Origin of the sequence: Micromonospora sp. WMMD723 (assembly GCF_049863385.1) — a bacterium.
GTDB classification, from domain to species: Bacteria; Actinomycetota; Actinomycetes; order Mycobacteriales; family Micromonosporaceae; genus Micromonospora; species Micromonospora wenchangensis.
In genome coordinates this window covers 5,850,775-5,907,619 of the sequence record NZ_JBMKNR010000001.1, presented here as the reverse complement: position 1 = coordinate 5,907,619, position 56,845 = coordinate 5,850,775, and the positions used below count along the sequence as shown (strand labels likewise).

At 72.1% G+C, this 56,845-nt stretch carries 49 protein-coding genes, 3 rRNA genes and 1 pseudogene (2 of these 53 running past the window's edge); 18 read left to right on the top strand and 35 right to left on the bottom strand.

Features of this window, described 5'->3' with window-relative positions; genetic code table 11:
* Positions 1-379 carry the 5' portion of an alpha/beta fold hydrolase gene (locus ACN261_RS25665; RefSeq protein WP_421482227.1) on the bottom strand. The gene continues 572 nt to the left of window position 1, outside the view, so only the first 379 of its 951 coding nucleotides appear in the window; the start codon lies at positions 377-379; the stop codon falls past the left edge of the window.
* Between the two features lie 209 nt (positions 380-588).
* The gene (locus ACN261_RS25660; protein WP_421482226.1) at positions 589-1,560 is read right to left on the bottom strand and encodes a helix-turn-helix domain-containing protein; all 972 of its coding nucleotides are present in this window, start codon (positions 1,558-1,560) and stop codon (positions 589-591) included.
* Positions 1,561-1,710: 150 nt separating this feature from the next.
* Here ACN261_RS25660 and ACN261_RS25655 point away from each other — a divergent pair, with 150 nt between their 5' ends.
* Complete coding sequence (locus tag ACN261_RS25655) at positions 1,711-2,481, top strand: nucleotidyltransferase domain-containing protein (RefSeq protein ID WP_425852580.1); 771 nt, start codon at positions 1,711-1,713, stop codon at positions 2,479-2,481.
* Positions 2,482-2,632: 151 nt separating this feature from the next.
* Here the strand turns inward: ACN261_RS25655 and ACN261_RS25650 are convergent, their stop codons facing one another.
* Both ACN261_RS25650 and ACN261_RS25645 read right to left on the bottom strand, forming a co-directional pair.
* A complete protein-coding gene (locus ACN261_RS25650) occupies positions 2,633-3,379 on the bottom strand; it encodes an SAM-dependent methyltransferase (RefSeq protein ID WP_425852578.1) in 747 nt (248 codons plus the stop codon).
* A gap of 164 nt (positions 3,380-3,543) precedes the next feature.
* A complete protein-coding gene (locus ACN261_RS25645) occupies positions 3,544-4,890 on the bottom strand; it encodes a DivIVA domain-containing protein (protein ID WP_421482222.1) in 1,347 nt (448 codons plus the stop codon).
* Positions 4,891-6,109: 1,219 nt separating this feature from the next.
* On the opposite strand from ACN261_RS25645, the gene ACN261_RS25640 reads away from it, so the two are divergent.
* From ACN261_RS25640 to ACN261_RS25620, 5 genes are all read left to right on the top strand, one after another.
* Positions 6,110-7,624, top strand: a 16S ribosomal RNA gene (locus ACN261_RS25640).
* A gap of 390 nt (positions 7,625-8,014) precedes the next feature.
* Positions 8,015-11,127, top strand: a 23S ribosomal RNA gene (locus tag ACN261_RS25635).
* Positions 11,128-11,233: 106 nt separating this feature from the next.
* Positions 11,234-11,350 (top strand): 5S ribosomal RNA (gene rrf, locus ACN261_RS25630).
* Together the 16S, 23S and 5S rRNA genes form the textbook arrangement of a ribosomal RNA operon.
* A gap of 285 nt (positions 11,351-11,635) precedes the next feature.
* Positions 11,636-12,223, top strand: coding sequence for a LuxR C-terminal-related transcriptional regulator (locus tag ACN261_RS25625; protein ID WP_421482220.1), 588 nt, complete (start codon positions 11,636-11,638; stop codon positions 12,221-12,223).
* 110 nt (positions 12,224-12,333) lie between these two features.
* Positions 12,334-13,026, top strand: coding sequence for a LuxR C-terminal-related transcriptional regulator (locus tag ACN261_RS25620; protein ID WP_425852575.1), 693 nt, complete (start codon positions 12,334-12,336; stop codon positions 13,024-13,026).
* 155 nt (positions 13,027-13,181) lie between these two features.
* Here ACN261_RS25620 and ACN261_RS25615 read toward each other — a convergent pair whose 3' ends face one another.
* From ACN261_RS25615 to ACN261_RS25540, 16 genes are all read right to left on the bottom strand, one after another.
* On the bottom strand, positions 13,182-14,948 hold the full coding sequence (locus ACN261_RS25615; RefSeq protein WP_425852573.1) for an ATP-binding cassette domain-containing protein: 1,767 nt from the start codon (positions 14,946-14,948) through the stop codon (positions 13,182-13,184).
* Entirely contained in the window at positions 14,945-16,612 is a 1,668-nt protein-coding gene (locus tag ACN261_RS25610) for an ABC transporter ATP-binding protein (RefSeq protein ID WP_425852571.1), read from the bottom strand. Before ACN261_RS25610 ends, ACN261_RS25615 begins: the two co-directional genes overlap by 4 nt.
* 70 nt (positions 16,613-16,682) lie before the next feature.
* Positions 16,683-16,802, bottom strand: a complete 120-nt coding sequence (locus ACN261_RS25605; RefSeq protein ID WP_067312693.1) for a SapB/AmfS family lanthipeptide — start codon at positions 16,800-16,802, stop codon at positions 16,683-16,685.
* 83 nt (positions 16,803-16,885) lie between these two features.
* Positions 16,886-17,005 (bottom strand): SapB/AmfS family lanthipeptide, encoded by a 120-nt coding sequence (locus ACN261_RS25600; RefSeq protein WP_067312693.1) that lies wholly within the window; start codon positions 17,003-17,005, stop codon positions 16,886-16,888.
* A gap of 83 nt (positions 17,006-17,088) precedes the next feature.
* Positions 17,089-17,208, bottom strand: coding sequence for a SapB/AmfS family lanthipeptide (locus ACN261_RS25595; protein ID WP_088647629.1), 120 nt, complete (start codon positions 17,206-17,208; stop codon positions 17,089-17,091).
* A gap of 69 nt (positions 17,209-17,277) precedes the next feature.
* A complete protein-coding gene (gene lanKC / locus ACN261_RS25590) occupies positions 17,278-19,884 on the bottom strand; it encodes a class III lanthionine synthetase LanKC (RefSeq protein ID WP_425852568.1) in 2,607 nt (868 codons plus the stop codon).
* A 289-nt stretch (positions 19,885-20,173) separates the two neighbouring features.
* Positions 20,174-20,872 carry an aspartate/glutamate racemase family protein gene (locus ACN261_RS25585; protein WP_425852566.1) on the bottom strand — a complete coding sequence of 233 codons (699 nt, stop codon included), beginning with the start codon at positions 20,870-20,872 and terminating at the stop codon, positions 20,174-20,176.
* A complete protein-coding gene (locus ACN261_RS25580) occupies positions 20,869-22,167 on the bottom strand; it encodes an NAD(P)/FAD-dependent oxidoreductase (protein ID WP_425852564.1) in 1,299 nt (432 codons plus the stop codon). The genes ACN261_RS25585 and ACN261_RS25580 overlap by 4 nt, the downstream gene beginning before the upstream one ends.
* Positions 22,168-22,179: 12 nt before the next feature.
* Positions 22,180-23,055 (bottom strand): family 3 encapsulin nanocompartment shell protein, encoded by an 876-nt coding sequence (locus tag ACN261_RS25575; protein ID WP_363653357.1) that lies wholly within the window; start codon positions 23,053-23,055, stop codon positions 22,180-22,182.
* Positions 23,056-23,102: 47 nt separating this feature from the next.
* Positions 23,103-23,942 carry an SAM-dependent methyltransferase gene (locus ACN261_RS25570; RefSeq protein ID WP_421482213.1) on the bottom strand — a complete coding sequence of 280 codons (840 nt, stop codon included), beginning with the start codon at positions 23,940-23,942 and terminating at the stop codon, positions 23,103-23,105.
* A gap of 45 nt (positions 23,943-23,987) precedes the next feature.
* Entirely contained in the window at positions 23,988-24,815 is an 828-nt protein-coding gene (locus tag ACN261_RS25565) for an SDR family NAD(P)-dependent oxidoreductase (RefSeq protein WP_421482212.1), read from the bottom strand.
* A 5-nt stretch (positions 24,816-24,820) separates the two neighbouring features.
* Entirely contained in the window at positions 24,821-25,777 is a 957-nt protein-coding gene (locus ACN261_RS25560) for a sulfotransferase (RefSeq protein WP_425852561.1), read from the bottom strand.
* Complete coding sequence (locus tag ACN261_RS25555; protein WP_425852559.1) at positions 25,774-26,946, bottom strand: MFS transporter; 1,173 nt, start codon at positions 26,944-26,946, stop codon at positions 25,774-25,776. The genes ACN261_RS25560 and ACN261_RS25555 overlap by 4 nt, the downstream gene beginning before the upstream one ends.
* Positions 26,943-28,304 carry a DegT/DnrJ/EryC1/StrS family aminotransferase gene (locus tag ACN261_RS25550; protein WP_425852557.1) on the bottom strand — a complete coding sequence of 454 codons (1,362 nt, stop codon included), beginning with the start codon at positions 28,302-28,304 and terminating at the stop codon, positions 26,943-26,945. The genes ACN261_RS25555 and ACN261_RS25550 overlap by 4 nt, the downstream gene beginning before the upstream one ends.
* 453 nt (positions 28,305-28,757) lie before the next feature.
* Positions 28,758-30,131 (bottom strand): M23 family metallopeptidase, encoded by a 1,374-nt coding sequence (locus ACN261_RS25545; protein ID WP_425852555.1) that lies wholly within the window; start codon positions 30,129-30,131, stop codon positions 28,758-28,760.
* A gap of 120 nt (positions 30,132-30,251) precedes the next feature.
* Positions 30,252-30,845, bottom strand: coding sequence for a LysE/ArgO family amino acid transporter (locus tag ACN261_RS25540; protein WP_425852553.1), 594 nt, complete (start codon positions 30,843-30,845; stop codon positions 30,252-30,254).
* Between the two features lie 69 nt (positions 30,846-30,914).
* On the opposite strand from ACN261_RS25540, the gene ACN261_RS25535 reads away from it, so the two are divergent.
* Entirely contained in the window at positions 30,915-31,796 is an 882-nt protein-coding gene (locus tag ACN261_RS25535) for a LysR family transcriptional regulator ArgP (RefSeq protein ID WP_425852551.1), read from the top strand.
* Positions 31,797-31,829: 33 nt separating this feature from the next.
* On the opposite strand, the gene ACN261_RS25530 is transcribed toward ACN261_RS25535, so the two are convergent.
* On the bottom strand, positions 31,830-32,783 hold the full coding sequence (locus tag ACN261_RS25530) for a GlxA family transcriptional regulator (protein WP_425852549.1): 954 nt from the start codon (positions 32,781-32,783) through the stop codon (positions 31,830-31,832).
* Positions 32,784-32,883: 100 nt separating this feature from the next.
* Here ACN261_RS25530 and ACN261_RS25525 point away from each other — a divergent pair, with 100 nt between their 5' ends.
* From ACN261_RS25525 to ACN261_RS25515, 3 genes are read left to right on the top strand one after another with little or no spacing between them, the layout of a single operon-like run.
* Positions 32,884-33,540 (top strand): DJ-1/PfpI family protein, encoded by a 657-nt coding sequence (locus tag ACN261_RS25525; RefSeq protein WP_425852547.1) that lies wholly within the window; start codon positions 32,884-32,886, stop codon positions 33,538-33,540.
* Positions 33,541-33,549: 9 nt separating this feature from the next.
* Complete coding sequence (locus tag ACN261_RS25520; RefSeq protein ID WP_425852545.1) at positions 33,550-33,882, top strand: hypothetical protein; 333 nt, start codon at positions 33,550-33,552, stop codon at positions 33,880-33,882.
* A 38-nt stretch (positions 33,883-33,920) separates the two neighbouring features.
* On the top strand, positions 33,921-34,868 hold the full coding sequence (locus tag ACN261_RS25515; protein WP_425852543.1) for a hypothetical protein: 948 nt from the start codon (positions 33,921-33,923) through the stop codon (positions 34,866-34,868).
* Between the two features lie 188 nt (positions 34,869-35,056).
* Here ACN261_RS25515 and ACN261_RS25510 read toward each other — a convergent pair whose 3' ends face one another.
* The 4 genes from ACN261_RS25510 to ACN261_RS25495 are packed head-to-tail and all read right to left on the bottom strand — an operon-like array spanning position 35,057 to position 37,551.
* Positions 35,057-35,530, bottom strand: a complete 474-nt coding sequence (locus ACN261_RS25510) for a hypothetical protein (protein WP_425852541.1) — start codon at positions 35,528-35,530, stop codon at positions 35,057-35,059.
* Positions 35,531-35,544: 14 nt separating this feature from the next.
* On the bottom strand, positions 35,545-36,846 hold the full coding sequence (locus tag ACN261_RS25505) for a WXG100 family type VII secretion target (protein WP_425852539.1): 1,302 nt from the start codon (positions 36,844-36,846) through the stop codon (positions 35,545-35,547).
* Positions 36,843-37,163, bottom strand: a complete 321-nt coding sequence (locus tag ACN261_RS25500) for a type VII secretion target (RefSeq protein WP_425852537.1) — start codon at positions 37,161-37,163, stop codon at positions 36,843-36,845. Before ACN261_RS25500 ends, ACN261_RS25505 begins: the two co-directional genes overlap by 4 nt.
* The gene (locus tag ACN261_RS25495; RefSeq protein WP_425852535.1) at positions 37,150-37,551 is read right to left on the bottom strand and encodes a YbaB/EbfC family DNA-binding protein; all 402 of its coding nucleotides are present in this window, start codon (positions 37,549-37,551) and stop codon (positions 37,150-37,152) included. The genes ACN261_RS25500 and ACN261_RS25495 overlap by 14 nt, the downstream gene beginning before the upstream one ends.
* Before the next feature lie 285 nt (positions 37,552-37,836).
* Here ACN261_RS25495 and ACN261_RS25490 point away from each other — a divergent pair, with 285 nt between their 5' ends.
* Both ACN261_RS25490 and ACN261_RS25485 read left to right on the top strand, forming a co-directional pair.
* Entirely contained in the window at positions 37,837-38,478 is a 642-nt protein-coding gene (locus ACN261_RS25490) for a hypothetical protein (protein ID WP_425852533.1), read from the top strand.
* 155 nt (positions 38,479-38,633) lie between these two features.
* Complete coding sequence (locus ACN261_RS25485) at positions 38,634-40,100, top strand: SDR family NAD(P)-dependent oxidoreductase (RefSeq protein WP_421482182.1); 1,467 nt, start codon at positions 38,634-38,636, stop codon at positions 40,098-40,100.
* A gap of 41 nt (positions 40,101-40,141) precedes the next feature.
* On the opposite strand, the gene ACN261_RS25480 is transcribed toward ACN261_RS25485, so the two are convergent.
* The 4 genes from ACN261_RS25480 to pip form a co-directional block, all read right to left on the bottom strand.
* Positions 40,142-40,510 carry a hypothetical protein gene (locus tag ACN261_RS25480; RefSeq protein WP_425852531.1) on the bottom strand — a complete coding sequence of 123 codons (369 nt, stop codon included), beginning with the start codon at positions 40,508-40,510 and terminating at the stop codon, positions 40,142-40,144.
* A gap of 112 nt (positions 40,511-40,622) precedes the next feature.
* Positions 40,623-42,197 carry a glutamate synthase-related protein gene (locus ACN261_RS25475; protein ID WP_425852530.1) on the bottom strand — a complete coding sequence of 525 codons (1,575 nt, stop codon included), beginning with the start codon at positions 42,195-42,197 and terminating at the stop codon, positions 40,623-40,625.
* A gap of 59 nt (positions 42,198-42,256) precedes the next feature.
* On the bottom strand, positions 42,257-43,390 hold the full coding sequence (locus ACN261_RS25470) for a peptidoglycan recognition protein family protein (RefSeq protein WP_363653305.1): 1,134 nt from the start codon (positions 43,388-43,390) through the stop codon (positions 42,257-42,259).
* A 199-nt stretch (positions 43,391-43,589) separates the two neighbouring features.
* The gene (pip, locus tag ACN261_RS25465) at positions 43,590-44,543 is read right to left on the bottom strand and encodes a prolyl aminopeptidase (RefSeq protein WP_425852528.1); all 954 of its coding nucleotides are present in this window, start codon (positions 44,541-44,543) and stop codon (positions 43,590-43,592) included.
* Between the two features lie 51 nt (positions 44,544-44,594).
* Here pip and ACN261_RS25460 point away from each other — a divergent pair, with 51 nt between their 5' ends.
* The 4 genes and pseudogenes from ACN261_RS25460 to ACN261_RS25445 all read left to right on the top strand — a co-directional run.
* A complete protein-coding gene (locus ACN261_RS25460) occupies positions 44,595-45,125 on the top strand; it encodes a MarR family winged helix-turn-helix transcriptional regulator (RefSeq protein WP_425852526.1) in 531 nt (176 codons plus the stop codon).
* Between the two features lie 139 nt (positions 45,126-45,264).
* A complete protein-coding gene (locus ACN261_RS25455) occupies positions 45,265-46,884 on the top strand; it encodes a serine/threonine-protein kinase (RefSeq protein ID WP_425852524.1) in 1,620 nt (539 codons plus the stop codon).
* Between the two features lie 93 nt (positions 46,885-46,977).
* Complete coding sequence (locus ACN261_RS25450) at positions 46,978-47,964, top strand: mechanosensitive ion channel family protein (RefSeq protein WP_425852522.1); 987 nt, start codon at positions 46,978-46,980, stop codon at positions 47,962-47,964.
* Between the two features lie 205 nt (positions 47,965-48,169).
* Positions 48,170-49,357 (top strand): annotated as a pseudogene (locus tag ACN261_RS25445) (MFS transporter); the annotation flags it as partial.
* A gap of 104 nt (positions 49,358-49,461) precedes the next feature.
* Here the strand turns inward: ACN261_RS25445 and ACN261_RS25440 are convergent.
* Positions 49,462-49,857 (bottom strand): YchJ family protein, encoded by a 396-nt coding sequence (locus tag ACN261_RS25440; RefSeq protein WP_357927751.1) that lies wholly within the window; start codon positions 49,855-49,857, stop codon positions 49,462-49,464.
* A 63-nt stretch (positions 49,858-49,920) separates the two neighbouring features.
* Positions 49,921-50,571 (bottom strand): C39 family peptidase, encoded by a 651-nt coding sequence (locus ACN261_RS25435; protein WP_421482171.1) that lies wholly within the window; start codon positions 50,569-50,571, stop codon positions 49,921-49,923.
* A gap of 525 nt (positions 50,572-51,096) precedes the next feature.
* Between ACN261_RS25435 and ACN261_RS25430 the strand changes: the two genes are divergently transcribed.
* Positions 51,097-52,101 carry a phosphotransferase family protein gene (locus ACN261_RS25430; RefSeq protein ID WP_425852520.1) on the top strand — a complete coding sequence of 335 codons (1,005 nt, stop codon included), beginning with the start codon at positions 51,097-51,099 and terminating at the stop codon, positions 52,099-52,101.
* A 15-nt stretch (positions 52,102-52,116) separates the two neighbouring features.
* On the opposite strand, the gene ACN261_RS25425 is transcribed toward ACN261_RS25430, so the two are convergent.
* The 4 genes from ACN261_RS25425 to ACN261_RS25410 all read right to left on the bottom strand — a co-directional run bounded on the left by ACN261_RS25425 (position 52,117) and on the right by ACN261_RS25410 (position 55,690).
* Positions 52,117-53,226, bottom strand: a complete 1,110-nt coding sequence (locus tag ACN261_RS25425; RefSeq protein ID WP_307826445.1) for a magnesium and cobalt transport protein CorA — start codon at positions 53,224-53,226, stop codon at positions 52,117-52,119.
* A gap of 71 nt (positions 53,227-53,297) precedes the next feature.
* On the bottom strand, positions 53,298-53,930 hold the full coding sequence (locus tag ACN261_RS25420; RefSeq protein ID WP_357927742.1) for a class F sortase: 633 nt from the start codon (positions 53,928-53,930) through the stop codon (positions 53,298-53,300).
* Between the two features lie 110 nt (positions 53,931-54,040).
* Positions 54,041-54,532, bottom strand: a complete 492-nt coding sequence (locus ACN261_RS25415) for a hypothetical protein (protein ID WP_357927740.1) — start codon at positions 54,530-54,532, stop codon at positions 54,041-54,043.
* Between the two features lie 297 nt (positions 54,533-54,829).
* Positions 54,830-55,690, bottom strand: coding sequence for a class I SAM-dependent methyltransferase (locus ACN261_RS25410; RefSeq protein WP_357927738.1), 861 nt, complete (start codon positions 55,688-55,690; stop codon positions 54,830-54,832).
* Between the two features lie 109 nt (positions 55,691-55,799).
* On the opposite strand from ACN261_RS25410, the gene ACN261_RS25405 reads away from it, so the two are divergent.
* On the top strand, positions 55,800-56,845 hold the 5' portion of the coding sequence (locus ACN261_RS25405) for an MFS transporter (protein ID WP_425852516.1). Its footprint extends 220 nt past the window's final position; only the first 1,046 of its 1,266 coding nucleotides appear in the window; its start codon is at positions 55,800-55,802; the stop codon falls past the right edge of the window.

Sequence of the window (56,845 nt, the reverse complement as noted above, 5' to 3'; positions counted from 1 at the left end):
CGACCCGGCTCACCCGGCCGTGCAGGCGTTCGTCGGCGGCGCAGGCCAGCGCGTGCGGTCCGCCACCGGAGCGGCCGGCGACCGCGAACCGGTCCAGGCCGAGCTGGTCGGCGATGGCCTCCACGTCCCGCGCGGCGTCGGCCACGTCCCGACCCTCGAACCGCTCGGAGTCGCCGTAACCGGGGCGGTCGTAGGCGATCAACCGGATGCCCATCCGGTAGAGCACGATGCCCCGGGGTTTCGGCCCCCGACGACTGCCGGGCGTGCCGTGCATCAGGAAGACGGGGAACCCGTCGGGAGCACCGGTCTCCTCGTACGCCACCCGCTTGTTGTCCGCGCGGTGGGCGTATCGCGGCCCAGGCTCACCTTCTCGGGTCACTACAGCCTGCCTTCCGGTGCCACTACCAGCAAATACTCGCAACCCGCATCGAGCGAAAACGATGTTTCCGTCGCCCCCGTTCAGCCTTTGAGCCTAACGGTCGGGCCCGCCACACCGCTATGGCGAGCCCGAACAACGGGCCGGATCTGTCGGAAACGACACCTGTCGGCCCGTCCGTTCGGAACGTCCGGACGAATGGGCGGCGGCGTTCAGCAGGCCAGGGGTCGGATATCCGACGGCGCGTCGACCAGCGCGGCGCGCGGATCGGCATAGCGCCACTCCACCCGGTACTGCGCCCGCAACCGGGGCCGCGACACCACCCACTCGTACGCTATCCGCCCCTGCCGTTCCCGACCGTCCGGGCGCACCTCGGCGCTGCTCTCCGCGGTGAACGAGGTCTCGTTGCCCCAGACGGTGGGACCCGTCTCGGCCGGGAAGTCGAGCCGGATCACCAGGTTGCGGGTGGGCAGCCGGATGTCGCGTTGCAGCCAGTCGCCGAACTTCCACGCCGGCACCCGGTAGGAGTAGTCCACCACGGTGCGCTGGCCGGGATAGAGCGGCATCGGGGTGCCCCCGCCGTCGAGCAACAGCACGATCTTGAGGAAGGCGTCCCGGCTGCGCCCGACCCGCCACCGCATCGGCTCCGGTTGGTCGACGCCGATGGTCGCCCGGAAGTCGACCTCGTCGATGGTGAGCGGATGGCGACCGTGGAAGGCCGTCGACCGGGCCGGATCCTCGGGGAACCGGTCGATGTCGATCTGCACCGTGTGCCTGGTGATCGGCTCGGTGCCCACGCTGTGCAGCACCCGCCGGAACCGGCACTCGTACACCCCGTCGACGAGGGAGAGGCTGGCCTGCTCGTCCTCGATCACCAGATGCGACCCGGCCGGGGGCGGAACCGCGGTCGGGCCGAGCGGGGAGCGGCGGCCCCCGGCGCCACGGCTGTCGGCGAAGGCGACGTACTGCTGCCAGATCCGGTTGCCGCTGTCCAACACCAGCTCGACCCGCCGGGCGAACTCCTCGGTGGGCTGGTGCCGGCCGTTCTCGATGTGGCTGACGTACGACGGGTCGAAACCGGTGCGTTCGGCCAGTTCCTTCTTGGACATGCCCCGCTGGTGACGCCAGTGGGTCAGTTCCCGCACGAAATCCGCCGCCGCATCGTCCTGTGTGGAGCTGCCCATGCCCCCGTCCTCGCTGTCGGGCCTCAAGTCTGTCCCACCCGTGGCGTCCGCGCCAGGGGTCCCCCCACCCGACTCCGCCCGGCGGCCCGCGCCCCGACCCGCCGGAGCCGCACCACGACGGCCGTCGGCGCAGGCGGCAGGATGACCGGTATGGACACCACCGTGCACCGCTACCTCGCGGACCTGGTCGGCACCGCCCGGGACGTGCTCGGGTCGGATCTGGTGGGCGCCTACGCCGCCGGATCGGTGGCGCTGGACGCGTACCAGCCGGGCCGCAGCGACGTGGACGTGGCGCTGGTCTGCCGGGACGCGCTACCCCGACCGACCCGGCAGGAACTGGTCACCCGGCTGCGGCACGAGGCACTGCCCTGCCCGGCACGCGGCCTCGAACTGGTCGTCTACACCCGTGCGGTGGCTGCCTCCGGCACCGGCGAACCGGGCTTCGAGGTGGAACTCAACACCGGGGCGGCGATGCCGTTGCGGGCCACCCTCGACCCGTCCGAACGGCCCGCCGCCGACGGCCGGTTCTGGTACGGCCTGGACCGCAGCATCCTGCACCAGCGGGGCCACCCGCTGACCGGCCCGCCGGCCGGTCAGGTCTTCGCCGACCTGTCCCCGGACGACCTGCGCACGCTGATGGTGGCGGCGCTACGCTGGTGGCTGGCCCGGCCCGTCCCACCCGGGGACGCCCCCGCCCCCGGCACGGAGGACGCGGTGCTGAACGCCTGCCGCGCGCTGGTCCGCCTCCGTGACGGCGACTGGCTGTCCAAGGTCGCCGCCGGCCGCCGGGCGATCGCCCTCGGCCACGACCCCGAACTGGTGCGTCGCTGCGTCGACGCCCGTGCCGGCGGCCCGCCGCCGACCGCCGCCGCGGCCCGCGCCTTCCAACAGCGGGTGCTCGACGAGATCACCGCCGGCTGACCGCGCGACGCCGCCGGGCCGGCCGTCGGTGCCGCTCCGCCCTCCCACCGTGACCAGCCGCCGGGTTCGCACAGCCCGCGTTACCAGCCGGCCGGATCGTGTCGCCGTAGGCAGGCCGGGGACGGCCCCTGACGGACCGCCCCCGGCCGGGTCAGCGCCGCAACAGGGCGAAGACACCCCAGCCCAGGTACTCCCGCCGGTACCGGACGTGCCGCAGCGGGTCCTCGGTCAGCTCCCGCCGGAACGCCCCGGCGAGCGCGTCGTCGGGATGCGCGTCCAGCCACCGGCGCAGGGTCAGCCAGTGCGCTGCGGCGTACCGGTCCCAACTGTCCTGGTCGGCGAGGACCATCTCGACCACGTCCCAGCCGTGCCCCTGCATGCGGCCGATCAGCCCGGGAAGATCGTCGAAGTCGTCCCGCACGGTGGCGTGGCACGCGGCGACGGTCTCCTGGTCCGGCGGCTCCCGCCGCCAGTACGGCTCCCCGACCAGCAGCATCCCGCCCGGACGCAGCGCCCGTGCCAGCAGGTCGATGGTGCCGGTGACACCCCCGCCGATCCAGGTCGCACCGATACAGGCGGCCACGTCGACCGGTACCGGATGGAGGTACCCGGCGGCGTCGTCGTGGACGAAACGGACCCGGTCGGCCACGCCGAGTGCTTCCGCCCGACGCCGGGCGGCGGCGGTGAACGCGGTGCTGATGTCGACACCGGTGCCCCGGACCCCGTGCGCGCGGGCCCAGGTACAGAGCAGCTCACCCTTGCCGCTGCACAGGTCGAGCAGGGTGTCGTCGGGACGCAGCCGGATCACCCGGCCCAGGGTGGCCAGCTTGTCGGCGTCGAACGGGTTGAGGATGCGAAGGTCGCCTTCGCGGATGACGAAACTACGGTCGAGATCCATGTCGATGACTCCGGAGGTGCGTGGACGGACGCGGAAAGCGGACGGTCGGCACACGGAGCACGGGCACGGGACACACCTCGTTCGCTGGTCGTGGAGACGGGGCCGTCAGGCTACGTCCCCACCGGCCCGGGGCACAGCGAATTCGCCCCGGGCCGGACCGCACGTCAGACGTTGGTCGGCACCCTGCCGGCGGGCGGTTCGGTGGCCGCCTCGACCGGTGGATCGGTGGCGGGGCGGGCCGCCACCGTCGGGTACTCGGCGGTCTCCCCGCCGCCGGCGGCAGCCGCCATCACGGCGGCGGCGGCCAGGTCGGCGACCCGCTTCGCCTCCCGCTGCACGCGGGCCCGGACGTCCTTGGCGTGCCGCTCCACACTCTCGGCGGCCTGCCGGGCCTCCTCCAACCGTCGGTTCTCGGCGGTCAGGTCGCGACGCACCTCCTCCAACCGCTGCCGGGAACGCGCCAACTCCCGCTCGGTGGTGTCACCCTCCTGCTGGATCTCGGCCAACTGCGCCCGGGCCGTCTCCAGCTCACCCTGCACCTCGGCGAGGGCCTTCTGCCGGTCGCCGATCTCCCGCTGCACCGTGGCGAGCTGCTCCTGGTGGCTGCTGGTCTGCTCGTCGGCCCGCTGGCGGACCTCGGTGGCGTACTGCTGCGCCTCGGCGATCAACGCGGCGATCTGCTGCTCGGCGGCGCTGTGCTGGTTGGTCAGTTCCCGTTCCGCCGCCGCCCGCTGCTCGGCCAGTTCCTGCTCGGCCGCGGCCCGCCGCTCGCCGACCTCCCGCTCCACCGTGGCCTGCCACTGGGCCAACTCCTGCTGGCTCTGCGTCCGGGCCGCCTGGATCTCCTGCTGGATCTGGGTACGGGCCGCCTTGGTCAACGCCTCCGCGGCGGCCCTGGTCTGGGTGATCTGCTTCGCGGTCTGCTCGCTGATCCGCTTGGCCTCCTGCTGGGCCCGCTCGTGGGCGGACTCCCCCTCGGCCCGCAGCTTCTCGGCCCGTTCCCGGATCTCGGCCAGCTCGGCGTCGGCCGCCGTCCGCCGTTCCTCGTACGCCTTCTCCTGCTCGTCGCGGCGGGCGACCAGTTCCTCGTCCAGGTCCCGCAGCGCCTGGGCGGTCCGCTCCCGGGCCTCGAGCAGCGTCTTCTCCGCCTCACCCTGGAGCTGGTTCGCCCGCTGGGTGGCCGTGTCGGTGATCACCGCAGCCTGCTTCTCGGCCAGGGCGAGGATCTGGTCCACCATCGGCCCGAGATCACGGAAGGACGCCCGGTCCACCTGGACGGGACGCTGGCGCAACTCGGTCAGCTCCGCCTGCAACCGCTGGATGTGCGCGGTCAGGCCCTGGATCTGGCCGGCCGCCTGGACCCGCTCGGCGGTCAACGTCGACAGTGCGCCGTCCATCTGCTCGACGTACCGGTCCACCTGCCGCTTGTCGTAGCCCCGCAGCGCGAGTTCGAAGCTCGGCCGTGCCGACCCGTCGTCACGCGACGCGTACGATTCCTCCCCGGTGGACATATGGCGCCAGCCTCCGTACTCCTCGGTGATCCAGGTCCGCGGGCGACCCCACGCCCGCGATGGGGCGAAACACTACCGGCGGGCGGCGTCCCGGGCGACCGGGCCCCGGTGGGGTTCACGCACCGGTCCGGGCCGGCCAGCGGGTCCGGCGTACGTGATCGGGATCGGTGCCCGTCAGTCTCGTCGACGCCGCAGCAGCCGCGTGGCGGCGGCCATCGGTAGCCGTCTGCCGACCGGACGGTGCGCCCGAACCGTCGTCGGGCGGGTGACGAGGACAGTCACCTCGGGCCGGCGGTGTTCTCGGCGGACGGCACCAGGGGGTGCCACAGGTTCCAGCGGGAACCCGTATCCGAGGCTGATGATCACCGGGAACAGGACCCACCCGCCGGGGACGACGGCAGGCGCGGTCGGTCTCCAACACGAGAAGCCCTTCCGCGCAGGACGGGGCCGCTGTGCGGCGGTGCAGCCGGTGGCGGCACGGATTCGGGACGTGGTCGTCGACGGTCGTCGCAGGTTCTGGCCGTTCGGCCGATCCGGGTCTCATCTCAGTGGTCTTTGCGCAGCTCAGCCGCGAACGTCGGGCGACCTGAACAGGCCGGTCGGGCGTGCCGGCACGTCATGTGACCGGAGACGCCCCCTGCGGATTTGACGATCATCTCGGCGGACGCGTAACTTTCTCTCCGTCAGCGCGGAACGGACGAAACAGGTCGAAAGACCTGGAGGCCGGAGCGCGGTCACTGATCCCGGGTGGTGCTTCCGGATCGGCCCAGGGGGTCGATGCGGCGGGGCGAAACCGACCGGGTAGAGTGAGCGGCCGGCAGGGAATCGGGCGAGTACGCGGGAAACTGCGGCGGCCGTCCTGCGGGAATCCGCGACGTCGCCGGTGTGAGCCGGGTGTTTTCGTGGTGTGTGGAAAATGTGGTGGAAGTGGTGTGGATCGCTACAGAGCGGTTTGACATGGCGGATACCACCGGGTAACGTAGTAAAAGTGCCCGGCGCGGGAGCGCGGGGTGTGGTGTAGGGAAATGCCCCAGGTCGGGGGTTCTGCGGTTGCGGGGCTTCCGGGTGGTGTGTGGTTGTTCTTTGAGAACTCAACAGGGTGCTTGTAAAGCCAGTGCCAATTGTTTTATACCCCGGACTGGCCGAATCTTCGGGTTTGGTTGGTTGGGATTCCTTTGGCAACATTTGTTTGTTGTCGGGATTGCTGTTTAACAGGTTTTTGTTGGAGAGTTTGATCCTGGCTCAGGACGAACGCTGGCGGCGTGCTTAACACATGCAAGTCGAGCGGAAAGGCCCTTCGGGGTACTCGAGCGGCGAACGGGTGAGTAACACGTGAGTAACCTGCCCTAGGCTTTGGGATAACCCTCGGAAACGGGGGCTAATACCGGATATGACCTTTCCCCGCATGGGGTTTGGTGGAAAGTTTTTCGGCCTGGGATGGGCTCGCGGCCTATCAGCTTGTTGGTGGGGTGATGGCCTACCAAGGCGACGACGGGTAGCCGGCCTGAGAGGGCGACCGGCCACACTGGGACTGAGACACGGCCCAGACTCCTACGGGAGGCAGCAGTGGGGAATATTGCACAATGGGCGGAAGCCTGATGCAGCGACGCCGCGTGAGGGATGACGGCCTTCGGGTTGTAAACCTCTTTCAGCAGGGACGAAGCGTAAGTGACGGTACCTGCAGAAGAAGCACCGGCCAACTACGTGCCAGCAGCCGCGGTAAGACGTAGGGTGCGAGCGTTGTCCGGATTTATTGGGCGTAAAGAGCTCGTAGGCGGCTTGTCGCGTCGACCGTGAAAACTTGGGGCTCAACCCCAAGCCTGCGGTCGATACGGGCAGGCTAGAGTTCGGTAGGGGAGACTGGAATTCCTGGTGTAGCGGTGAAATGCGCAGATATCAGGAGGAACACCGGTGGCGAAGGCGGGTCTCTGGGCCGATACTGACGCTGAGGAGCGAAAGCGTGGGGAGCGAACAGGATTAGATACCCTGGTAGTCCACGCTGTAAACGTTGGGCGCTAGGTGTGGGGGGCCTCTCCGGTTCCCTGTGCCGCAGCTAACGCATTAAGCGCCCCGCCTGGGGAGTACGGCCGCAAGGCTAAAACTCAAAGGAATTGACGGGGGCCCGCACAAGCGGCGGAGCATGCGGATTAATTCGATGCAACGCGAAGAACCTTACCTGGGTTTGACATGGCCGCAAAACTTCCAGAGATGGGAGGTCCTTCGGGGGCGGTCACAGGTGGTGCATGGCTGTCGTCAGCTCGTGTCGTGAGATGTTGGGTTAAGTCCCGCAACGAGCGCAACCCTCGTTCGATGTTGCCAGCGCGTTATGGCGGGGACTCATCGAAGACTGCCGGGGTCAACTCGGAGGAAGGTGGGGATGACGTCAAGTCATCATGCCCCTTATGTCCAGGGCTTCACGCATGCTACAATGGCCGGTACAATGGGTTGCGATACCGTGAGGTGGAGCGAATCCCAAAAAGCCGGTCTCAGTTCGGATCGGGGTCTGCAACTCGACCCCGTGAAGTCGGAGTCGCTAGTAATCGCAGATCAGCAACGCTGCGGTGAATACGTTCCCGGGCCTTGTACACACCGCCCGTCACGTCACGAAAGTCGGCAACACCCGAAGCCGGTGGCCCAACCCTTGTGGAGGGAGCCGTCGAAGGTGGGGCTGGCGATTGGGACGAAGTCGTAACAAGGTAGCCGTACCGGAAGGTGCGGCTGGATCACCTCCTTTCTAAGGAGCACCATCCACCGAAAGGTGGCATGGAGCCCGCACTGCCCGAATGTGGTGGTGGGGTGCTCAGATGGCGGAGACACTGGCGAGCTTTCCTCTGGCAACGGCCGGGATACCTAGTACAGCCACTTCGGTGGTGGGAACGGTTCCTCCTGGTGCGGCTGGTTGGGGGCGTATAGCACCCTGTTGGGTCCTGAAGGAACAACCTCAGGTTGTTGTTTCAGTGCCTTGTGGTGGGCGGGAGCCTGCTGGAGGTTGCCAGGCATGGCCTGGTCTCGCATACCGGATTCTGTCTCTGCTTGTGGGCGGGGTGGGGTTGCTGGTGTGGGGCTTTGGGGTTGTGGGTTGGTTGTTTGTTGAGAATTGCACAGTGGACGCGAGCATCTTTGTGGTCAAGTTGTCAAGGGCGAACGGTGGATGCCTTGGCACCAGGAGCCGATGAAGGACGTGGGAGGCCGCGATAGGCCTGGGGGAGCTGTCAACCAAGCTGTGATCCCAGGGTGTCCGAATGGGGAAACCTGGCACCAGTCATGTGGTGTCACCCGCACCTGAACACATAGGGTGTGTGGGGGGAACGCGGGGAAGTGAAACATCTCAGTACCCGTAGGAAGAGAAAACAATTTAGTGATTCCGTGAGTAGTGGCGAGCGAAAGCGGATTGAGGCTAAACCGGTTGCGTGTGATACCTGTCAGGGGTTGCGTGGTCGGGGTTGTGGGACCCTGCTGAACAAGCTGACACTTGTTCGAGGAGTTATAAAGTCAGTGGCTAGCCGAATGGTGTGGAAAAGCCAACCGTAGTCGGTGAGAGTCCGGTAGGTGAAAGTTGCTGATCTTCTGTGGGTGTTCCCGAGTAGCGGCGGACTCCTGAAATCTGCCGTGAATCTGCCAGGACCACCTGGTAAGCCTAAATACTTCCTGGTGACCGATAGCGGACGAGTACCGTGAGGGAATGGTGAAAAGTACCCCGGGAGGGGAGTGAAATAGTACCTGAAACCGTTCGCCTACAATCCGTCGGAGCCTTGCGGGGTGACGGCGTGCCTTTTGAAGAATGAGCCTGCGAGTTAGTGGCATGTGGCGAGGTTAACCCGTGTGGGGGAGCCGTAGCGAAAGCGAGTCTGAAGAGGGCGTTTGAGTCGCATGTTCTAGACCCGAAGCGGAGTGATCTAGCCATGGGCAGGCTGAAGCGCGGGTAAGACCGCGTGGAGGGCCGAACCCACCAACGTTGAAAAGTTGGGGGATGACCTGTGGTTAGGGGTGAAAGGCCAATCAAACTCCGTGATAGCTGGTTCTCCCCGAAATGCATTTAGGTGCAGCGTCGTGTGTTTCTTGCCGGAGGTAGAGCACTGGATGGTCTAGGGGGCCTACAAGCTTACCGAAATCAGCCAAACTCCGAATGCCGGTAAGTGAGAGCGCGGCAGTGAGACTGCGGGGGATAAGCTTCGTAGTCGAGAGGGAAACAGCCCAGATCACCAGCTAAGGCCCCTAAGCGTGTGCTAAGTGGAAAAGGATGTGGGGTCGCATAGACAACCAGGAGGTTGGCTTAGAAGCAGCCACCCTTTAAAGAGTGCGTAATAGCTCACTGGTCAAGTGGTTCCGCGCCGACAATGTAGCGGGGCTCAAGCACACCGCCGAAGCTGTGGCATTCACATTTTAACCACGCGTACCCTTGATGGTGCGTGCAGGTGTGTGGATGGGTAGGGGAGCGTCGTGCCGGGGGTGAAGCAGCGGGGTGACCCAGTTGTGGACGCGGCACGAGTGAGAATGCAGGCATGAGTAGCGAAAGAAGGGTGAGAAACCCTTCCGCCGGATGACCAAGGGTTCCAGGGCCAGGCTAATCCGCCCTGGGTGAGTCGGGACCTAAGGCGAGGCCGAGAGGCGTAGTCGATGGACAACGGGTTGATATTCCCGTACCCGCGAAGGAGCGTCCCTGATGAACCTCGTTGTGCTAACCACCCGAACCAGCCAAGACCTTCGGGTTGAGGTTGGGGAGCGTGGGAACCTGGCGGGTAGTAGTCAAGCGATGGGGTGACGCAGGAAGGTAGCTGAGCCCGGCCGGTGGTTGTGCCGGGGTAAGCGTGTAGGCCGTGGTGTAGGTAAATCCGCACCGCATGGAGGCTGAGACGTGATGCCGAGCCGATTCAGGTGAAGTCAGTGATCCTATGCTGCCGAGAAAAGCCTCTAGCGAGTTTCGAGCGGCCCGTACCCCAAACCGACACAGGTGGTCAGGTAGAGAATACCGAGGCGATCGGGCGAACTGTGGTTAAGGAACTCGGCAAATTGCCCCCGTAACTTAGGGAGAAGGGGGGCCGGAGACGTGAAGCCCCGTGCGGGTGGAGCGTTGTATGGCCGCAGAGAGCAGGGGGAAGCGACTGTTTACTAAAAACACAGGTCCATGCGAAGAAGTAATTCGATGTATATGGACTGACGCCTGCCCGGTGCTGGAACGTTAAGGGGACCTGTTAGCTCTTTCGGGGGCGAAGCGGAGAACTTAAGCGCCAGTAAACGGCGGTGGTAACTATAACCATCCTAAGGTAGCGAAATTCCTTGTCGGGTAAGTTCCGACCTGCACGAATGGCGTAACGACTTCCCCACTGTCTCAACCACAGGCCCGGCGAAATTGCAGTACGAGTAAAGATGCTCGTTACGCGCGGCAGGACGGAAAGACCCCGGGACCTTTACTATAGCTTGACATTGGTATCTGAATGGACTTGTGTAGGATAGGTGGGAGCCGGTGAAACCTGTACGCCAGTATGGGTGGAGGCAATCTTGAAATACCACTCTGGTTGATTTGGGTATCTAACTTCGGACCGTTATCCGGTTCAGGGACAGTGTCTGGTGGGTAGTTTAACTGGGGCGGTTGCCTCCTAAAGGGTAACGGAGGCGCCCAAAGGTTCCCTCAGCCTGGTTGGCAATCAGGTGTTGAGTGCAAGTGCACAAGGGAGCTTGACTGTGAGACTGACAGGTCGAGCAGGGACGAAAGTCGGGACTAGTGATCCGGCACTTGCGTGTGGAAGCGGTGTCGCTCAACGGATAAAAGGTACCCCGGGGATAACAGGCTGATCTTCCCCAAGAGTCCATATCGACGGGATGGTTTGGCACCTCGATGTCGGCTCGTCGCATCCTGGGGCTGTAGCAGGTCCCAAGGGTTGGGCTGTTCGCCCATTAAAGCGGTACGCGAGCTGGGTTTAGAACGTCGTGAGACAGTTCGGTCCCTATCCGCCGTGCGCGTAGGATACTTGAGAAGGGCTGTCCCTAGTACGAGAGGACCGGGACGGACGAACCTCTGGTGTGCCAGTTGTCCCGCCAGGGGCACGGCTGGTTAGCTACGTTCGGAAGGGATAACCGCTGAAAGCATCTAAGCGGGAAGCCTGCTTCAAGATGAGGTATCCCACCCCACTTTGTGGGGGTAAGGCCCCCAGCTAGACGACTGGGTTGATAGGCCGGAAATGTAAGCTCGGTAACGGGTTGAGTTGACCGGTACTAATAGGCCGAGGACTTGATAACAAGGCTGCTACGCGTCCACTGTGCAACTCTGAACAAACACCAAACAACCCCCCACGGTGGTAGTGGTTTTTGTGGGTGTGTGTGTTGTTTGATATGTTCATAGTGTTACGGCGGTCATGGCGGAGGGGAAACGCCCGGTCACATTCCGAACCCGGAAGCTAAGCCCTCCAGCGCCGATGGTACTGCACTCGGGAGGGTGTGGGAGAGTAGGACACCGCCGGACAACCTTTCAGTTGAGGCCAACCCCACGGGGTTGGCCTCAACTGTTGTATCCGTCAGATCGGTGCTTTCCGGACGTCCGGCAGTCCGCCGGCTCGCTCTTTCCATCACATGATGCATTTCGACCGTTCTTCCGCTGGCCGGAAACGGGTCGTCATTCCGACAGTCGCGTCTGCCGCCGCCTCACTTTGGGAAAATGTGACGGATGGACGAACTGGCGAGCGGAAAACAGTCATCGTCGGGTCCGGACCGGGCGGCAGAAAACGATGAACCGACGATTCGTGTCGTCGTGGTGGGGCCGCCGGGACTGTTGCGTACCGCCCTCGCGGCGATCCTGGCCGCGGCTCCCGGATTCGAGCTGGCCGGCGAGAGCGATCCCGACCACCATCTGACGGATGGGGTCGTCACCCGGCGTCCCCACGTCGTCCTGGTCGACCTCGACGCGATCGAGGACCCCGCCGTGCTCGCCGGGCGATGGCATGCCCGGCTGCCGGAATGTGCGGTGGTGGTGTTGACCTCCCGGCGGACCGCCCGGGTGCTGCGCCGGGCCCTCGGGGCCCGGGCCCGGGGGATCATCGCCAAGGACGTTGCGCCCCAGGAACTCCTGGACCAGCTTCGTCTGGTCGCGGAGGGGCAGCGGATGATCGACCCGGTGACCGCCTTGGCCGCGCTGGACGCTGCGGTCAATCCCCTCAACGAGCGGGAGCGCGAGGTGACCGCCGCGGCCGCGCGGGGAATGTCCACCAAGGAGATCGCCGGTCACCTGCACCTGGCGCCGGGCACCGTCCGCAACCATCTGTCTGCGGTGCTCCGCAAGACCGGTGCCCGCAACCGGTGGGAAGCGGTGCAGCGGGCCCAGGATGCCGGGTGGATCTGACCACCCGTGGGAAGGGGTGTCGAACCAGTTACGGATTCAATAAGATTCCGAACCGTGCGTCATCGACCGCACACATTTCGTCAACACGGGCATCATCTCGGGAGTCGCTTATGGTTCGCACATTGCTCGCCCTCCAGGGCGGGCTGCTCCGGGGCGCCCTCGCCCAGCTGCTCGCCGCCGAACACGACATCGAGATCGTGGGCGAGGTGGACAGTCCCCACCACCTGCGAGCGGCGGTCCGGGCCGAGCGCCCCGACGTGGCCGTGGTCGAGTTCGACATGTTGACCGTGACGGAACTGGTCCGGCTGGCCACCCTGGGCGTCGCGGAGCCCGTCGTCGAAACCACTCCGGGTGCCGGAGGCGGGTCCCCCGCCCTGGCGCTCCGTTCCTCGACGGAGCCGACGAGCGCACCCGTGGGTTCTCTGCTGGTTCTCGTCGAACAGCGACGGGCCGGCCGGCTCGGGCCGGTGCTCGCCGAGCACGGCCACCGCATCGGCTTCCTCAGCCGCGACGTGCCACCCGGCCGGATCGTCGACGGGGTACGGCAGCTCGCCGAGGGACGGGTCGTCCTCGACCCCGATCTGGTGGTCGCCGCCCTCGAGGTCGCCGACAACCCGTTGACCAACCGGGAGCGGGAGGTGCTCGACGTGGTCGCCGAGGGGCACCCGGTCCAGGAGATCGCGCAACGGCTGGTGCTGTCGGCCGGCACGGTGCGCAACCACCTGTCGCGGATCATGGCGAAGACCGGAGCGCGGACCCGCTGGGAAGCGGTGCGGATCGCCCGGGAATCCGGCTGGCTGTGACCGGCACCCACCCGGTCCCGGCACCCGGCGTGCCCGCCGGCACCGACGCGGGGCCTGCCCCCGGGCCCCGCCGCCGGTCGTGTCCCGACCTGAGTCCGGGCACCGCCTCGGGGCGTACCTCCGACGTGGATTGTCGCGGCTGAGGTTCGCGGCGACTAGGTACAGGCCGCCGCCGATGTCCCGTCCGACGCCGTCCAGAAGGTGGCGGTGTCCGACGGTTCCGTCTCACCGTAGCCGACCAGGGCGCGGTAGGCCGGCGAGCGGTCCAGCAGCCCCTGGTGGGTGTCCAGCAGCGCGGTCCGCCCGTCGAGCAGCAGGACCCGCCGTGCCCGCAGCGCCGAACTGACCCGGTGGGCGATCACCACCAGCGTGCCGGGCCGGGCGGCGAAAGCCGTCTCCAGCCGGGCCTCGGTGGCCGGGTCCAGGTGACAGGTCGCCTCGTCGAGGATGGTCAACGGGGCGGGGGAGAGCCAGGCCCGTAGCAACGCCACCTGCTGCCGCTCGCCGGCCGACAGGTCCGCCGGGCGCAGCGTCGCGTCGTACCCGCCGAGCCGGGTCAGCAACCCGGTCAGTCCCAGCCGGGCCGCCGCCCGGTCCACCACGTCGTCCGGCACACCGGGGGCCAGGTAGCCGAGGTTGTCGCGGAGCGTGCCGGTGAAGACGTACGCCTCCTGGGGGATGAGCACGCGCCGCTCGGCCAGTTCGCCGGGCGTCGCCCCGCCCACCGGTGACCCCCCGACGTGGACGGTGCCCGACTGGGGGTGCAGCACCCCGGCGATCAGCCCCGCCAGGGTCGACTTGCCGATCCCGCTGGCCCCGACGATCACCAGGTGGTCCCCGACGGGCACCTCGAGGTCGAGCCCGTCGAGCACCGGGTCGGCGTGCGGGCCGTACCGGAAGGTCACCCCGCGCAGCGACAACGCGGCCCCGGTCCGCTGCGGTGCGGTGCGGGGCCGCGACCCGGCCGGGTCACCGTCGGCCGCAGCGGCGGTACGCAGCAGCCGGTCCAGGGTGACGGCGAACCGGAGGCCACCGGCCGCGACCCCCTGCACCAGGCTGTGCAGCGCCGGCTGTACCCCCCGTGTGACGTAGACGAGCGCGCCCAGCAGCGCGCCCGGCCCCAGCCCCTGACGGACCAGCCACGGTGCGGCCAGCAGCAGCGCCGGCACCGGCAGCCAGCCGCCCAGCGCGAGGCTCAGGCTGCGGGTCGCCGCCATGGTGGCCAGCCGGCGCTCCACTCGGGCCTGCGCGTCGACGGACCCGCCGACCCACCCGGTGACCTGGTCGCGGGCGCCGCTGGCGGTGACGTCGCGGTGGCCGCTCACCGCGGTCACCACGGCCCGGCCGAGCTGCTCGTCGGCCAGCACGTACTCCCGCTGCCGGGCCACCATCACCGGCAGCGCCACGGCGAACAGCCCGAGACCGGCCAGCACCGGCACCGCGACCAGCAGCGCCACCGGGGCGGCCAGCGAGAACAGGCCGAGGACGGCGGCGCCGAGGGCGAACAGGAAGCCCCGCACCACCATCAGCAGGCCGGCGTAGGTGTCCCGGACCAGTTCCACCTGGTGGGTGAGCCGGGCCACCGCCGCGTCGTCGGCCCGGCCGCCGGCCGCGCCGGCCACCGCGCCGCGCACCACCCGGCGCAGCAGGTCGTCGCGGAACGGCTCCACCACCGCGCCGAGCAGCGCGTACGACCGGTTGGTGCCGGCCGCACCGACCAGCACCGCCAGCCCCAGCAGGGCCAGCCAGGCCAGCCCGACGCCCGGCCGGCCGGCCAGGAAGCCGCTGTCCACGGCCCGCGCGGTGAACAGCCCGGACAGGGCGGCCGGCAGCACCTCGGCGGCAGACCAGCCGGCCAACCGCCACAGCTGCGCCCGCCGGGCCCGCAGCGCGGCCCGGGTCACGCCGACGACAGTGGTCACGACCGGAACACCTCCCGGTAGTCGGGGTCGGCCCACAGCGTCAGGTGCGGGCCGACGGCACGGAGCCGCCCGTCGGCCACCCACGCGACCAGGTCCGCTCGGGCGGCCATGCCGAGCCGGTGGCTGACCACCACCCGGGTACGCCGGTCACCCGGCCCGGTCAGCGCCCGGGTCACCTGGTACTCGGTGGCGGTGTCCAGGCTGGACGTGGCGTCGTCGAGGATCAGCAGCCGTTCGGCGCGCAACGCGCGGGCCAGCCCGAGCCGTTGCCGTTCACCACCGGACATGGCGACCTCGGCCAGCGGGGTGTCGTACCGGTCGGGCAGCCGTTCGACGAAGTCGTGGATGGCGGCGGCGTGGGCCAGCGGTACCGGGTCCGCGCCGGCCCCGACGGCGGCGCCCACCGTGTCGCCGACGAGCACCGGACGTTCGAACCCGTAGCCGATCGCGGCGTGCAGGGCGGCCGGGGCCAGTTCCGGCAGCGGCACACCGTCCAGGAGCACCACCCCGTCGTCCGGGTCGCGCAACCGGCCGGCGACGGCGGCGAGCAGGGACTTGCCCGCACCGGAGGTGCCGACGACGACCAGCAGCGTGCCGCCGGGCACCCGCAGGTCCACCCGGTCGAGCAGGGCCCGGCCGTCGGCGTCGCGGACGGTGACGCCGCGTAGTTCCAGCGTGCCCGACCCGGACGCCAGCGGCCGGTCGCCGTACGGGCGGGCGGGTTCGGTGAGCACGTCGGCGGCCCGGCGGCAGCCGGCGCGTACCCGGACGGCGGTGTTGAGGGCGGCGACCACGGTGCCGAGGCCCGCGCCGAGGGCGGCGTACTGGATGGCGGCCAGCAGTTCCCCGGGGGTCAACCGGCCGGCGGTCAGCGACAACCCGCCGACGGCGACGATCGCGACCTGGAGCAGCGGGTTGAGCACCGCGCCCCGGGTGGCCGCGCCGGCGAGCACCGTCCAGGTCCGTGCCCCGTGCCGGTGCAGCGCGGCCAGCGGGGTCAGCACCCGTTCGACCTCCCGTTCCCCGGTGCCGGCGGCGGCGATGGTGCGCGCCCCGGCCAGTGCCTCCACCAGCCGCCCGGCGAGCTCGCCCTGGGCCTGCTGGTAGCCGGCGACGGCGGCGGAGGCGTCGGCGACGAAGCCGCGCAGCAGCAGACCGAGCAGGAGCAGCCCCGTGACGAAGGTGACGCCGAGCCACGGGTCGATCAGGGTGAGCGCCACCAGGCTGCCCACCGGCGGCAGCGCCACGGTGGCGGCCGTGACCAGTGTCGGGGCGGCCTGACCGGCGTCGGCGACCTGGCCCACCACCCGTCCGGCGAGGTCGCCCACCGGGCGGCGGGCGGCGGTCTGCGGGGCGAGGGCGAACAGGTGCCGGACCAGGGTGTGCCGCAGGTGGGCCACCGACCGGGCGGTGGCCGCGCCGGTGCCGTAGTCCCGCACGACGCCGACGACGACCAGCAGCGCGATCAGCCCGACGACGGCGGCCAGCCACCGGTCGGGGGAGTCCTGCGGCGCGGTGCCGACGGCGGCGTCGACGGCCCGGCCCAGCACGGCCGGCAGGGCCAGCTCGGCGACCGTGCCGGCCACGGTGACCACCGCCAACGTCGGGGTCCACCAGCCGGCCGCGCGGACGGCCCGCAGTAGGAGCCGGTCGGTCGGTGTCATCGCGTCCCCTCCCACGCCGCGCGGCCCCGGACCGGCAGGTGCCGGTCCGGGGCCATGCGATACCGGTCGATCAGTTGCAGGTGGTGACGCTCAGCGAGCTGTCGCCGCAGAGCAGGAGGCTGGCCTGGCTGCCGCCGCCGGTGCGCTCGGTGGCCGGCAGTTCCATCGCCTGGAGGTCGAGCAGAGCCATGGTCTTACCTCTTTCTGTAGGTGTTCGGTATGGATGTGTGCCTGTGTGAATCCGGTCGGGTCGTCGGGTCGACGACCGTCGGTTCAGTTGCAGGTGGTGACGCTCAGCGAGCTGTCGCCGCAGAGCAGGAGGCTGGCCTGGCTGCCGCCGCCGGTGCGCTCGGTGGCCGGCAGTTCCATCGCCTGGAGGTCGAGCAGAGCCATGGTCTTACCTCTTTCTGTAGGTGTTCGGTATGGATGTGTGCCTGTGTGAATCCGGTCGGGTCGTCGGGTCGACGACCGTCGGTTCAGTTGCAGGTGGTGACGCTCAGCGAGCTGTCGCCGCAGAGCAGCAGACTCGCCCGGCTACCACCGCCGGTGCGCTCGGCGGCCGGCAGCTCCATCCCCTGAAGGTCGAGCAGGGCCATGTCTTTCCTCCTTTCCACAGTCGTCGGGTCGGGTGGCCCCGGGGTGACCCCCGGGGAGCGGGTGGGCCGTCAGTCGGCCGGGGTGGGGTCGCCGGTCGGCGCCAGCAGCGGCAACCGGACCGGATCGGTGGGTCGGCTGGCGGCCACGGCGGCCAGCACGCCGGCGGTGCCGGTGGCCAGGTCCATCGAGAGCCGCAGCAGCTGGTCGCCGGGGAAGACGGTGCCACCGGCGTACGGCAGGGCGTGCCAACCCAGCAGGCGGGCCTGGTCGTGGGCCACGTCGTACTCGCCCCGGGCGGCCAGGTAGGCCACGATGCCGGCGCGTCCGGCGAACAGCCCGGACTGGGCGTAGAACGGGAAGTCGGCGCAACGGCGGATCGCGTCGGCCTGCTCGCGCAGGGCCTCGTCGGGCCGGTGGCGCAGGTACCGGTCGAGCACCAGCCCCACCCCGACGCTGCCCTCCGCGAGGTACGGCATGGTCCGCCAGCCCTCGTTGACCTCCAGGTGCCCGTCGTCGCGGCGCACGCAGCGGCGCAGGTCCTGCCGCAGCGCGGTCTCGGCGTGGTCGAGCAGCCGCGCGTCGGGTTCCCGTTCGTGCCGGTGCAGCAGCATCAGCGCCACTCCCGCGCCGCCGCGCATCAGCCCGGCGTACGGGTGCCGGCCGCCGCTGACCTCGGCCACCGAGTCGACGTCGCCGAGCCGGTCGACGACCAGGTCGACGGCCTGTCGGGCGGCGGCCTCGTAGCGGTCCTCGCCGGTCAGCGTGGCGAAGTGGGTCAGGTTCAGCGCGATGCCGGGCAGCCCGCCCACCAGGTCGTTGCCGAGTTCCGTCCACGGTTCGCCGAGGCAGCGGTCGAGCAGCCGGCGGGCTTCGTCGCGGTGCCCGAGCAGGTCCAGCACGTACGCCACCCCGTGCAGCCCGTCGAAGAGGCCGAGTCGGCTGCCGGAGGCGGGTTCCCGGACCCGGTCGATCAACCAGTGCACGTGGTCGGGGTCGACGGGGGCGCCGGTGGCGTGCAGTGCCCAGAGCACCCCGGCCGCGCCGTGGGCGAGGTTCAGCCCGCCGTCGTTGCCGCTGAACTGCCGGATGTCACCGGGGAAGAGCCGGTCGTCGCGGTGCGGCGTGGCGCTGGCGGTGATCGCCCGGACCAGCCGGTCGCGCAGGCCCGGCCAGTCGTCCGGGTCGACCCGCACCACGTCCGGGTCCAGCCGGGTCGGTGCCGTCACGGCGGGGGTCGTCGGGATCGTCGGGTCGGCGGTGCCGGTGGCCGGTGGAGGACCGACGATCACCGCGACGGTCTCGTCGAGCACCGCCCGGTCGACCGGGAAGTGCTCGGCCACCAGGTCGGCCAGGTGCGCCGCCTTCTCCGGGGCCAGCCGCAGCATCGCGGTCAGCGGCAGGAACAGGGCGAGTCGCAGGCAGGCCAGGGCGTACCGGTCGACGTCGGGGCCGACCCGGTCGCGGGGCGCGGCGAACGCCTGGTTGCGCAGCGCCGGTCGGCTCGCCTCGGCGGCCGGGGCGGCGACCTCGAAGTCGATCAGGGTGACCGCGCCGTCGTCGCCGACCATGATGTTGAACATGTGCAGGTCGCCGTAGACGACGCCGTGCGCGTGGATGGCCTCGACCGCCTCGGCGACCTGCCGGTGCACGTCCAGCGCCCAACGGGTGTAGTCGGCGCGGTCGGCGTCCGGGTGCACCAGCGGGTAGCGCTGCACGACGACCTGGTTGAGCGGGCGGCCCTCGACGAACTCCAGGGCGAGGAACTCGTGCCCGCCGAAGCTGAACTCGTCGTGCACCCGCACCAGGTGCGGGACGTCGGCGAGTTGGCGCAGCACGGTGGCCTCCCGGTGCAGCCGGGTCACCGCGTCCGACCCGGTGGCGTCGAGGCCGGCGTACGGGCGGGCCTCCTTGAGCACCACCCGGGTGTCGGTCCGGGTGTCCCGCGCCTCGTACAGGCCGCCGCCGTTGGAGAAGTGGATGACCTTCTCGATCCGGTAGGGCAGCTCGGTGGTGCTGGCGGCGTTGCGGGCGGCCAGGTGCGGGCCGAGGAAGTCCGGCAGGGTCACCCAGTCGGGCAGGTGGAACACCGGGTCGCGGCGGTCGGGGACCAGGGTGCCGGTGGCGTCGGCGATGGCCGGCACCACCTGACCCTCGGGTGAGAGGCAGTAGCGGGCGGCGAAACCGCCGTAGCGCAGGTAGACCGGGCCGTCGCCGTAGCGCAGGTCGCTGAGGATGTAGGGCCCCTGCTCACCGTCGAGCAGCGCCGCCAGTTCCTTGGCGGTCAGCTCCAGTTCGGCGTCGTCACGGGGGTAGACGGTGACGAACTTGCCGCTGCCGCCGCGGCGGGCGTACTTGCTGTTGCGCATCAGCAGCATCCGGGGACCGCGCAGGTGCTTGAACGGGATGCCGCGCGGCTCGCAGTAGTCCATCACCCGGGTGAGGACCCGTTCGGCGTTGTCCAGCCGGGCCGAGACGTGGATCTTCCAGCCCTGAGGGGGCAGGGTGCCGCCGACCGGCGCGTGGATCAGCCAGTCGTCCTTGACCTCGCGTTCCCAGTCGGCCGGCTGCGGGCGGTCGGTGGCGTAGCCGATGCCGGTGGCGGTGGCGCTCGCGCTGGACAACGAGTCGTAGAAGAGCGGATCGACCGCGCAGTACGCGTCGTATCTGTCGTCCATCCCGGCTGCCTCCCATCCCCTGATCGGTTGATGTCAATCCTGCGATCGGCGGGCCGTCGAGCACAGTGCTATGCGTCATCGACCTACGGTGAGGATCCGGCCGGAAACTCGTGACAATGGCGGAGTTTGAAATCGTGAATACCGCATCACCTGCGGCTCGGCCCGGACGCCGGTCCCGCACGCACGACCGCCGTGCGCCGGGCGGTCTGCGGGGAGCCCCCATGAAAAGACCGCCGGCCGGCCGGGTCCACGACGGACCCGACCGGCCGGCGGTACGGGGAAGTACGGGCTAGCGGCGTTCGGCGTACGGGCGCCGGGCCAGACCGGCGTGCACCATCGTGGTCAGGGTGACGATGTCGTAGACCGGCACCCCGAGCCGGGCCTGGACCAGATGCGCGAACGGCACCAGGTCGGTGCACTCGATGACCACCGCCCCCAGGTCCGGCCCGGCCAGGACGTCCGCCCGGGCCACCACCTCGGCGGCCAACCGGTCGACGTCGAGGGCGTCGCGCCGACCCTCCAGCATGACCTCACGGAACTCCGGCGCGTCGGCCATCCCGGCGACCCGGATCGGCACGTCCTGCGCGCCGACCGCGGCCAGGTGCCGGCGGGTCAGCGCCGCCGCGTCGGCGGTCAGCACCCCGACCGTCCGGCCCGGACCGAGCATCCGGTGCACCATCGGCAACTGGAGCAGGCTCGACGAGTGCAGCGGCACGTCCACGGCGGCGGCCAGCTCCGCCTGGAACAGCACCAGGAAACCGCATGCCCCGGTGATCGCGGCGACCCCGGCACCCTGCAGGTCCCGGGCGGCCGTGACGAACGGCGTGAGCAGGGTCGGATCGGCCTCGCGGACCAGCCGCTGCGGGGTGGCCCCCTCGACGACCCGGTACACCACCGGGAAGTCGAACGTCGCCGGGTTGCGGATGTGGCCGGGGATCTTGTCGAAGCTGGTCTGTAGACAGAGCACCCCGATCGTGGGGGTGCTCACCGGTGCCCCCGCCGGTGCCGGTCCACCGCGAACGTCGCCAGTGGCACGTCCGGCTCCGCGCCGGTGACGAGCTGGGCGAGCAGCCGCCCACCGGCCGGGGCGAGCCCCATCCCGATGTGCCCGTGCCCGGTCGCGACGCTGACGTTGCGGTACGACCCGAGCCGGCCGATCAGCGGCAGGCTGTCCGGGGTGCACGGCCGCAGCCCGCTCCACACCTGCACCCGGCCCCCGGTGTCGCACCCCGGCAGGTACGACCGCACGGTGCGCCGGATGCCGTCCACCCGGCGCGGGGACACGCTGGTGTCCAGACCGGTCAACTCCAGCGTCCCGGCCAGACGTATCCGGTCGCCCAACGGCATGACGGCCACCTTCCCCTCACTGAGCAGCACCGGCAGGGTCGGGGTGGCGGGGCCGGCGTCGACGGTCACCGCGTACCCCTTGGCGGGTTGCAGCAGCAGGCCGACGCCCAACTGCCTGGCGCACGCCGCCGACCACACCCCGGCGGCGAGCACCACCTCACCGGGGCGCAGGTCGCCCCGGCTGGTACGGACGGCGCGGACCCGACGGTTCACGGTGTCGAAGCCGCGTACCTCGGTGTCGGTGAGGATCTCCACCCCGGACGCCCGCAACAGCCGGGCGAACGCGACCAGGAACGCCGGGATGCGTAGCGCGGCGCCCTCCTCGTTGAGCAGCGCCCCGGCGACGGCGAACTCGACGCCCGGTTGCAGCCGGGCCAGCTCCGCCCGGTCCACGGTGCGCAGCGGCACCCCCCGGGCCACCGCCGCCGGCACCGACGCCCGCGCCTGCGCGTACCCCTGCGGCGTACGGCAGGCCAGCAGCATGCCGCGGGCGGTGAGGGTGCCGGCCAGGTCGTCGTGTGCGCAGACCTCCCGCAGGATGGCCAGGCTGCGCTGCTTGAGGTCGAGCAGCACCTCGAAGCCGGCGCGGGCCTGCCGCTGCGTGCAGTTCCGGCGGAAGTGCCACAGCCAGGCCAGCAGCTCCCGGTCGAGCCGGGGCCGGACGTGGAACGGGCTGTCCGGGTGAAGCATCCAGCGCAGCCCCTTCGCCGGCACCCCCGGCTCCGCCAGCGGAGCGGCCCCCTGGGTGCCGACGAAACCGGTGTTGCCCGACGAGCAGGCGGCCGGGTCGCCGACCTCGCCCCGGTCCACCACCGTCACGCTCAGCCCGGCCCGGCGCAGGAACCAGGCGCAGAACAGCCCGGCCACGCCCGCGCCGACGACCAGGACGTCGGGGTCGGACCGTGCGGGTACGTCCGGCGCGGGCGTCGTCGCCATGTCGGGCCCCCGCTACAGGGTGACGACGAAGAAACAGGTGGGCAGGTTGACCACGACCCGCTCCCAGATCTCGGCGCACAACGCCCGCCCCGGTTCGGCGAAGGTGCCGGGCGGCGGCTCGGCGAACCGGATGGTCGACCGGCCGGCGTCGAACAGCACCGCGCCGTGGCCGAAGTCGCCGACGATCGCGGTGCCCGGGTCGACCAGCCGGGTCCGGACGATGAAGACGCCGTTGTCCTCCACGTCGCGCATCAGGTGCCCCTCGCCGAGCAGCCGGTAGTAGTCGGCGGGGTTGATGATCAACCCGTCGGCGGTGCTGCCCATCTGCTCCACCTCGTTGCAGGCGGCCAGGATGGTCGACGTGAACGGCGCGGGGTCGGTGAGCCGGCCGAGCTGCGGCATGTTCAGCAGCCCGCCCTCGCCACGCAGGATGGTGTGGTTCTCGGCGGTGGCCAGCCGCACCACCAGGCGGTAGTCGATGAACTGGGCGAAACCCACCGGGTCGGCCCACAGCTCGTCGGGCACCTGCACCCAGGCCCGGGTGGTCAGCAGCTCCGGGATGGGGGAGCGGTGGAAGTGGTTGGCGGCCTCCCGGCGCAGGTCCGCCCCGTCCACCACCGGGTCGCCGGGGCGCGGTGGGCTCTCGTGCCAGTAGAACTCCTGCGGCTCCCGGGACAGGTCCACCACCTTCAGCATGTTCCGCGACGGGTAGCGGGGCTTGCGCCGGGAGCTGGTCAGCGAGTCGGTGATGGTGACGTCGTAGTCGACGCTGGTGTCGAAACCGTCCTTGGCGAACGCCTCGACGAACAACCCGCCTGGCGACATCTGGGTCCTGCGTTCGGCGACGACCTCGGCGATCGTCCGCTTGACGGCGTCGGTGCGCTGCATGACTGCCCTCCTGGTCCTGAAGCTGGTACGCGGGTCGGTGCGGCCGGTCAGGCCGGCTTGCGGGCGACGAACATGCCCCAGCCGAACTCGCCCCGGTCGATCGCCGCCTGGATCTCGTCGCAGGAGGCGGCGAAGCCGAGGATCCACCGCCGGGCCGCCTCGTCGTCGCTCGCGGCGGCCCGCTGCCGGGCGGTCTCCCCGAGCACCCGGTACGTCTGCCGGATGTGCGTGTCGAGGCTGCGGGCGACGGTCACCTCGAACCCGGCCGCCGTCAACGCCTCCCGGTAGCCGTCGAGGGAGTAGCCGCTGCTCCACCGCACCCGGTCGTAGACGTGCCGGCGGGCCGCCGCGCCGACCTCGGCGACGGGTTGCAGGAAGTCGGTGACGGCCAGCGTCCCGCCGGGGGTGAGCACCCGGAACATCTCCGCGTGGCTGCGCGCCTTGTCCGGCACCAGGAACAGCGCGTCCTGGCTGACCACGTGGGTGAAGCTGCCGTCGGCGTACGGCATGGCGGTGGCCGAGCCGTGCCGGAAGGCGACCGGTAGGCCACCCCCGCGTTCGGCCAGTTTGGTCTGGGCGAAGCGGACCCGTTCGATGCTCAGGTCCAGCCCCTCGCCCCGGCAGCCGGTGTGCCCGGCCAGCCGCAGCAGGAAGTTGCCGCAGCCGCAGCCGACGTCCAGCACCGTCGAGGACGCGTCGATGCCGGCCTCGGCGGCGAGGATGTCCGACGTCCGGTCGGCCGCCGCCGGGTAGTCGGTGTCGTCGGCGTCGGCGAAGTAGCCGGTGTGCAGCACCCCCTCGCTGTCCCAGAAGCTGAGGTACGTCTGGGTGGTCTGGTCGAAGAACTCGGAGACGTCCCGTTCGGTGAACTGGCTGGTCGTGGACATGCGGCACTCCTTCGTGCGCGGGCGGGCGGGGGTGTGGGGGTGGGGTCAGGAGTAGGTGTCCCGGCCGACGCCGGTCAGGTGGGGCAGCTCCGGGCCGGTCGCGGCGGCCCCGCCGTCGATCAGGTGCACCCCGGCGGTGACGAAGGAGGCCCGCTCGCTGGCCAGGAAGGCGGCCACCGCGGCCACCTCGTCCGGCCGGGCCAGCCGGCCCACCGCGCTGTGGTGGCCCATCGCCGCCAGTTGGTCCTCCACGTCGCCGTCGGCGGCGAGCCGGGCGGCGGCGCGTTCCATCGGCGGGGTCCGCACCCCGCCCGGGGCGAGCACGTTGACGGTGATGCCGTCGCGGCCCACGTCGACGGCGAGGCCCTGGGCGAACCGGACCAGCGCCGCCCGGGTGACCCCGGAGAGCACCAGCGGCCCGATCGGCACGCAGGCGGTCTCGGAGGCGACGAAGAGCAGTCGTCCCCAGCCGGCGGCCCGCAGGTGCGGCAGTGCCGCCGTGGCCAGCGCCACCGCCGGCAGCAGCACCCGGTCCACGGCGGCCCGGTAGTCGTCGACGGCGAAGCCGCTGGCGGTGCCGACCGGCGGGCTGCCGCCCCCGGCCACCAGTACGTGCACCCCGCCCAGGTCGGCGGCGACCGCGTCGACCCAGTCGCGGGCCGCGTCGGGGTCGGTGAGGTCGACGCTGGTGGCGCTGACCCGACCGGTCGCCACCTGCGCCACCTCCCGTTGTGCGGCGGCCAGCCGCTGCGGGTCGCGTCCGCAGATCGCCACCTGGGCGCCCTCGGCGGCGAACTCCTTCGCGCAGGCCAACCCGATGCCGCTGGTGCCGCCCGCGACCAGGGCGACCCGCCCCTTCAGCCCGAGATCCACGCCCGTTACCTCCCGTTGTCCGATGTGCTGCCGACCGTCGCCGGGGCGGGGCCGGGGGAGCGGTAGCCGTAGCGGCCGAACAGCGGCCAGGCCAGCGCCGTCGCGGCCCACCGCCGGCGGGGCGACAGGGTGCGTCGCCAGCCGTCGTCGGAGTCCCGGATGAGCGTCGGTCCGGTGCGGAACCGGTCCGGGTTGCCGGTGACCGTGTGGTTGGTGTGCAGGTGCACGGTGCGCCCGCGCACCGGGTTGCCGGCCGGGTCGGCGGCGCAGAACCGCAGCAGCGCGTCGACGGTGCCGGCCGGGTCGGCGGTGAACTGCTCGTAACGCAGGAACATCGACCGGTCCGGGTACCGGCGGGTGATCGCGGCGGCGGCCCGGTTGAAACCGTGCCAGTAGCCGGTGCTGCGGGCGGCGGACATCGCGTAGACGTACTGCTTCGGCTCCCGCCACGAGTGCGCCACCGCCCGGGGGTCGCGGACCAGGTGCACGTAGTACGGCCGGATGCCGGGCAGGTGCGCCAGCAGCGCCGCCTCACCGGGGATCTTCGTGGTGTCCACGATCACCCGCGCCCCGGTCCGGTCGGCGATGCCGTGGTAGACCCGGCCCATCAGGTCGGCGTGCGCGCGGATCTCGTCGTCGTGCAGGCCGCGCCGCAGCACCCGCCAGGTGTGCCGGGTGCGCACCCGGGACCACTGCCGCCGGATCACCGCCTCGGCGTGCGCGTCCGGGGAGGTCCCTGCGGGCCGGCCGATCGGCAGCACCGTCGACCAGATCGGGCAGCCGGTCAACGCCTCGCCGCAGCCGCACCGGTCGTTGACCCCCCGGCCGGTGGCGTTCTTCCACAGGAAGTGCAGCTCACCGACGTGGAAGAAGCCGGGCACCTCGTTGAGGACGTTGCCGATGATGGTGCTGCCGTTGCGGCACCAGCCGGTGATGCACAGGACGGTCAACGGCTCGCTCATCCGGCGGGTACCTCCGTGGGTGTGGTGGGGCGGCCGATGCGTACCGCCAGGGCCGCCGCGACCAGCGCGCAGGCCGCGCCGACGACGAAGACCGCCGGGTAGCCGAAGCCGGCGGCGACCAGGCCGGTGACCGGCCCCCACACCGCGAGCCCCAGGTCCCAGAACGAGGTGTACGCGCCGATCGCCGCGCCCTGCCGGGCCGGATCGGTCCGGTCCATCACCATCAGCGCCAGCGACGGGTGCAGCAGCGAGAAGCCGACCCCCATGACCACGCTGCCGGCCACGGCGACCGGCAGGTTCGGGGCGACGGCGACGACGGCCAGCCCGACCGCCTCACCGACCCCGCACCAGGCGGCCACCCGACGCGGCCCGAGCCGGTCGGGCAGGTGCCCGATGACCAGCCGGGTGCCGGCGTAGACGGCGCTGAAGCAGCTCAGCACCACCACCCCGTGCCCGATGTCGCGGGCGTCGAGGTGCAGCACCACGAACGCGGCGAGCCCGGCGTAACCGGCCGCCCCGAGGGTCAGCGCGACCCCGGGCAGCAGCGCCGGGCGCAGCAGCAGGCCACCGCCACCGCCGGTCGGGGCGGTCCGGGGCGGCGTCGGCACCACGGCGACCAGCCCGGCGGCGAGAAGCGGCGCGGCGGCGCTGAGCACCCACACCGCGGTGAAGGAGACCTGTTGCAGGGTCGCGCCGAGGAACGTGCCGGCGGAGATGCCGCCCCACATGCTCACCCCGTACAGGCCGATGAGCTGGCCGCGCCGGTGGTGCGGGGCCAGCGCGACCGTCCACACCGCACCGGCGGTGAACAGGGCGGCCTCACCGGCCCCGAGCAGCAGCCGCACGGCGACCAGCGCGGGCACGCCCAACGGCAGCAGGTAGAGCAGGCCCCCGGCGCCGACGACCAGCGCCCCGGTCAGCATCACCGTGCGGTGGCCGTACCGGTCGGCCAGCGCGCCGGCGACCGGGCGGACCAGCAGCGCGGTCACCGCCGTCACGGTGACCACCAGGCCGACGGTGAAGTCCCCGGCGTCGTGCCGGTCGCGCAGGAACGCCGGGAGCACCGGGATGACCGCGGTGAGCCCCAGGTAGCCGGCGAAGAGACCACCGAAGATGCCCACCATCGCCAGCCGGGGGACGGCGGTGTCCCGGGTCGGGGCGGTGGTCATGCCCGCACCGGCTCCACCCCGACGGCCGCCGGGAGCGACCCGTCCGGTGCCGCGTCGCCGGGTGTCCCCGCCGCGGCGGCGACCTTGCGGACCGCGCGGATCAGCTGGTCGCAGTCGTCGGGGGTCAGACTGGACGACAGCGGCACGTCGACCGTCTCGGCGAGCAGCCGGGCGGTGCGCGGCAGGGTGGCCCGGATCCGGGCCGGGTCGCGGTCGTCGTACATGAACCGCCAGTTCCAGAAGGCCCGCACGTTGAGGTCGTCGTCCGCGCCGATGTTGCGGGCGTCGATGCCCTCGGCGCGCAGGGCGCGGGTGAACCAGCCCGCGTCGCCGCCGGGCACCCGGAACACGAACGCCTCACCGAGGTACGCCCCGGGCGCGACCGGGTTGCGGATCGCGATCCCCGGCAGATCGGCCAGCGCGCCGCTGACCTGGGCGTAGTTGCGGTGGAACAGGGCCAGTCGCTGCGGCAGCCGGGTCAGTTCGGCGCGCAGCAGGGCGGCCCGGATCTCGTCCATCCGCAGGCTGAGCAGGGGCAGGTCCAGCCCGTCGACGGGCGGTTCGGTGCCGGGGAAGTGCCGCCGCAGCCGCCCCTCGTACGCCCCGGACAGCGCCACCGCCCGACCGAACAGGGTGCTGTCGTCGGTGACCAGGAAGCCGCCCTCGCCGCAGTTGAGCGCCTTGTCGGACTGGGTGCTGAACGCCCCGGCCACGCCGAACGTGCCGAGCTTGCGGCCGTGCAGTTCGGCGCCGAGCGCGGGCACCGCGTCCTCGATCAGCGGTACGCCCATCTCGGCGGCGAAGGCGGCCAGCGCGGCGACGTCGGCGGCGAAACCGCGCATGTGCACCACGAGGATCGCCTTGATCTCCGGTCGCCAGCGGCGGCGCAGGTCGTCGAGGTCCATCCGCAGGTCGTCGTCCACCTCGACCAGGAATGGTCGGCACCCGGCCAGCACAATGGCGCTCGGGGTGGCCACGAAAGTGAATCCCGGGCAGGCCACCAATGAACCGGGCGGAACGGCGGCACCCATGATCGCCAGGGCGAGCGCGGCGGTGCCACTGGATACGGCGAGGGCGTGCCGGGTACCGAAATAACGGCACAGTTCCGCCTCGAACTGCCCGCACTCCGTTTCCGCCTCGGTGCGATGGTCGTAACGGAAGTAGAGGTGGCTGCGGATAGCGCGTATCGCCGCTTCCTCATCGTCGGCGCAGACGTGTACCGCGCCTTTGTCGTAGGTGGGCCAGGGAGCGTGGCGGATCGGTGCGCCACCGTGCAGTGCAAGCTGTTCGTGCAGCTCAGCGCCGTGTGAAGCCGGCCGGGGCCGGCTCGGCGCGGGATCTTCGTCGTTCCCGTTCACCGGTGTGCTCCTGACTGCCTGCGGCAGTTTTCCCGACTGGGTCGACAGGGAATTGCGCACGGGGCATCCGCCTCGCGGGCAACCGCGTCGAAACGCCGGAACAACTACCAGATCCGACATGTGCGCGGGCCGGGAATCCGGTGAACAACATGATTGCCCTCGGGCTGCGGGTCGTCAACCATGTGCCGGGAATGATCGCAGACTTAACAAGCGTTGAGGCCAGTCGGCGGTGACCGTGGTGGCGCACAGTGACCATTACGAATGGCTGATGTCGGGCATTCCGCCGGGTCGCAACGCCCCGGCCTGCCGGTATGCGCCGTCGGTGGGGACCGGGCCTCCTACCGTGCGTGCGGGGCCGGTGCCCGACGCGCGCGGCGCCTGGCCGAGGCGCGGCGTGGCCCGGGTGCCGCCGACGGGTGGCACCCGGGCCGATGAGCCTGCCGGAGGGGACGTTCAGACGGTGTAGAGGACCTTCACGCCGGTGACGGTGGTCGCCGAGACGGCGGTGCCCCGGACGTTGGAGTTGAGGTTGCGCCAGCCGTTGTTGCTGGCCGCCTCGTGCACTAGGCCGCCGACCACGGTGTAGATGATCTTCACGCCGTTGAAGCTGATCGCGGCGAGGGCGTCGGGGCTGACCCCGGAGATGCCGGAGTTGAGGTTGCGCCAGCCGTTGATGCTGTTCGCCTCGTGCACCCAGCCGCCGACGACCGTGTAGATGTACTTGACGCCGTCCATGCTGATCACGGCGAGGGCGTTGTCGCTGACGCCGGAGATGCCGGTCCACAGGTTGCGCCAGCCGTTGTTGCTGGCCGCCTCGTGCACCAGGCCGCCGACCACGGTGTAGATGATCTTCACGCCGTTGTGGTTGATGGCGGCCAGGGCGTTGGGGCTGACCCCGGAGATGCCGGTGTTCAGGTTCTTCCAGCCGTTGGCGCTGGACGCCTCGTGCACCCAGCCGCCGACCACGGTGTAGATGTACTTCACGCCGCCCACGTTGATCACGGCGAGGGCGTTGTTGCTGACCCCGGAGATGCCGGTCCACAGGTTGCGCCAGCCGGTGTCGCTGGACGCCTCGTACACCAGGCCGTTGTTGACCGTGTAGAGCAGCTTGTTGGTGCCCATGACCATGGCCGCGGTGGCCGAGCCGGTGATGCTGTTGACCGGCAGCATCTGCCAGCCGCTGTGGCTGCCCGACTCGTACACCTGGCGGTTGGCGGCCTGGCTGCAGTTCTGGCTGGTCATGTTCCGGGCCGGCGAGGTGGGGCCGGAGATGTAGAGCGGGCCGGTGGACGGGCTGCCGTCGGAGGTGATGCCGGAGGTCACCCCGTTGAAGTACGACTCGGTCTTGACGCCGTCGCGTACCTGCTCGTAGTGCAGGTGCGGGCCGGTGGAGTTGCCGGTGCTGCCGACCCGGCCGAGCTGCTGGCCGGTCGACACCCCCTGGCCGGCGGCGACCATCGGCGTCTCAATCATGTGCAGGTAGAGCGTCCGCCACCCGCCGCCGTGTTCGATGATCACGTGCCAGCCGCCGCCGCTGCCCCAGCCGGCGAAGGAGACGGTGCCGCTGGCGGAGGCGAGGATCGGCCGGCCGTTGCTGGCCCCGCCGGTGAAGGTCAGGTCGATGTCGTAGTCGTCGTGACCGTAGTAGGTGGCCATCCGCCACGTCTCGCCGCAGGGCACCGGCATCTGGAAGTTCGGCCGGGGGCCGGCGGCCTGGGCCGGGGTGGTCACGACGGCGGCAGCGCCCGCGAGCGCGAGCACCGCGACGCCGGCGGTCGCGAGCGTCAGTCGGGCGGCGGTGCGGAGCCGGGCGAGTGGACCCGTCATGCGCGGTTCCCTCCAAAGTGGATCACTGGTTGAAGGATGTCGATCCTACGGTCCCGAGGTCCGCCCGGAGGGCCCGCGCCGGTGGCGGATCAGCAGAGGGGTGCCCCTGCCGGCCGCCGTTCAGCCGGTGGCGACCGAGACGGCGACGGCCATCATGATCACGGCGATCGTCCCGTCGACGGCCCGCCACGCCGCCGGACGGGCGAGCAGCGGCCCCAGCCGGCGGGCGCCGAGGCCCAAGCCGGTGAACCAGGCCAGGCTCGCCGCCACCGCGCCGGCACCGAACGCCCACCGGTTCGGGTCCTGGTGGGCGACCGTGCCGAGCAGCAGCACCGTGTCGAGGTAGACGTGCGGGTTGAGGAACGTGAACGCCAGACAGGCCAGCAGCGTCGCCCGCAACGTGGCCGCAGGGCGGTCCAACGGGCTGAGGGCTGCGGGGCGCAGGGCGCGGCGGGCGGCCAGCAGCGCGTACCCGAGCAGGAACGCGACGCCGCCCCAGCGGACGGCGACCAGGACGGCCGGCGTCGCGGTCAGCGCGGCCCCCAGGCCGGCGATGCCGGCGGTCATCAGGGTGGCGTCGGCGGCCACGCAGATCGCCACCACCGGCAGCACGTGCTCCCGGCGCAGCCCCTGGCGCAGCACGAAGGCGTTCTGCGCCCCGATGGCGACGATCAGCGCGAGGGAGAAGCCGAAACCGGCGAGCACGGAACCCATGACGGCCACGCTAGGACGGCGGCCTCCTGCACTCCAGCTAAAGATTCTGCACGGCCGTTAGAATCGCTTATGCCGCTCGACCCGGTCCAGCTCGCGACGTTCCAGGCCGTCATCACCCACGGCAGCTTCGATGCCGCCGCACGGGCGATGAACGTCACGCCGTCGGCGGTCAGCCAGCGCATCAAGGCCCTCGAACAGGCCGTCGGGCAGGTGCTCGTCCGCCGGACCCGGCCGTGCGTGCCGACCGCCGCCGGTGCCCCGCTGGTCCGCCTCGGCGGGCAGGTGGCGCTGCTGGAACAGGAGGCCCTCGACGCGGCGCGCGGCACGCTGGGCGACCCCACCCGCACCCGGGTCGCCGTCGTGGTCAACGCCGACTCCCTCGCCGGCTGGTTCCTGCCCGCCCTGACCGCCGTGCCCGACGTGCTGGTCGACCTGCACACCGACGACGAGGGGCACACCGCGCGGCTGCTGCGCGACGGGACCGTGATGGCGGCGGTCACCACCGAACGCGTCGCCGTGCAGGGCTGCCGGGTGCTGCGCCTCGGCGCGATGCGCTACCTCGCCGTCGCCGCACCCGCCCTGCACGCCGCATGCTTCGCCGACCGCGACCCCGCCACCGTGTTCCCGACCGCGACGATGATCCGCTTCGACCGCAAGGACACCCTGCAACACCGCTTCGCCCGTACGCTCACCCGCCGCGACGTCGACCCGCCGACGCACTTCGTGCCGGGGACGGCCGCCTTCACCGAGGCGGTCCGGCTCGGCCTCGGCTGGGGCCTGCTCCCCGAAACCGTCGCCCGCCCCGACCTCGCGGCCGGCCGCCTCGTCGAACCGGCCCCCGGCCGGCACCTCGACGTGCCGCTGTACTGGCAGTACTGGCGACTGGAGTCGACGGCGCTGGCGGCGCTGACGGCGGCGGTCCGGGCCGCCGCGAGCACCGCACTGCGCTGACGGTGAGCGGGGCGGACCCCGCCGGGACTCCGCTCAGCCGGTCGCCCGTCCGGCGACGAAGGTCCTGCGGTACACCTGCGGCGACACTCCACTGAGCCGCTTGAACTGGACCCGGAAGTGCGCCGGTGAGGCGAAACCGACGAGGTGGGCGATCCGGTCGACGCCGTGGTCGGTGCGTTCCAGCAGCTCCTGCGCCCGGCGGACACGTACGGCGGCGATCCACTGCATCGGGGTACGGCCGGTCTCCTCGTGGAAACGGCGGTTGAGCGTACGCACGCTGAGCCCGGCCCGGGCGGCCACGTCGGTCAGGGTCAACCGCTCGTCCGCGTGCGACTCCCACCATTGCAGGACCGGGCCGAGACCCACCCCGGCGGGGTCCACGCCGGGACGCACGATGAACTGCGCCTGCCCGCCGTCGCGGTGCAGCGGGGCCACGGCCTGCCGGGACGCGTCGGCGGCGACCGCCGCCCCGTGGTCCCGGCGGACCAGGTGCAGGCACATGTCCACGCCCGCGGTCGCCCCGGCGGAGGTGACGAACTGGCCGGTGTCGACGTACAGCACCTCCGGGTCCACCCGGACGGCCGGGTACGTCACCTGCAACAGTTCGGCGGCGGCCCAGTGCGTGGTGGCCCGCCGGCCGTCGAGCAACCCGGCGGCGGCCAGGGTGAACGCGCCCACGCAGATCGAGGCGATCCGGACGCCGGCGGCGGCAGCCGCCCGCAACGCGTCCAACACCGCGCCGGGCACCGGCACGGTCGGGTCGTAGCGGCCGGGCACGATGACGGTGTCGGCGTCGGCGAGCGCGTCGAGGCCGTGGTCGACGGCCAGCCGCAGCGGGCCGGCGTCGACGACCGGCCCGCTGCCGCAGACCAGCACCCGGTAGCCGGCCCGGCCGCCCGGCAACCGCACCCGGCCCAGCACCTCGATCGGGGTGGCCAGGTCGAACGCGATCGTGCCCGGGAGCGCCAGGACCAGCACGGTGTGCACGGTGGCACCTCCCGGAAGCGACGACCTACGGCAAGAAACAGTCGGACGATGGCAATCCTGCCACTGGCCGGGTCGGGCGGCGAGGCCGAGGATCGGTGGCATGTTGGTACAGATCGTGTTGTTCGACGGGTTCGACCCGCTCGACGTCATCGCGCCCTTCGAGGTCCTCGCCGCCGGCGGCGACACCGTCGGGGGCGCACTGACGCTGGAACTCGTCTCGGCGCAGGGTCCGAGGGAGGTGGTCAGCGGCACCCGGGGTCTGACGCTGCGGGCGACCGCGCCGCTGGACCCGACCCGGCCGGGCTACGTCGTGGTGCCCGGTGCCAGCGGTCCGAGCACCGGCGACCCCGACGAGGGCGTGGTGACCATCCCCGTGCTGCTGGCCCGGTTCGCCGACTCGGCGGCCGTACCGCTGCTGCGCGCCGCCCTCGACAACCCCGACGTGACCGTGGCGGCCGTCTGCGGCGGGTCGCTCGCCCTGGCCATGGCCGGCCTGATCGAGGGCCGCCACGCGGTGACCCACCACCTCGGCATGGACGTGCTCGACGCCACCGGCGTACACGCGGTGCCGGCGCGGGTCGTCGACGACGGCGACCTCGTCACCGCGGGCGGCGTCACCTCCGGCCTGGACCTCGGGCTGCACATCCTGGAACGGGAGTTCGGCCCCCGGGTTGCGCACGCCGTGGAAACCCTCTTCGAGTACGAGCGACGCGGCACCGTGTGGCGTGCCGCCGGCCACCTTCCCGTCCCGGTCTGAGGAGCAACAGTGGCACATCCCGTCATCGGCACCTGGGACGTCAGCCTGAAGACCCCCATCGGCACGCTCCGCGCCACCTACGTCTTCCACGACACCGGCGGGACGCCCACCGGCACCGCGTCGACGGCGGCGGAGACCGTGGCGCTGGCGGCGGTGACCTGCGCCGACGCCCGCGTGACCTGGCGACAGTCGGTGACCCGGCCGATGCGCCTGCACCTCGACTTCGACGTGGTGGTGGACGGCGACACCCTGGCCGGTCACTCCCGGGCGGGGCGGCTGCCCCGTACCGTGGTCACCGGCACCCGCCGCCCCTCCGGCCAGGTCACCCCACCCGCCCGGTAGGTGTCGATCCTGTCGGCAGCGTGAGGAAGGATCGGGGTATGCAGAGCTTCCTGACCCCGGAGCAGATCGCCGACCGGACCCGGCGTGCGGTCGACGCGGCCGTCCACGCCGGACGCGCACGGGGACTCGACGTGACCGACCCCCGCGTGCTCTACGAGGCCTTCTCCGTGGTCGTGCACCTCGCGCCGTCGCCGGTCGTGGCCCGGGTGCCCACGGTCCTGCCCGCCTACGCGGACCTCGACAGTGTGGCCGGTCGGCAGCGGGCGGAACTGGACGTGACGGGATGGCTCACCGAGCGGGGCGTGCCGGTCATCCCGCCCAGCCCGCTCGTGCCCCGCGAACCCGTCCGGCACGACGGCTTCTCGATGACGTTCTGGCAGCTGATCGAGCTGGCGCCGGCCGGGGAACCCGACTACGTGGCGAACTGCGGCCTCGTACCCGAACTGCACGCCGCGCTGCGTGACTATCCGGGTGAGTTGTCGTTCCTGTCCGCCGCCGAACCGCAGTTCGTCGAGGACGGCCTCGTCGCGCTCGACGGCCAGCCCGAGCTGATCGACCCGGCGGACCTGGACCGTGCCCGCCGCGAATGGCAGGTGCTGGCACCACTCGTACGCTCCCGCGAACTGTTCGAGAAGACGTTCCCCGGGGTCGACCTCCAACCCGTCCACGGCGACTCCCCGGTCGTGAACATGGTCGCCGGGGTGGACGGGTACCGCTACGCCGACTTCGAGATGGTGACGCTGGGGCCCGTCGAGTGGGACGTCGTCGGCGTCGGTCCGGAGGGGGAAGCCGCCTACCGGAGTGCGGCGCAGCTTCGGGACATGCGGGACCTCGACGAGGGGGTACTGCGCTTCGTGACGGCGGTCGGGATGCTGCGGGGCGTCGCCTGTCTCGCCCTGACCCCCCAGTTGCCGATGCTGGCGGACGCCCTCGGCGGCATGCTCGACCAGTGGCGGTCGATGCCGTTCGCCGGAGGACTCGGGTAGCGGATGGCGACGATCCCCGGCGCGTTCGTCCTCCCTCCGCCATCACGGACTCCGTGAACAAGACGGTTGGGCGGTGCTTTTTTGCTGTCGCGCGAGGGATCTCGCACCCATCTGTGCTTGCTCGTGATTCTCGATGCGGGGAGTCGAGGCGGTCGTCGGCCGGCTCTCGGGGCGTCCCACCTTGGGAGTCAGGCGTGCGGCTTGGCGAGATAGTCGCTCCAGGCGGCATAGTCATCAGCGTCAGGTGAGGTGCCAGGAGGGAACCACGTGAGCCCCAGAGTGGGGTTCCAGGCCGCCACGAGAGTGTCGAGCCCCGCCACCAGCACTGCCGGCCACAGCCGCGCGGTCGTGAGTTGCTCAAATGCGCGGCGCGCTTCCTTCATCTGGATGTCGCGGTTTCGCCCGGTGTACGCGAAATCCCAGAGAACCTCATAGCCATCCAGGAGGGATTGCTCCTCGGGGATCTCCGATGGGTACGCGAGATAGTTGCGAGCGATCTCACCCCCCACTTCCTTGGTTGGGTCGGTCTGAGCGGAGCGGCTGAGGTAGATGCCGTTGTTGTGGTCAGTCGAAACTGTCATGCCGATCGCAGATGCGATATGGGCGGCGGCGACTTCAGGCGGGTCTTGAGTATGGATGAAAAAGTGTTCCAGTGTCGACATTTTTGCACCAATGACTATTCAGGGAAACTGATGGTTCGGTTGTCGCCGAGCACGATAAGAACCTGATCGGGCAAGAGGCTGCCATGCTGTCGGTGTTGCCCGAGCGCCCGTGAGATGCCTCTTCGCGCGTCCTCCTCGGTCAGTCCGACTGTGCGTCCGTCAATGATCAGGTTACCCCCGTCCGTTTGTGCCACCTGTTTGCCTGCGGCCAAGATGTTGCGGCGTACTGCTTCACTGCTGGCTCTGTCCAGGGTCTTGAACTCCGTCACCACGCCGGGATCTGTTGGGCTCGATCGGATCATAGCGTCGGGATTCTTGCTTCCATGAACGTCATCTATCCGTTCCCTGGGATGAACCATGTTGCCCTGTTCGGCGATCCGGTCAGCGATATCTCGTTCCTTTGGGTCGAACAGGCCACGTGGATCCTCGACACCAGCCCGGAAGGCTGATCCGAGAGACCCCTTCTGACTACCCGGATCGAAGGCAGGGCCATGCCCGTGTTCCGGCCGGGGCGGACCCTTCTCCGTCGGCAACGGCTCCTTGTTCCGAGAACCACCGTCACGTAGCCGGCCCAGCGCCTGCTTGAGGGCATCGATGAGGTCGCCGAGGCGGCGTAGTTCCGGCAGCAACCGCCGCAGGCTGGCCAGCAACCCGCGCAGCAGCCGGGCGATCCGCGCCGCCCACGAGCCCACCAGCGTGGTCACCTGCTCCACCACCCACGGCGTGGCGAGCCCTCCGGTGGCGAGCAGTTCGCCCGCGTACACGATGAGGCGGGAGACGCAGGCGGCGATGGCGTCGCGGACGAGGAGCCGGACGGCGGCGACGAGGCCGGCGGCGGCCTCGGTGGCGGTGGCGAGGGTGTCCGCGCCCTCGGCGAGACCGGTGATCGCCCGGTGCTGCTCGGTGGCCCAGGCCCGGTAGGCGCTGCCGGCGCTGCCGCCCCAACCGGTGACCTCGGTGCGCACCGCCTGGGTCAGTTCGGCGGCGTCCCGCCGGAGGGCTGCGGCGACGTTGCGCCAGGTCTGGGCGTGGGCGGTGATCTGTGCGGGGTCGCCGGCGAGCCAGTCCAGGGCCTCGCTGAGCGGCCTGACGTGTTCGATGAGCCAGGCGATGCCGTACTGGAGCAGCGCACCGACCGGGTCGGAGACCAGCGCGAGGGCGTCCAGGCCGGCACTGACCACGCCGAGGCTGCCGTCGATCCAGCTGCCGGTGCGCACACCCTGGGCGATGAGTTCGATGTCCTCGCAGATCCAGATCCCGGCCCACGCGCTGGGGCCGGCGTCCGACGCGGTGGCGACCAGCGGGTTGCCGGTCACCGGCCGTCCCGTATCCGGTCGAGGTGTCGGGCGGCGCGGGTGTCGGCGGCCCGGTAGCCCGCGGCGCTGGACCGCAGCTTCGCGGCGGTGTCACGGACCGATCCGGCGGCGGTGCCGACGCCGTCGACCAGGATCTGCTGCAGGCCACCGAGCAGCGCCGGCATGATCGCGCAGAGTTGCCCGTACGCGTCGGCGTCGAGCTGGACGTGTCGGCCGGCCCTGCCGGCGGTGTCGAGGCTGTCGGCGCAGCGGTCGAGGTGGGCGGCGTGCCGGTTCAGGTCGTCCGGGTCGACCCGGAGGCCGTCACCGGCGGGCATCCGGCGTGCCCGGCCCGGCGTCGAGTCGCCGCCGGTGGGACTCGATGATCGCCCGGGTGGCCGGGTCGTCGACGCCGAGGGCCCGGGTGGTGGCCTCGGTGAGCTGCCGCAGCAGGTCGGTGCGGGCGGCCCGGGTGGTCGCCATGATCTGGCGGGCGGTGTGGGCGGCAGAGTGCTGCCGGGTCTGCTCGTCGAGCCGCAGGTCGACCAGCAGGCCGGTGGAGTCGACGGTGACCTCGATGGTGCGGTCGGAGCTGCGGGCGGTGCCGGTCAACGCCTGCGCGTCGGCGGACAGGGCCCGTGCCCGTTCCGCCTGCCCGACGAGCGACGACTCCCACTCGTCGAGCCGGCGTGCTGCGGCGTCCAGTGCCGACTCGTCCGCCCACATCCGACCCTCCCCAGGGGACAGTGGCCCCGACGTCACCTCGCCCGGTGGCGTCGGCCCGCCGTGGTCGACCGACCCGACGTCACCGACACGGTAGCAACCGGTTACGCGCGGCAGTGTCCCGTCGGGTCTGGCCTGGCGGCCGGCGGTGCCGCTGTCCGTTCCTCGACGCTCCCCGATCAGGGTCGGGGGTTGCCGGGCGGCCCCCGAGCGTCCATTATGCTCACAGCGCGTACTGGCAACGATGCCCTCGGTAGTCGCGCACCCTGTGAGTGAAGGGAATCCCGCGTGAACTGGATCGCCCGGACGGGCCTGCCGCTGCGGCGGCGGGGCCCGGGAACGACCACCCCCCTGCGTGCCGTCCTGGCCGCCCTCGCCGTCCTAGTCGCGGGGGTGGCCGCCACGTTCACCGTCGCCACGCCGGCCAGCGCCGCGACCACGACGATCTGCAAGAGTTCCCCGATCCCCGCCGGCTACGTGATCGTGGCGGAGGGGTCGTCGGCGTCCTGCCCGTACAGCTTCCCGAACACCTGGACCATCACCACGCCGTCGACCACCTCGACCACCGTCGTGTGCAAGGTCTCCACCATCCCGCCCGGCTACGTGATCCTGGCGGAGGGGTCGTCCGCGTCCTGCCCGTACAGCTTCCCGAACACGTGGACCATCAAGATCCCGCTGACCGGCTCGGCGAGCGTGATGTGCAAGGCGTCCACCCTGCCGTCCGGCTTCGTGATCGTCGCGCAGGGCTCGTCGGCGTCCTGTCCCTACAGCTTCCCCAACACCTGGACCATCACCACCCCGTCCACCACGGGCATCACCGTCATCTGCTCGGCCTCGCCGATCCCCGCCGGTTATGTCGTGGTCGGCACCGGCTCGTCGGCGTCCTGCCCGTACAGCTTCCCGAACACCAAGAGCATCAGGCTGCCCTGACGGGCGGGCTCGGGCTGCGGCTCCGGACGGGGGCCGTGGCCCGGCTCACCGCCGACGCCGAGCCCCGCGCGTCGCGCCGGCCCGGCCCGGGTGCGTAGAGTTCCCGGGTCGGGCCGGCGGTCGGCCCCGGACGCGAGGGCGGGACGATAGCGGACATGACGGTGGACAACGTCGGACAACCGGTTCCCGACGCCGGCACCCCCGGCGTCGACCAGGGCGACCTGGCGGCCGCGCTGCGGGTCTTCGCGGCGCTGGAGTCGCTGCCCAGCGACCACCCGGACGTGGTACGGGTGCAGCGCGCCACCGCCCGGCTGTTCAAGATGGTGAAGCAACGGCGACGCGAGGAGCGGCGGGACGCCGTCCTGGCGCACGACCGGGCCGTGACGGCCGCCACCGCCACCGGCGCCCCGGGGCGGATCGACGACGAGACCAAGGGCATCCCGCTGGCCTCACCCACCGCCGGGGACACCGCCGGAACGCTGATCAACCCGCGCGGCTGCTACATCTGCAAGACCCGGTACCGCCAGGTGGACGCGTTCTACCACCAGCTCTGCCCCGACTGCGCCACGCTCAACCGGGAACGCCGCGACGCCCGGTGCGACCTCACCGGGCGGCGGGCCCTGCTCACCGGGGGCCGCGCCAAGATCGGCATGTACATCGCGCTGCGCCTGCTGCGCGACGGCGCGCACACCACGATCACCACCCGGTTCCCGCACGACGCGGTCCGCCGGTTCACCGCCATGCCCGACAGCGCCGACTGGCTGCACCGGCTGCGCGTGGTCGGCATCGACCTGCGCGATCCCGCCCAGGTGGTGGCGCTCGCCGACTCGGTCGCCGCGCAGGGCCCGCTGGACATCCTGATCAACAACGCCGCGCAGACCGTACGCCGCACCCCCGGCGCGTACGCCCACCTGGTCGCCGCCGAGTCGGCGGCGCTGCCCGAGGGGCCGCTGCCGGAGCTGCTCACCTTCACCGGCGGCCGGGGCGTCACCCTGGCGCTGCCCGAGGGCACCCTGCCGACGCCCACCATCGCCCCGCACGCCCTCACCGCGCTGGCGTTGACCGGCCGGTCCGCCACGCCGGAGCGGATCGCCGCCGCCACCGCCGTCGACGCCGGTGGGCTCGCCCCCGACCTCGGGGACACCAACAGCTGGGTGCAGCGGGTGCACGAGGTCGACCCGGTCGAGCTGCTCGAGGTGCAGCTGTGCAACGTGACCGCCCCGTTCGTACTGGTCAGTCGGCTCCGGCCGGCGTTGGCCGCCGCACCCACCGGGCGGGCGTACGTGGTGAACGTGTCGGCGATGGAGGGGCAGTTCGCCCGGGGTTACAAGGGGGCGGGGCACCCGCACACCAACATGGCGAAGGCGGCGCTGAACATGCTCACCCGCACCAGCGCCGAGGACATGCGCGCCGACGGCATCCTGATGACCAGCGTCGACACCGGGTGGATCACCGACGAGCGCCCGCACCCGACGAAGATGCGTCTGGCCGACGAGGGGTTCCACGCCCCGCTGGACCTGGTCGACGGGGCCGCCCGGGTGTACGACCCGATCGTGCGTGGCGAGCGGGGCGAGGAACTGTACGGCTGCTTCCTGAAGGACTACGCGCCCTGCGCCTGGTGAACGGCGCGGGGCAACCCCGGCCCGGGAGACGATCGGCGGAGTCAGGCCACCCGGGGGACCGGCAGCATGCCCCGGTGGGCGGTGCCCGAGATGTCGCCGGTCTGGTCGACGGCCGGTGATCGCGGCGCGACCGGGGCCGCGTCGAACGGGCCCGCTGGCCCGCGGGCGGGCGGGACGGCCGGCAGCACCGTGGTCGGGGTGGACGACGCCTCGATCTCGGCCAGCACGGCGCGCAGCCGGGACACGTCGTCGAGGGCCATCCGGAACGACCCCCGGCAGGTCGTTCCGCTCCACAGGGACAGCACCACCGCTGCCCGCTCCGGGTGGTAGCTGACCCGCATCGTCCGGTCGTCGCCCCGCGTGTCGGTGAACAGGTCACCGAAGCTGGGCATCGGCAGTACCTCTCCCATCCGTCCAGCATGCCCGAGCCGACGGCGACCGGGAAGCCCCGACGGATCACGGGCAATCGGGGCGTTTCCCGGCCGGGCCGGGTGGCTCGGCGTCCCCGGAGGAGGAACCGGGTCAGCCCTGGGCGGTGGCCGAGGGGAGGGCGCTGCCGCCCCGGGGCGCCTCGCCGGCCATCAGCCGGGCGATCTCCGCCCGGTCGGCGGCCGACGGTAGTCCCCACTGCGGCTGGTAGCCGTAGACCTCCCGCAGCGGGCGGGCCGAGGTCCGGCCGTCGAGGATCTCGACGGCGTCGGTGTCGATCAGCCCCGGGTGCTCCACGCCGCACGCCTCGGCCACCTTGACCAGGTCCCGGCGCAGGGTGCCGATGTAGTTGGCCGCCCGTACCGACTTGCGGGCCGGGTCCAGGCCCCGGGCCAGCCAGGCGTTCTGGGTGGCGACCCCGGTGGGGCAGGTGTCGGTGTGGCACTTCTGCGCCTGGATGCAGCCGATCGCCAGCATCGCCTCCCGGCCCACGTTGACCAGGTCGCAGCCGAGCGCGAAGGCCACCACGGCGTTGTCCGGCAGCCCGAGCTTGCCCGCGCCGACGAAGACGGTCTGCTCGTGCAGCCCCCGCTCGGCGAAGGTGCGGTAGACCCGGGCGAAGCCCTGCTGGAACGGCAGCGACACCGAGTCGGTGAAGATCAGCGGCGCGGCGCCGGTGCCGCCCTCGCCGCCGTCGACGGTGACGAAGTCGACGCCCCGGCCGGTGTCGCGCATCAGCGTGGTCAGCTCCTCCCAGAATCCCAGGTCGCCGACGGCGGACTTGATGCCGACCGGCAGGCCGGTCTCGGCGGCCAGCAGCTCCACCCAGTCCAGCAGGCTGTCGCAGTCGGAGAACTCGGCGTGCCGCGACGGGCTCACGCAGTCCTGCCCGGGGGTGATCCCCCGGGTGGCGGCGATCTCGGCGGACACCTTCGCCCCGGGCAGCAGCCCGCCCAGGCTGGGCTTCGCGCCCTGGCTGAGCTTGATCTCCAGGGCCCGCACCGGCGCCCCGGCGACCAGGTCGCGCAGCCGGGCGAGGTCGAAGCGGCCCCGGGCGTCCCGGCAGCCGAAGTACGCCGTACCGAGCTGGAAGACCAGCTCGCCGCCGTGGCGGTGGTACGGCGACAGACCGCCCTCGCCGGTGTTCTGCAGGCAGCCGGCCAGCGCCGCCCCCTGGTTGAGGGCGGACACCGCGTTGCCGGACAGCGAGCCGAAGCTCATCCCGGAGATGTTGACCACCGATCCGGGGCGGAACGCCTTCGCCCGGCCGCGCGGCCCGCCGAGCACCTTGGCCGCCGGCAGCCGTACGTCGTGCCCGGCGGCCGGAACCGACGACGGGACGGTTCGGGCGAACGTGCGGTGTTTGATGATCGGGTAGCCGGGGCTGCGTTCGACGTCGTTGTCGGTGCCGAACCCGAAGTAGTTGTTCTCCTGCTTGGCCGAGGCGTAGATCCACCGCCGCTGGTCCCTGGTGAACGGGCGTTCCTCGTCGTTGCCGGCGACGATGTACTGCCGCAGCTCCGGCCCGATCGCCTCCAGCAGGTACCGGGCCCGCCCGACCAGCGGGAAGTTGCGCAGCAGCACATGGTCACGTTGGAGGACGTCCCGGGCGGCGAGGCCGGCGACGGCGGCGGCGATCACGGGTACGGTACGGCGGGCCCACGTCATGCCGGCCACACTCCCCGGTGCCGCCGCCGCCCAAACGCCCCTGCCCGCCTGGCGGGTGGTCAGCGCCGCAGCGACTGCCGCACGATGCCGCCGACCAGGGCGCACCAGGTGCTGGTGGAGACCCGGCCGGTGCGGGGCAGGCCGTGCAGCGCCTGGAGGTCCTGCACGGCGCGGCGGGTGGCCGGGTCGTAGCTGCCGGTGACGGCGACCTCGGCGTAGCCCTTCCAGTTCAGGATGAACTGCACCGCCTGCACGGGCAGGCCGGTGGCGTCGCGGTCCAGTTCGGGCGCGAGGGTCTCCCAGGTGGGGGCGGTCAGGGTGGCGTCGACGTCGACGGGGATGCCGTTGCGCGCCTGCCAGTCGCCGACGGCGGCGACGGTGGCGGCGTCGAACGTGCCGCTCGGGGTGACCGGGTAGCCCCGGTAGGCCAGCAGGTACTGGGCGACCTGGACGCCGGGGGCGTTGACGAAGCGCCACAGGTCGGGCCAGCGGCGCTCCGGCACGTCGACCGGGCGGGTGCCGAGCCGGCGGAACACCTCCCGGCGCACGCCGGGGAAGAGGCGGTAGAACTGCGCGCCGGGGCAGAGCGTGGCGCGGAAGTCCCAGTGGCCGAAGATGTCGTGGGCGTGCAGGCCGTACTGCCGGCAGATGGTGGTGCAGAGCCGGACCAGCGAGTCGAGCAGCGCCTGGGGCGGGGTGTCGGTGACGTAGGTGCCCTCGTTCTCGATGCCGATGGCCCGGCCGTTCTCGCCGGGGCAGTGCGCCGAGATCATCTGCCGGTCGCCGGCCCGCAGCCGCTCCAGGCTGCCGTGCCGTCCCTCCAGGACGTAACCGCCCCGGCTGACGGTGAAGTGCTGGCCGGTGTCCGACCAGCCGTTGCCGTCCATGTGCAGGTCCTGGCAGTCGTGGGCCAGGGTGACCGCCTGCTCGCGGGAGTAGTCGGTGACGTTCGGGAAGGCCATGTGGTGCACGATGATCTTGTTGGTGGGGATCGTGCTGACCGACAGCGGGTCGGCCGGCGGGCGGGCGTCCCACTCGTCGCACCCGATGATCCAGTCCAGGTCCGCGCCGGGGGCGGCGGCCCGGGCCCCGCCCGGCAGGGCCAGGTCGGAGCCGACGACCGCGACGGTGGCCGCGCCGAGGCCGGCCCGCAGCAGCGTACGACGGTCGAGTGCGGGGCGTACGACGGGCATGGCATCTCCTCGGCGACCGGCGACGGCACTGGCGACGAATCTGAAAACTAGCTCCAACGGTTCCGCGTGAGATGGAGGATATTGCCATCTCCGTGGTCGGCGCTAGAGGGCGTCATCGATCGATTCTGCCCATCGTCGCGGCGTGCCGGGCGGAACTGTCCGGATTTCCCGCCGTCGGGGGGTGGCCCGGGTGGGCCGCTCAGCCGGCGACGGCGAAGTCGTCCAGGGCGGCCAGCAGGTGCCGCCGGGTCCCCACCGTGCCGAAGTGACCCGCCCCCTCGACCACGTGCAGGCGCGAATCCGGCCAGGCCCGGTGCAGTTCCCAGGCGGTGGCCAGCGGGCTGCCCAGGTCGACCCGGCCGTGGATCAGCACGCCCGGGATGCCGGCGAGCCGGTCGGCCCGCCTGATCAGCTCACCCTCGGCCAGCCAGGCCCCCTGCGAGAAGTAGTGCGCGCAGATCCGGACCATCGCGGTCCGCTCGGCCGACGGGCGCTCGCCGTACGGGTTGCCCACCCCCTCGGCGGAGACCACCGCGTCCTCCCAGGCGCACCAGTCCCGCACCGCCCGCTCGCGGACCTCCGGGTCCGGGTCCTCCACCAGCCGGGCGTACGCGCCGACCACGTCGTCGTCCGGGCCGACGCCGCCGCCGGCGAGGAACCGTTCCCACTCGCGGGGGAAATACTTGCCGACACCCCGGTAGAGCCAGTCGACCTCCGACCGGCGGGTGGTGGTGACCGCCCCGATCACGATCGCCGACACCCGCCGCGGGTGCCGCTGCGCGTACGCCAGCAGCAGCGTCGAGCCCCACGAGCCGCCGTAGAGCAGCCACCTGCCGACGCCCAGGTGCTCACGCAGCCGTTCCATGTCGGCGACCAGATGCGCGGTCGTGTTGTGCCGCAGGTCGGTGGCCGGGTCGGCGGCGTGCGGGGTGCTGCGCCCGCAGTTGCGCTGGTCGAACAGGACCACCCGGTAGCGGGCCGGGTCGAAGTACCGCCGGGCCCACGGGCCGCAGCCGGAACCTGGTCCACCGTGGACCACCAGCGCCGGGCGGCCCGCCGGGTTGCCGCAGACCTCCCAGTAGACCGCGTTGCCGTCGCCGACGTCGAGCATGCCCTGGTCGTACGGCTCGATCGGCGGGTACCGCTCGTCCATCGGTGGACCTCCCCGGGGTCGCGATATACAACAGCGCTGTTACATTACGGCATGCCCGACGAAGCGTCCGACCCCGCACTGCTCGGCACCCGGCTGCGGCACCTGCTCGAACTGCTCGACGGCGACGTCGCCGCCGTCTACGCCGACCTCGGGCTGCCCGGCCTGCGCCCCCGCTACACCCCGGTGCTGATCGCGCTCGACCGGCTCGGCCCGGTGTCGATCCGTACCCTCGCCGGGGCGACCGGGGTGACCCACTCCGCCGCCAGCCAGACGGTCGCCCGGATGGCGGCCGACGGGCTGGTCACCCTCACCCCCGGTGCCGACGCCCGGCACCGCATCGTCACCCCCACCGACCGGGCCCGGGACCTGCTGCCCGTCCTGCACGCCGAGTACGCCGCCACCGCCACCGCCGCCCGCCGGTTCGAGGCGGAGCTGGCGTACCCGCTGAGCCGCCTCGTCGACGAGGCCCTGGCCGCGCTGCGGCGGCGGTCGATGCGGCAACGCGTCGCCGACGTCGCCCCGCAGCTCGCCCGCCCGACCGGCCATGAACCGGGCGACCGGCCGGCGACCCCGACCGGGTGACCGGAAACAATCTCCGCGCCCGGACGTCCGGACGCGAGGAAACAACCGTTGCGCCGATGGACCGCAGCTCGACCCGGGTAAGAATGATCAGTGTGGCCCTGACCTGTGACCAGTCCCGGCGGACCGGAAAGGCCGGCGGGTGACCGGCGACTGGAGGTTGTCCGGCTACACCCCGGTACGACAGCTCGGCACGGGCGCGTCCGGCCGGGTGCTGCTCGCCACCCACGACGCCACCGGCACCCCGGTCGCCATCCGCTACCTCACCCCGTCCCTCGGTGCCGACCCCGCCTTCCGGATGGCCTTCCGGGAGCAGGCGCGGCTGCTGGTCGACGTGGACGATCCGCACGTCTGCCGGCTCTTCGAGTACGCCGAGTCGCACTCCGCCGCCGCGATCGTCACCGAACTGGTCAACGGGGTGGCGCTGCGCGAGCTGCTGCGCGCGCACGGCCCGGTCCCGCCGGAGGCCGCGCTCCACGTCCTCAAGAGTTCGCTCGCCGGGCTCGCCGCCGCGCACGCCCGGGGCGTGGTGCACGGCGACCACCGGCCGGAGAACGTCCTCGTCACCCCGGACGGCCGGGGCAAGCTCACCGACCTCGCCATCGCCCTGCCCACCGGCACCGGCCGCCGGCTGGCCCCCGAACAGTGGACGGGCGCCCCCGCCGAGCCGGCCGGCGACATCTACGCCGCCACCGCCACGTTCGTCGAGTGCCTCACCGGGCGACCCCCCTACGACGGGCGGGACCTGGCGACCCTGCGCGCCCAGCACAGCGCCGCGCCGGTTCCGGACGCCCCGACCCCGGCACCCGTGCACGACCTGCTCCGGCACGGGCTGGCCTGGTGCCCCGGCGACCGTACCCAGCCGGCCGAGATCTTCCTCACCGAGCTGGAACACACCGCCGCCCGGTCGTACGGCGGGGACTGGGAGGAACGCGGCCGGCGTCAGCTCGCCCAGCGTGTCGCGCTGCTCGCCGCGTCCCTGCCCCTGCCCGACGGGGCACCCGGAGCCGGCGAGGTGGCGGACGCCCCCGACGCCGATCCCCACCCGGCCCTGCGGCGCGGCGGCCTGCGCAGCGTCCTGGTCGGGGTGGGCCTGACCGCCACCCTGCTGGTCGGCGTCGTCGCGCTGGGGGTCGCCGCCCGGCGGTCCGGCCCGCTCACCCTCGCCGAGGGCGCCGTCGGGCCGGGAGCGACCGCCGCCACCACCCGCAGCCCCGCGCCGCTGGCCGCCGCGCCCGCCATCACCGTCGTGCCGGCCGAGCCGAGCCGCAGCCCCACCCCGGCGGCGAGCACCGCCGGTGCGCCGACCAGCACCGCCCCGACCCGGTCCGCCGCCGCGACCACCACCCGGGTACGCACCCCGAGTCCCGCGCCGCCGACGACGCCGACCGTCCCGCTCCTGCCGCCGGACGTGTCGCCACCGACCGTGTCCCTCCCCGACGTCGCCCCGACCACCGTGGAGCCGCAGGGCTGCTCCAACGGGGTCACCGCGGCCACGGTCACCGCGACGGTCGTCGACGACCGGGCGGCCGGCGACGGACTCCGGGTGGTGTTCCGGTACACCCTCGACGGTGCCACCCGGACCGTCGGCATGGACCAGACCGCGCCGGACGTCTTCCAGGGCACCCTCGGTGACCTGCCGGCACCCCCGGCGACCGCCCGGATCCCGATCCAGGTCGTCGCCGTCGACGACGCCGGCAACGCGTCCGCGCCCACCGGCCCGGTCGTGGTGTCACTGCTGCCCGCCTGCACGTCGCGCTGACCGGGCCGGCCGGGTGCCGGACCCGTCGGGTTTCCGGCGACCGGGCCGGGGGTAGCTTCGGGGGCCGACCGAGCTGACGGTGGAGGACCACGGATGACAGACAAGTTCAGCGATGCGGTGGGCGACGCCCTGCGGGCGGTGATGCTCTTCCTGCCCAAGGCGGTGGCCTTCGTGGCGATCCTGGTGGCCGGCTGGTTGATCGCCAAGGCCGTCCGCAGGATCGTCGACAAGGTGCTGGAACGGGTGCACTTCGACCGGGCCGTCGAACGGGGCGGGATCAAGACCGCGCTGGCCCGTTCCCGCTACGACGCCAGCGACATCGTCGCCAAGCTCGCCTACTACGGGGTGCTGCTGGTGACCCTCCAGCTCGCCTTCGGCATCTGGGGCCCCAACCCGATCTCCGACCTCATCGCCGGGGTGATCGCCTGGCTGCCCCGGGCGTTCGTCGCGATCGTCATCGTGGTCGTCGCCGCCGCCATCGCCAACGCGGTCAAGGACATCATCAGCAGCGCGCTCGGCGGCCTGTCCTACGGTCGGGTGCTGGCCAACGTCGCCTCGGTGTTCATCCTCGGCCTGGGGGTGATCGCCGCGCTCAACCAGATCGGCGTCGCCACCGCGGTCACCACGCCGGTGCTGGTCGCCGTGCTCGCCACCGTCGGCGGCATCCTCGTCGTCGGGGTCGGCGGCGGGCTGGTCCGCCCGATGCAGGCCCGCTGGGAGTCCTGGCTGACCCGCGCCGAGCAGGAGTCGCGCACCATCGCCACCCACGCCCGCGCCTACCAGGCCGGCCGGCGCGACGTCGAGACCCGGCTGGACCCGTACGCGGAGGCCGAACGCACCCAGCCGGTCCCCACCACCCCCGCCCCGGTCCCCACCCCGGCCGCGCCGGTTTCCCCCACGCCGCCTGCGGCGGTGGCGGTGGACGACGACGCCGAGCGTACCCAGGTGGTGACCCGCCCCGACGACGTCGAGGCGACCCAGGTCGTGCCACGCCAGGCCGGACCGGTCGACGGTCCCGCCACCGACAGCGAGGCCACCATGGTCATCCCCCCGGTGGACCCGGAGACCCCCCGCCGCTGACCGTGCCGCGCGACGGGGGCGGACGCCGCAGCAGGCTCCGCCCCCGTCGGCAGACGGACACCGCACCGGGGCCGCGCCGCAGGCCGCAGCCGGCTAGCATCGGGCACATGACCTGGCGATGGTGACCCTCCCCTGAAGGCCGAAACCGTGGACCGCCACGGACGCCGTACCTCCCGCGTCCGTTCCGTCCCCGGGAAAGGCCCTGATGAATCTCCTCTCCGCGCGGGTGCCCGACACCCGTGTCCGCCGGCTGTCCGTCACGCTCTACGGCTACCTGTTCCTCAGTGATCTCGTCCTGCTCTACCCGGTGTACGTGCTGCTGTTCAGCGACACCGGGCTCACCGTCGGACAGATCTCCGCGCTCTTCGTGATCTGGTCGGTGACCGCGATCGTGCTGGAGGTCCCCTCCGGGGCCTGGGCCGACGCCGTCTCCCGACGTCTGCTGCTCTGCCTCGCGCCGCTGCTCACCGGGGCCTGCTTCGCGCTGTGGGTGCTGGCCGGGTCGTGGTGGGCGTTCGCACTCGGCTTCGTCCTGTGGGGGGCGGGCGGCGCGCTCGGCTCCGGTGCCCTGGAGGCCTTGGTCCACACCGAACTCGACCGGCTCGGCGCGGCCGGCCGCTACGCCCGCACGATGGGGCGGGGCCGGACCGCCGGGGTGCTCGGGGTGCTCGCCTCGATGGTCCTGGCCGGACCGGTCCTCGCCGCCGGCGGTTACCGGGCGGTCGGTGCGGCGAGCGTGCTGTCCGCCGTCCTGGCCGCCGCCGTCGCCACCCGCTTCCCGGAGCACCGGTCCGTCCCGCCGCCCACCGCTCCCGCCGACGGGCCGGCCGGGCCGGGCTGGCGGGCGGGCCTGCGGGCCGGCCTCGCCGAGGCCCGCGCCGACCGGCGGGTACGGGCGGCCGTGCTGCTCGTCCCGGCGGTGGCGGCGGTCTGGGGCGTCCTCGACGAGTACGCCCCGCTGCTGGCCCGCGACACCGGCGTCGCGGCGTCCACGGTGCCGCTGCTGCTCCTGCCGGTCTGGCTCGGGATGACCGTCGGCGGGCTGCTCGCCCCGGCGGCGGAACGCCTGACCGACCGCGGCTACGCGGCACTGCTCACCCTGGCCGCGGTCGCCCTGGCCGCCGGGGCCGCCGTCCGGCATCCGGGAGGCTTCCTGCTGCTCGGGGTCGCGTTCTGTGCGCTGCAACTGGCCACCGTGCTCGCCGACGCCCGCCTCCAGGACCGGATCACCGGCCCGGGACGGGCCACCGTCACCTCGGTCGCGGGCATGGGCACCGACCTGGCCATGGTCGTGGCCTACGCCGGTTACGCGCTGGTCGCCGCGACCGGCGGGCATCCGCTGGCGTTCGTGGCGGCGGCCGTGCCGTACCTGCTGGTGGCCGGGGTGCTGGCGGGGTCGGGGCGGGCCGGTGACCGCCGGTGGCACCGCAGCGCCCGACGACGTCGGCGGCACGGTGAACCGGCCCGTCAGGAGGGGGCACGGCGGCGGTGCCGGGGTCAGTCCGGTGACGCGTCCAGGTAGACCCAGTTGCCGTCCTCGCGGACGAACCGGCTGTGCTCCGCCATCGTGCCCGGCTGCCCGGCCTCGCGGTAGTGGGCGCGGAACGTCACCGTGCCGGCGGTGTCCAGCAGCCCGCCGCGCGTGCTGTCGACGATCTCCAGCCGGGTCCACCGGGTGGCGGGGTCGAGGTGCAGCCGACGGGGCCGGGTCGTGGAGTGCCAGCTCCGCAACAGGTAGTCGGCGTCGCCGACGGCGAAGGCGCTGAACCGGGAACGCATCAACGCCTGCGCGGTCGGGGCCGTGCCGTGGCCGGCGTGCAGCGGCCCGCAGCAGTCGTCGTACGGCAGGCCGGTGCCGCAGGGACAGGGCCGCAGGGACGCGTGTTTCGCCACCCGCCCATCCTGCCGCAACCGCCGGACGGGCCGACCCAGGGTCGGCCCGTCCGGGTGCGGCGGTCAGGAGGCGTAGCCGCGGCTGGCGATCCAGTCGCCGAGGTTGTCGACGGTGATGCGGTACGAGGCGGTGTCCGGGTTGGCGGAGTCGGCGATGGTCACGGTCCTGCCGTCGTCGTGGTAGCCGGTGACGCTGATGTAGTGGCCGCCCTCGAAGGAGTGGGCGTTGCCGTCGGTGTCGGTGGTGGTGCCGGCGATGTTGGCGACCACGGCGCGGCCGTCGTCGATGGCGCGGACGATGTCGGCGCGCAGCGTGTCGGTCTGCCTGTCGTCGGCCTTGCTGCTGCGGATCTCGGTGCTGTGGTAGGCGTCGCGGCCGGTCTCCCGGTTGAGCACCGGGGTGATGTCGTTGATGCTGTCGGTGCCGTCCTCGGTGGTGCGCATGTGCTTGGCCATGGTGTCCACGTCGATGTTCTTGCCCTGCACGCTCAGCGCGTTGCGGGCGGCGGCCGGGCCGCAGTAGTAGAAGTTGGGCTGCGCCTCGTAGTCGACCTTCAGCTCGCGCTCGCCGGCCGGCTTGCGGTCGGCCTGGACGGCGGCGGGGCGGGTGGTCCCGGCGGCGTGGGCGGCGATCGCGGGGCCGGCGACGCCACCGGCGGTGGCGGCCAGGCCGGCGACGGTCAGGGCGGTCTTGCGCAGGATGTCGGTACGCATGGGGAGGCTCCTCTGCGTCGGGGGTGCGGTGGACGCCCGGGGGAGAGGGCGTCGCGGAAGTCAGGAGGGAAGCGCGCGGCGGTCGGGGGACCTGCTCGGGCGTCCGGGGGAGGTGTAACCAACCCGGTGGCGACCGCATTCCGTGGTCGGTGTCCGGGGCCTGCTCCCCGCGGGGAGCGGCGGTGGTATGCCAGGTACAACGCCCCGGCCCCGGCGACGATTCCGCCGTCGGGGTGGCCCCGGCCACGCGACACCGGCCCCGGAGGCGACACACCGGCGGTGACCGCGCGCCACGCCGGCCCGCCCACCGGACACCGACGGCGACGTCGCCCCGTACCGGCCGGCGGGCCGCGTGCCGCGCAGGCGGGCGGTGGCGACCTGGGCGAACCCGACATTCCGCACAGACGGCGATGCCCGGGGCGAACCCATGTCCTCGCCCCCGGAGTGGGGCGGCGGTCCACCGCTAGCCTGGACGGTCATGAACGTCGCACAGCGGGACGGCCGGCGGCACCGGTGGGTACGCCGGTGAGCCCCACCCAGCGCCTCCTCGACACCGACCAGGTCCGCCGGTACGTCGCGGCCTCCCTCGGGCCCGCCGTGCGGGTCACCGACTGCGGGCCGCTGCGCGGAGGTGGATTCGCCGCCGTCTGGTGGGTCCGGCTCGACGACGGGCGTGCCGTGGTGCTCAAGGTGGGGCCGCCGCCGTCGGTGCCGCTGCTGCGCTACGAACGCGACCTGATCGCCGCCGAGGCACGCTACCTGCGGCTGGTGGCGGCACACGCGCCGACCGTGCCCGTGCCCCCGCTGCTGCACCACGGCAGTGACCCGGTCCTCGGGGACTGGCTGCTCAGCGGCCACCTCCCCGGGCGGATGCTGTCCACGCTCGTCGCCGAAGGCACGCCGGTCGACGGGGTGTGGACCGGGTTGGGTGCCGCGTTCGCCGCCCTGCACCGGGTTACCGGCGACCGGTACGGCTACGACGGCGGTCGGGCCGCCGGGTCGACCTGGCGCTCGGCGTACACCGCGATGGTGGACGACCTGCTCGCCGACGCGGCCGACTGGGCGGTGCCGCTGCCGCTGCCGGCCGACCGGTTGCGGGCCCTGGTCGCCCGGCACGCCGGGGTGCTGGACGTGGTGCGCCGTCCGGCGCTGCTGCACTTCGACGGCTGGGCGGGCAACGTCCTCGCCGTACCGGGCCCGGACGGCGGGCACCGGCTCGGCGGGCTGGTCGACGGTGAGCGGTTCCTGTACGGCGACCCGCTGCTGGACCTGGTGTCGCCGCTGCTGTTCCGCCGCGCCGAGGACACCCCGGACGACCCGTTCCTGCGCGGCTACCGCACGGCCGGGGCGCGGGTGACGCTCGACGAGCCGGGGGTACGCCGCCGGCTCGGCCTCTACCGGCTCTACCTCTACCTGCTGATGACGGTGGAGGCGCCCAGCCGGGGGATCACCGTGGAGACCGAACCCGACCGGTTCCGGATCCTGACGCGGTTGCTCGACGAGGAACTGTCCGACCTGGACGGGACCTGACCGGGGGCGGTGGGGTCAGAGCCAGCCGGAGCGGCGGAAGAGCCGGTGCAGGGTGAACGCCGCGGTCGCCATCAGCGCCAGCGCGGCCGGGTAGCCGTACCGCCAGGACAGTTCGGGCATCCGGGCGAAGTTCATCCCGTAGACCCCGGCGACCGCCGTCTGGGTGGCGGCGATCGCCGCCCACGCCGCGATCTTGCGCATGTCGTTGTTCTGGTCGACGGCGAGCTGGGCCAGCCGGGACTGCAGGAGCGAGTTGAGCAGTTCGTCGTAGGCGGTGATCCGGTCGACCGCCCGGGTGAGCCGGCCCTCCACGTCGACGTACCAGCGGCGCAGCCCCGCCGGCAGGCCGCCGTCGGGGCCGGCCACCAGGGCACGCAGCGGCTCCTGGAGCGGCAGGACCGCCCGCTTGAACTCGACCAGCTCCCGTTTGAGCTGGTAGATCTGCTGGATGTCGGCGGCGTGCTCGGGGGCGAAGACGGTCTCCTCGACGCGTTCCAGGTCCCGTTCGAGGTGGGCGGCGACCTCGAGGTAGAGGTCGACCATGCGGGCGGTCACCGCGTACGCCACCGCCCACGGGCCCTCGGCGAGCAGCGACGGGCGGCCCTCGATCTCGCGGCGGACCGGCGCGAGGGCGCCGGAAGCGCCGTGCCGGACGGTGACCACGAACCGGTCGCCCAGCAGCACCATCACGTCGCCGGTGTCCACCACGTCGGAGGTCGCGGTCAGCTCGCCCTGGGCGACGTAGGCGGCGGTGCGCAGCACCAGCAGGGTGACCGGGCCGTGCCGCTGCACGGTGGGGCGGTGCCCGTCGGCGAGCGCCTGCGCCACGGTCAGCTCGTCGAGGCCGAACACCTGCCCGACGGCGGCGAGCACGGCCGCGCCCGGGTCGTGCAGGCCCAGCCAGACGAAGGCGTTGCGGCCGCGTCGGGAGCGCGCGTACGCGTCGGCGTAGTGCGGCCGGCCGGCCTCCCGGCGGCCGTTGACGTAGACCGCGCAGTCGACCACGGCGTCCGGGTTGGAGCGTCGGGCCGGCCGGTCGGGGGTGTCCCCGGGACGTCGGCGCAGCCGGCCGACCAGGGTGCCGAGCCGGGGTCCGAGCAGGGTCGTCAGCGCTCGCCGCTCCACCGGGTACCTCCGCCTCGCCGCCCGTCCGCCGGCCCACCGTAGTAGGGCGGCGCGACGCCGGGCGGGGCGGGTCAGCCGACGGCGGTGGCCCGTACGACGACGTTGTCGGAGTAGTCGCGGGACCGTTCGTCGAACCGTCCGCCGCAGGTGACCAGGCGCAGCGTCGGTCCCGGTCCGCCCGGCCCGTAGACCAGCGCGGTGGGGAAGTTCCGCTTCGGGTACGCCCCGACGCCGTCGACCGCGAACCGCACCACCCGTCCGTCGGCGCGGGTAACCCGGACGGTGTCCCCGGGGCGCAGCCGCCCCAGGTCGAAGAAGACCGCCGGCCCGTCGCGGGTGTCGACGTGCCCGACGACGACGGCGTTGCCCGCCTCGCCGGGGCTGGCCCCGGGCCGGTACCAGCCGGCGACGGTGGGCCGGTCCAGCGGCGGCACCTCCAGGGTGCCGTTCGGGTCGCCGGCCACGGGCACCAGCTCGGCGTGCACGCCGATGGCGGGGATGTCGATGCGCACCGGGGTGGAGCGGGGCAGGGCCGGGATCGGGGAGCGGCTGGTGTTGCCGCCGCTGACGTCGATGCTCGGCTGAGGTGGGCCGACCGGTCCGAGGGTCAGCCCGGCGGCGATCAGCGCGATCCCGGCGGTGCCGCTGACCGTGACCGCGGTGACGGCGGCGCGGGTCCGGCCCGCCCACTCGCGTACGCCCATCGCCCGTCCTCCCCGACGTCCGATGTGGTCGGGGTGCCCGTACCGGTTCGGTGCGGGCACCCGTCCCCAGGGATGGTGTGGCGCGTCGTCGACCGACGCCTGTCGTGTCGTCAGGCGACGGTGCCCGCCGCCGCCCGGCGTCGGCGGCGCAGCAGCACGGTGGTGCCGAGCGCGGCGGCACCGGCGAGGGCGCCTCCGGCGGCCAGCAGGCCGGTGTTGCCGGTGCCGCCGCCGGCCCCGGCGGGTGCCGCGCCGATCGGCGTGACGGTGAAGGTGGCGCTGCCGGCGGAGCTGCCGTCGCCGCAGGTGGCGGCCACGGTGTAGCTGCCCAGGGTGAATCCGGCGGTGAAGAGTTCGGCGCTGAGCCCACCGCCCGCCGCGGCGGTGGTGGAACGGACGTTCTGGTCCCGGTCCGGGCCGGTGACGTGGAAGAGCACGTCGCCCGCCTTCGGGTTGCAGGTCGTCGCGGTGAGCACGACCGTCCCGCCGACCGGTGTGGTGGCCGGTGACACCGTGGTGTCCGCGAGTGCGGCGGTCGGGAGCAGGAGCGTGCCGAGTCCCACGCCGAGCGCCGTCGATACGAGAACCTTCTGTGCCTTCATACGCGTCTTCCCTCACTTTTCGTCCGCTGTCTGCGTGGGACGTCGTTCGGGTGGCCAACTCCGTAACTAGCACCGGTGTGCCCAACACTAGGAGGGATGGGCCCTCCTACCGAGGTAAATGAGAAATCTTCGTTGCCGTCACGTGTTTTCCCGTCCGCCGCCGAGCTGCGGGAATGCCCGGACACTGCGGACACCCCGCGCCGACCCCACAACCCAGCCTCCTAGGATGCCCTAGGGGTGGTGACCGTCCCACCCACGGGCCCGCCCCGAAACGCGACGGACCCGCCGGAACCGGGATCAGCGTCGACGGGCCTGGAGGGTGTACGTCTGGGGGAGCCGCCACGGGCGTTCGGTCAGCCGCCACTCGCCGTGCTCGTCGCGGGTCTGCCGCCCCGGCAGCGCGTCCCAGGGGGCGCTGTCGTGCTCGTGCAGCATTGTCAGCTCCAACCCGGCGTCGAGCAGGGCGGTGACCACCTCCCCGAGGCCGTGGTTCCACTCGTGGGTGGTGTTGTGGGTGAAGGTGGCCTCGGTGCTCACGTAGGTGCCGCCCTCGTCCCACACCAGCGGTTCGGCGCGCTCGAAGTACGGGTGCTCGACGGCCAGCACGCCGTCCGGGCGGGTCTCGTCCAGGGCCCACAGCATCGGGTGCCCCTCACGCAGGAACAGCCGCCCGCCCGGACGGAGCAGGGCGGCGACCACGCCCGCCCAGCGGCGGATGTCCGGCAGCCAGCACAACGCGCCGACGCCGGTGTAGACCAGGTCGAAACCGCCGACGCCGAGCACGTCGGGCGCGTCGTACACGTCGGCCCGGACGAAGTCGACGGCCGCGTCGGTGCGGTCGGCCAGCGACCGGGCCTGGGCCAGCGACGCGCCGGAGAAGTCCAGGCCGGTCATCCGCGCGCCGAGCCGGTGCAACGACACGGTGTCGGTGCCGATGTGGCACTGCAGGTGCACACCGCGCAGCCCGGCCACGTCACCGAGGCGGGGCAGGTCGAACCGGACCACCTCGCTGAGGTAGCCCGGGTCGGCGGCGAACCGCTGCACGGCGTAGTCCGGGGAGGCGGCGTGGGCGGCGGCCCGGTCGTCCCAGCTGGCCCGGTTGAGGGTGCGGTAGTCGGTGCCGGGCGTCTGCCGGCCCGGCTCGTCGTCGTCGGTCACCGGCTGACGGTGGCAGATGCGCCAGATCGGCTCAACGGCAATTCGGCGGCGGGTCACGGGCCCGGTGACCGGCGGTGGGTGTCAGTGCTGCCTGGTAGGTTGCCGGCCCGTGACGGGGGAGGGACTGGACGCCCGGTTCGGCCGGCTCTGGGCGGCGAGCACGCTGTCGGCGCTGGGCAGCGGTATGGCCACGGTGGCGGCCCCGCTGTACGCGGCGGCCCGCAGCGACGATCCGCTGGTGGTCGCCGCCGCCGCCGGTGCGTCGTGGCTGCCCTGGCTGCTGTTCGCGCTGCCCGGCGGGGTGCTGGTCGACCGGCTGGACCGGCGGCGGTTGATGGTGGTCATCGACTGGGTGCGGGTGGTCGCACTGGTGTCGCTGGGTGTGGCGATGCTGGCCGGCCGGGCCGGGATACCGCTGCTGTACGCCGTGCTGTTCGTGGTGAACACCGGTGAGATCGTGTTCCGGTCGGCCAGCCAGGCGATGTTGCCGACGATCGTGCCCACGGCCCGGCTGGAACGGGCCAACGGCTGGCTCGGCGGCGGCACCACCCTGGCTCAGGGGATGCTGGCGGGCCCGCTCGGCGGGTTCCTGTTCGTCCTCGCCGAGAGCCTCCCGTTCCTCGCCAACGCCGGTACGTACGCCCTCAGCGCGGTGCTCGTCGCGCTGATCGGCGGCTCGTTCCGGGGCGGTGGGGACGCCGTCCCGGTGGGCACCCGGTCGATGCGGGCGGAGATCGGCGCGGGCTTCCGGTTCCTGATCGGCCAGCGACTGCTGCGCGCGATGGCCGTGCTGATCGGGCTGCTCAACCTCACCCTGACGGCCGCGATGGCGGTGCTGGTGCTGTTGGCGACCGAACGTCTCGGCCTGGACTCCGTCGGCTACGGGCTGCTGTTCACCAGCATGTCGGCCGGGGGGCTGCTCGGCGCGGTGGTCGGTGACCGGCTCATCGCCCGGGTCGGCGCGACCTGGACGGTGCGGGTGGGATTGCTGGTGGAGGCGGGGCTGCACCTGGCGTTGGCCGCTTCGACCAGCGCCTGGCTCGTCGGGTTCGCGCTGTTCGCGTTCGGGGTGCACGGTGCCCTGTGGGGGATCGTGTTCCATTCGCTGCGGCAGCGGCTGACCCCGTCGGAGCTGCGTGGCCGGGTCGGGGCGAC

Coding starts and splice junctions, on each gene's coding strand:
- ACN261_RS25660 (WP_421482226.1), bottom strand. CDS start 1,560: ATGGGCAGCTCCACACAGGACGATGCGGCGGCGGATTTCGTGCGGGAA.
- ACN261_RS25655 (WP_425852580.1), top strand. CDS start 1,711: ATGGACACCACCGTGCACCGCTACCTCGCGGACCTGGTCGGCACCGCC.
- ACN261_RS25650 (WP_425852578.1), bottom strand. CDS start 3,379: ATGGATCTCGACCGTAGTTTCGTCATCCGCGAAGGCGACCTTCGCATC.
- ACN261_RS25645 (WP_421482222.1), bottom strand. CDS start 4,890: ATGTCCACCGGGGAGGAATCGTACGCGTCGCGTGACGACGGGTCGGCA.
- ACN261_RS25620 (WP_425852575.1), top strand. CDS start 12,334: ATGGTTCGCACATTGCTCGCCCTCCAGGGCGGGCTGCTCCGGGGCGCC.
- ACN261_RS25610 (WP_425852571.1), bottom strand. CDS start 16,612: ATGACACCGACCGACCGGCTCCTACTGCGGGCCGTCCGCGCGGCCGGC.
- ACN261_RS25605 (WP_067312693.1), bottom strand. CDS start 16,802: ATGGCTCTGCTCGACCTCCAGGCGATGGAACTGCCGGCCACCGAGCGC.
- ACN261_RS25600 (WP_067312693.1), bottom strand. CDS start 17,005: ATGGCTCTGCTCGACCTCCAGGCGATGGAACTGCCGGCCACCGAGCGC.
- ACN261_RS25595 (WP_088647629.1), bottom strand. CDS start 17,208: ATGGCCCTGCTCGACCTTCAGGGGATGGAGCTGCCGGCCGCCGAGCGC.
- lanKC (WP_425852568.1), bottom strand. CDS start 19,884: ATGGACGACAGATACGACGCGTACTGCGCGGTCGATCCGCTCTTCTAC.
- ACN261_RS25580 (WP_425852564.1), bottom strand. CDS start 22,167: ATGGCGACGACGCCCGCGCCGGACGTACCCGCACGGTCCGACCCCGAC.
- ACN261_RS25575 (WP_363653357.1), bottom strand. CDS start 23,055: ATGCAGCGCACCGACGCCGTCAAGCGGACGATCGCCGAGGTCGTCGCC.
- ACN261_RS25570 (WP_421482213.1), bottom strand. CDS start 23,942: ATGTCCACGACCAGCCAGTTCACCGAACGGGACGTCTCCGAGTTCTTC.
- ACN261_RS25560 (WP_425852561.1), bottom strand. CDS start 25,777: ATGAGCGAGCCGTTGACCGTCCTGTGCATCACCGGCTGGTGCCGCAAC.
- ACN261_RS25555 (WP_425852559.1), bottom strand. CDS start 26,946: ATGACCACCGCCCCGACCCGGGACACCGCCGTCCCCCGGCTGGCGATG.
- ACN261_RS25545 (WP_425852555.1), bottom strand. CDS start 30,131: ATGACGGGTCCACTCGCCCGGCTCCGCACCGCCGCCCGACTGACGCTC.
- ACN261_RS25540 (WP_425852553.1), bottom strand. CDS start 30,845: ATGGGTTCCGTGCTCGCCGGTTTCGGCTTCTCCCTCGCGCTGATCGTC.
- ACN261_RS25535 (WP_425852551.1), top strand. CDS start 30,915: ATGCCGCTCGACCCGGTCCAGCTCGCGACGTTCCAGGCCGTCATCACC.
- ACN261_RS25525 (WP_425852547.1), top strand. CDS start 32,884: ATGTTGGTACAGATCGTGTTGTTCGACGGGTTCGACCCGCTCGACGTC.
- ACN261_RS25515 (WP_425852543.1), top strand. CDS start 33,921: ATGCAGAGCTTCCTGACCCCGGAGCAGATCGCCGACCGGACCCGGCGT.
- ACN261_RS25510 (WP_425852541.1), bottom strand. CDS start 35,530: ATGTCGACACTGGAACACTTTTTCATCCATACTCAAGACCCGCCTGAA.
- ACN261_RS25500 (WP_425852537.1), bottom strand. CDS start 37,163: ATGCCCGCCGGTGACGGCCTCCGGGTCGACCCGGACGACCTGAACCGG.
- ACN261_RS25495 (WP_425852535.1), bottom strand. CDS start 37,551: ATGTGGGCGGACGAGTCGGCACTGGACGCCGCAGCACGCCGGCTCGAC.
- ACN261_RS25485 (WP_421482182.1), top strand. CDS start 38,634: ATGACGGTGGACAACGTCGGACAACCGGTTCCCGACGCCGGCACCCCC.
- ACN261_RS25480 (WP_425852531.1), bottom strand. CDS start 40,510: ATGGGAGAGGTACTGCCGATGCCCAGCTTCGGTGACCTGTTCACCGAC.
- ACN261_RS25475 (WP_425852530.1), bottom strand. CDS start 42,197: ATGACGTGGGCCCGCCGTACCGTACCCGTGATCGCCGCCGCCGTCGCC.
- ACN261_RS25470 (WP_363653305.1), bottom strand. CDS start 43,390: ATGCCCGTCGTACGCCCCGCACTCGACCGTCGTACGCTGCTGCGGGCC.
- pip (WP_425852528.1), bottom strand. CDS start 44,543: ATGGACGAGCGGTACCCGCCGATCGAGCCGTACGACCAGGGCATGCTC.
- ACN261_RS25460 (WP_425852526.1), top strand. CDS start 44,595: ATGCCCGACGAAGCGTCCGACCCCGCACTGCTCGGCACCCGGCTGCGG.
- ACN261_RS25450 (WP_425852522.1), top strand. CDS start 46,978: ATGACAGACAAGTTCAGCGATGCGGTGGGCGACGCCCTGCGGGCGGTG.
- ACN261_RS25435 (WP_421482171.1), bottom strand. CDS start 50,571: ATGCGTACCGACATCCTGCGCAAGACCGCCCTGACCGTCGCCGGCCTG.
- ACN261_RS25420 (WP_357927742.1), bottom strand. CDS start 53,930: ATGGGCGTACGCGAGTGGGCGGGCCGGACCCGCGCCGCCGTCACCGCG.
- ACN261_RS25415 (WP_357927740.1), bottom strand. CDS start 54,532: ATGAAGGCACAGAAGGTTCTCGTATCGACGGCGCTCGGCGTGGGACTC.